Source organism: Cupriavidus sp. GW821-FHT07C08 (assembly GCF_059419025.1).
The window spans coordinates 1-56,124 of sequence record NZ_JBWKQZ010000007.1 but is presented as its reverse complement, the minus strand read 5'-3'; the positions used below and the strand labels follow the sequence as shown (position 1 = coordinate 56,124).

Genomic DNA, 56,124 nt, shown 5'->3' with positions numbered 1-56,124 from the left:
GGCCAGCGCCACCAGCTCGCGCACATTGGCCACGGGCAGCGCGGGATTGGCGGCAATCACCAGCGGAAAGCGCACCAGCTGCGAGATTGGCGAGAAATCGCGGAAGGTGTCGTAGGGCAGCTGCTTGTAGGCGAAAGGGTTGATGGCGTGGGTGTCGAAGGCCATCAACAGAGTGGTGCCGTCCGGCTTCGCGCGCGCCACGGTGCTCGATGCGATCAGGCCGCCGGCACCCGGCTTGTTGTCGACCACCACAGTCTGCCCCAGCGCCGCCTTCAGCCCGGGCTGCAGCTGCCGGGCCACGATGTCGACGCTCCCGCCAGGCGGGAACGGCAGCACCAGCGCGATCGGGCGGTTGCCCGCCGGCGGTTCGGCGCCGGTGGCGGTAGCGGCGTGAAGCATCGGGACGGGCATGGCACCCAGCGGCAGGATCTTGAGCAGCAGGCGGCGGCGCCGCGTGCGTTCGGCAGAGGACATCAGGGTTTTCAGGCTGGATTCCTGGCCGGTTGCGCGGCCAGCCGCGGCCGCAAACCCGTGCCCCGACGGGCATGGCCGGCGGCCGCCGGGACAAAAAGAAAAGGGGCGGCATGACTGCCGCCCCCGTATTTTGCCCGATGACCGGCCACGTTGCAGGCAACGCGGCCGATAACCGCTCAGGCTTCGGCGCGCTGTTCCTCGGGCGCCTCGGGCGGTTCCGGCTCGATCTCGGAGAAATCGAGCTTGATCTGGTCCTGCTCGTCCAGGTCCACCACCACCTTGCCGCCCGAAACCAGCCGGCCGAACAGCAGCTCGTCGGCCAGGGCCTTGCGGATCATGTCCTGGATCAGGCGCTGCATCGGGCGCGCGCCCATCAGCGGATCGAACCCCTTGTGCGCCAGGAACTTGCGCAGCTTCTCGGTAAAGCTGGCCTCCACCTTCTTCTCGTGCAGCTGCTCTTCCAGCTGCATCAGGAATTTGTCGACCACGCGCAGGATGATCTCCTCATCCAGCGACCGGAAGCTGATCATGGCATCCAGGCGGTTACGGAATTCCGGCGTGAACATGCGCTTGATGTCGGCCATCTCGTCGCCCTGCTCGCGCGAGCTGGTGAAGCCGATGGTGGCGCGGTTCATGGTCTCCGCCCCCGCGTTGGTGGTCATGATGATGATCACGTTGCGGAAGTCGGCGCGACGGCCATTGTTGTCGGTCAGCGAACCATGGTCCATCACCTGCAGCAGGATATTGAAGATATCCGGGTGCGCCTTCTCGATTTCGTCCAGCAGCAGCACGCAGTGCGGCTTCTTGGTGACGGCCTCGGTCAGCAGGCCGCCCTGGTCAAAGCCGACGTATCCCGGCGGCGCGCCGATCAGGCGGCTCACCGCGTGGCGTTCCATGTACTCGGACATGTCGAAGCGCAGCAGCTCGATGCCCATGATGAAGGCGAGTTGCTTGGCGACCTCGGTCTTGCCCACGCCCGTGGGGCCGGAGAACAGGAACGAGCCGATCGGCTTGTCGGTCTTGCCCAGGCCGGCGCGCGACATCTTGATCGCCGAGGCCAGTGCCTCGATCGCCGGGTCCTGGCCGAACACCACCGACTTCAGGTCGCGGTCCAGCGTCTGCAGCTTGCTGCGATCGTCCTGGTTCACGCTCTGCGGCGGGATGCGTGCGATGCGAGAGACGATGTCCTCGATCTCGCCCTTGCCGATGGTCTTCTTCTGCTTGGACTTCGGCAGGATGCGCTGCGCCGCGCCGGCTTCGTCGATCACGTCGATCGCCTTGTCGGGCAGGTGGCGGTCGGTAATGAAGCGGGCCGACAGCTCCGCTGCCGCGGTCAGCGCCGAGGCCGCGTACTTGACGCCATGGTGCTCCTCGAAGCGCGACTTCAGGCCGCGCAGGATCTGCACGGTCTGGTCCACCGAGGGTTCGACCACGTCGATCTTCTGGAAGCGCCGCGACAGCGCCGCGTCCTTCTCGAAGATGCCGCGATATTCCGTGAAGGTGGTCGCGCCGATGCACTTGAGCTGGCCCGACGACAGCGCCGGCTTGAGCAGGTTGCTGGCGTCCAGCGTCCCGCCCGAGGCAGCGCCCGCGCCGATCAGCGTGTGGATCTCGTCGATGAACAGGATCGCGTTCGGATTGTCCTTGAGCGACTTCAGCACGCCCTTCAGGCGTTGTTCGAAGTCACCACGGTACTTGGTGCCGGCCAGCAGCGCTCCCATGTCGAGCGAGTAGACGGTGGCCTTTTCCAGGATGTCCGGCACCTCGTTCTTGGTGATGCGCCACGCCAGGCCCTCGGCGATCGCGGTCTTGCCGACGCCGGCCTCGCCGACCAGCAGCGGGTTGTTCTTGCGCCGGCGGCACAGCACCTGGACCACGCGCTCGACTTCGCTCTCGCGGCCGATCAGCGGGTCGATCTTGCCGGCCTTGGCCAGCGTGTTCAGGTTCTGGGTGTATTGCTCGAGCGGGCTTTCCTTGCCGTCGCCGCCCTCGCCTTCGCCGGCGGCATCGCCATGCTTGGCGGGCTCGGACTGGTCCTTGCGGATGCCGTGGCTGATGAAATTGACCACGTCCAGGCGCGTTACGCCCTGCTGCTGCAGGTAATAGACCGCGTGCGAATCCTTCTCGCCGAATATCGCGACCAGCACGTTGGCACCCGTCACTTCCTTCTTGCCGTTGGAAGTGGACTGGACGTGCATGATCGCGCGCTGGATCACGCGCTGGAAACCGAGTGTGGGCTGGGTATCGACCTCGTCGGTACCCGGCACCACCGGCGTGTTATCCGCGATGAAGTTCTTCAGGCTGGTGCGCAGGTCTTCTATATTGGCCGCGCAGGCGCGCAAGACTTCCGCTGCCGTGGGATTGTCTAGCAATGCCAGCAGCAGGTGCTCCACGGTAATGAACTCGTGGCGTGCCTGCCTGGCTTCGACAAACGCCATATGCAGGCTCACTTCCAATTCTTGCGCAATCATGCTTCCTCCATCACGCACTGCAGGGGATGCCCCGCCTGCCGCGCGTGCGTTGACACCAGCTCGACCTTGGTCGCTGCAATATCCCTGGTGTAGATACCGCAGACGCCCTTTCCTTCCCGGTGCACGGTGAGCATGATCTGCGTCGCCGTTTCCCGGTCCCTGCTGAAATACTGCTGCAGGATCATCACTACAAACTCCATCGGAGTGTAGTCGTCATTAAGCAGCACCACCTTGAACATGGCGGGCGGTTTAAGCGCCTGCTCTTTCCGCTCCAGGATGGTGCCCGCTTCGCGTTGTGGAACATTCGCAAGCCGTGTAGCCATGGCTTTATTCTAACCCTTACTCGCAACTCTGCAATTTGGGGAAAAGGCGCCGGATTCAAGAGCCGGGTCACCTGTTTCCGATGGTGGAAGGACGCGGGATTTCACGCGGGAGGCATTGCAAGGCACGTGGCCGGCGCGGCGGGACAGCATCCACGGCAGCCCTGGCGCATGCCGCCAAGGTACCACCAGGTGCCGTCCGATTCCCGCCACACCCTGCTGGCAGTGGGGAATCCGCCAACTTGACAGTATCCGGCTTTGCCAGAAGAATCGTTCGCACACCTGCCGACGGCCAACGAGCCAAAGCAACAGCCGAGGCAGGTGATCCGTGAGCAGGGAGGCCACGGCCGCCGCGGCGGCGAGTCAGCATCGAGACTGTCCGCCACGCGATTGCACCTCGCCGCGCGTCATCGCCTGCCGCACCTCAGGACGCGGCAGGTCATGGCGCCGCAGTCCGTGCCGTCTGGCCGGCAAGGCTTCCCCGCTTTGAAATCTGCTATTTCGTTGGGGGAGTATATGGCAAGCGGTATCGTCAAATGGTTCAATGACGCCAAGGGCTTCGGGTTCATCAAGCCAGACGAGGGCGAAGAAGAACTGTTTGCGCACTTTTCGGCTATCCAGATGTCCGGCTTCAAGACGCTGAAGGAAGGTCAACGCGTCTCGTTCGAGGTGGTCCAGGGCCCCAAGGGCAAGCAAGCCACCAATATCCAGGACGCCAGCTAAAGCGCGCCGCGACCGCATCCCGGCCGCAGAGCCGCGGAGCGGTCAACCAGGGTGTGGGGGGGCTCCCCCGGGACGGGATCGATGCCAGCACCCCGCGTTGCCGCCACGGCGGCGCGGCGGGTGCCGGCTCGGATCAGCTGCACGCACCACATCCGACGGAAAGCCCGGCCTCGAGCCGGGCTTTCTGCTTTTTGGGCCCCCGGGGTCCGGGCCATCAGGCCCAGCCGTCGATCTTCAGCCCGCTGGCCTGCTCGGCCTCTTCCCTGGTGACCTTGCGCACAGTCTGGCCAAAGGTCCAGACATGTCCCTCCGTGTCCCGGGCCGTGTAGGTCCGGTCGCCGTAGAACTCGTCCTGCGGTTCGCGCAGGATCACGGCCCCGGCGGCGCGCGCGTGCTCGCAATGCTGGTCCAGCCCTTCCTGCAGATGCACGTGCAGGGTCTGGGTATTCTTGCCTCCGATCGAGGCCGGGCTGGCGGTAAAGTCCGCCCACTCGCTGCCCACCATCAGGTAGCTGTCGCCGAAGCGCATTTCAGAATGCACCAGCTGGTCCTGCTGGTCGCGGATCACCATGACCCGCTCAAAGCCGAAGGCGCGCTCCAGCCAGTCCAGGGCCGCCAGCGGATCCTTGTAGAAGAGGGCCGCACCGAACGCGGTGCGGCGGAAGGGATCGTCCATGCCTGTCTCCTCGGGCCGCCAGGCCCGTCAGTCCAACCCCTGACGTTCTAGGCAACACTGGCGCCCGGGGCAAGAAAAAACCCCGGCGCCGACCAGGCGGCACCGGGGTTTTCCTTGGCAGGTCGCCCGCCGCAGCGGGAGTTCGTGCTTACATATTGTCGATCATCACCTGGCCAAAGCCCGAGCACGACACCTGCGTCGCGCCTTCCAGCAGGCGGGCGAAGTCGTATGTCACCTTCTTGGACAGGATCGACTTCTCCATCGACGAGATGATCAGGTCCGCGGCTTCGGTCCAGCCCATGTGACGCAGCATCATTTCGGCCGACAGGATTTCAGAGCCCGGGTTGACGTAGTCCTTGCCGGCGTACTTCGGCGCGGTGCCGTGGGTGGCCTCGAACATGGCGACCGAGTCAGACATATTGGCGCCCGGGGCGATGCCGATGCCGCCGACCTGCGCGGCCAGCGCGTCGGAGACATAGTCGCCGTTCAGATTCAGCGTGGCGATCACCGAGTATTCGGCCGGACGCAGCAGGATCTGCTGCAGGAAGGCGTCGGCAATGGCGTCCTTGACCACGATGTCCTTGCCGGTCTTCGGGTTCTTGAACTTGCACCACGGGCCGCCGTCGACCAGCTCGGCGCCGAATTCCTTTTGCGCCAGCTCGTAGCCCCAGTCACGGAAGCCACCTTCGGTGAACTTCATGATGTTGCCCTTGTGCACCAGCGTCACCGACGGCTTGTCGTTGTCGATGGCGTACTGGATCGCCTTGCGCACCAGGCGCTCGGTGCCCTCGCGCGAGACCGGCTTGATGCCGATGCCCGAGGTCGCCGGGAAGCGGATCTTCTTCACGCCCATCTCGTTCTGCAGGAAGGCGATCAGCTTCTTGGCCTGGTCGCTCTCGGCCGCCCATTCGATACCGGCGTAGATATCCTCCGAGTTCTCGCGGAAGATCACCATATCGGTCTTTTCCGGCTCACGCACCGGCGAGGGCACGCCCTTGAAGTAGCGCACCGGGCGCAGGCAGACGTACAGGTCCAGCTGCTGGCGCAGCGCCACGTTCAGCGAGCGGATGCCGCCGCCCACCGGCGTGGTCAGCGGGCCCTTGATCGAGACCACATAGTCCTTGAGCACCTCCAGGGTTTCGTCCGGCAGCCACACGTCCGGGCCGTAGACCTTGGTCGACTTCTCACCGGCGTAGATCTCCATCCAGGCAATCTTGCGCTTGCCGCCATAGGCCTTGGCCACGGCCGCGTCGACCACCTTGATCATCACCGGAGTGATATCGAGGCCCGTACCGTCGCCTTCGATATAAGGAATGATCGGATTGTCCGGGACATTCAGCGAAAAATCCTGGTTGACCGTGATCTTTTCGCCGGCCGGAACCTTGATATGTTGGTACATGACGTCTCCAGTACGGAACGGTTGTGACTGCCGCCGGTTCGTGGCCGGTCGGCGAGATTCGGGGAGAGGGCGCTGAGGCATTGTAGCGGGCCTTACCGCACACCCGTGCTGCATTGCATCACCCTGGCGCCACCCTGGGCTGCCTTCAGTCTTATATAAGACACAAGACTAATTTCGTATTATGCAGCAATTTTTCATCATCCGCCAATCGGGCCGGACCCCAGATCCTCTCCCCCGCCTCTGCGCGCCACTGCGGCATACTTGCGCCCCATGACCCTGATTGCCCTGAACAAGCCGTTTGGCACCATGAGCCAGTTCTCGGAACACCCGACGCGCCCGACGCTGGCCGCGTGCGTGAGCGTGCCCGGCGTCTACCCGGCCGGGCGGCTCGATGCCGACAGCGAGGGCTTGCTGCTGCTGACCGACGACGGCGCGCTGCAGGCCCGCATCGCCGACCCGCGCCACAAGCTGGAGAAGACCTACCTGGCACAGGTCGAAGGCATTCCCGATGCCGCCGCGCTGGCCCGGCTGCGCGCCGGGGTAAACCTGGGCGACTTCGTCACGCAGCCGGCCAGGGTACGCGCGATCGAGGCGCCCGACTGGCTGTGGCCGCGCCAGCCGCCGGTGCGCTTTCGCGCGGCGATCCCGACCGCGTGGCTGGAACTGACGATCCGCGAGGGCAAGAACCGGCAGGTGCGCCGCATGACCGCCGCGGTCGGCTTTCCCACGTTGCGGCTGGTGCGGGTCGGGATCGGCCCGCTTGACCTGCGCGCCCTGGGGCTTGCGCCCGGCGAAAGCTGCGAGGTGTTCGCCGCCCAACTGGGACTGGCGGCCGTTGCTCGGCATGCCCGGCCGGATCCGGCGCGGCGGCCCGATGTATCGAAAGCCAGGACGGATGACCCCAAGCGCCGCTCTCGTTACAAAAAAAAACAAATCGCGGGTCAACCCTGACGGCAACGGCCTCGTTCTTGTCGGGGACACGTCCTATCACGCGTCATCATTTCCGACTTTTCTTATCCTTCGAGGTAATACGCCATGAAAAAACTGATCGCTGCTCTGGTTGTTGGCCTGTTCGCCACCGGCGCCTTCGCCCAGGCTTCGGCACCTGCTGCTGCCGACACTGCAGCGCCCGCGGCCACCAAGGAAGCCCCGAAGGCCGCCAAGAAGAAGACCAGCACCAAGAAGCACAGCAAGAAGAAGGCCGCCGCGTCGGCCCCGGCTGCCCAGTAATTGCTGGCGCCCTACCTGCCCCGTGCGTGCGCGAGGCAGGAAAGAAATGGCAGGCTGCCGCCAGGCGCCTGCCTTTTTTATTGCCGGTATAGGATTGTCGAGGTGCGGCGTACCATCGGCCGCACATCAGCATGCCGCGTGTGCGCTATGCTTGCGGCTGCCGCGGCCCGCGCCATTTCAGACTGAACACCATGTCCTTCCTGTCCAAGACGCTGTTGCCACGATGCTCCTCCCTTGCCGGCCTGCTCGCGCTGAGCGCCGGGATCGCGCACGCGCAGGCCGCGCTGCCGATGGTGCCGCTCACTGCGGGCATGTTTGCGATCAAGGCGGAGGTTGCCGCCACGCCGGCGGCACGCGAGCAGGGACTGATGTACCGCACGACCATGGCCCCCAACGCCGGCATGCTGTTCGTGTTCGAGCAGAAGGCTGGGCACTGCTTCTGGATGCGCAACACCGAGCTGCCGCTGTCGATCGCCTTCCTGGCCGATGACGGCACCATCGTCAATATCGAGGACATGGCGCCGCGCACGGAGAGCAACCATTGCCCGAAGGCGGCGATCCGCTATGCGCTGGAAATGAACAAGGGATGGTTCACGCAGAAAGGCATCAAGGCCGGCGCGAAAATCGGCGGACTGCCGCAGCCTCGCTGAGGGCGGCAGCGCCAGGCGGCGCCGGCAGGAGCGCCGGCGCGGAGGGCAAGGGTCAGTCGCGGAAGTTGTTGAAATCCAGCGGCGCCTCGGACACGTCCTTGCGCAGCATCGCCATCACGCTCTGCAGGTCGTCGCGCTTGGCGCCCGACACGCGCACGGCATCGCCCTGGATGCTGGCCTGCACCTTGATCTTGCTGTCCTTGATGATGCGCACGATCTTCTTGGACAGGTCGCCGGTCACGCCCTTCTTGATCGTGATCACCTGCTTGACCTTGTCGCCGCTGATCTTGTCGATCTTGCCGTAGTCCAGGAAGCGCACGTCCACGTTGCGCTTGGCCATCTTGTTGATCAGCACATCCTTGACCTGGCTCAGCTTGAAATCATCGTCGGCAAAGGCAGTCAGTTCATTTTCCTTCTGCTCGACCCGGGCGTCCGAGCCCTTGAAATCGAAGCGCGTCGAGATTTCCTTGTTGGCCTGTTCGACGGCGTTCTTCACCTCGACCATGTTCGCTTCGCACACTACATCAAACGACGGCATTGCATTCTCCTTGTGATCCGTATGCCCGGAAGCCGCCGCGCACGGCGCCTTCCGTATAATCCAGCCTACCTCGCAGTTCCGGGTCGCTTGCCCACCAGCGGCGGCCGCGTCACCTTTTCCTTGCATGGCAGATTTCCACGAATTCTATCCCCTGCGTCGCCACAATACATTCGGATTCGACGCGCGCGCGCGCTTTGCAGTGCATGTGCGCAGCGAAGCCGACCTGACCGCGGCACTGGCCGACCCGCGTGCCGACGGCCTGCCACTGGTGGTCCTGGGCGGCGGCAGCAATGTGGTGCTGACCGGCGACCTGGACGCGCTGGTGCTGCTGATGGAAATCCCCGCCTACCAGCCGGAAGAGACTGGCGATGCCTGGCTGGTCACCGCCGGCGCCGGCGAGAACTGGAACGCGCTGGTCAACCGCACCATCGCCGACGGCATGCCCGGGCTGGAAAACCTGGCGCTGATCCCCGGCACCGCGGGCGCAGCGCCAATCCAGAACATCGGCGCCTACGGGGTGGAACTGCGCGAGCGCTTCGAAGGCGTGCGCGCCTATGACCGCCACACCGGCGCATTCGTCTGGCTGGACCTGCGGGCGTGCGGCTTCGGCTACCGCGACAGCCTGTTCAAGCGCGCCGGCGCCGGCCGCTACATCATCACGGCGGTGACGCTGAGCCTGCCCAAGGCGTGGCAACCGGTGCTGTCGTACGGGGAACTGGCGCGCGAACTGGATGGCCGGGCTGCGCCCGATGCGGCCACGATTCGCGACGCCGTGGTCGCGATCCGCTCGCGCAAGCTGCCCGACCCGGCGCAAGTCGGCAATGCCGGCAGCTTCTTCAAGAACCCGCTGGTCAGCGCGGCACAGCGCGACGCGCTGTTGCAGGCCAATCCGGACCTGGTCAGCTACGCGCAGCCGGACGGCAGCTACAAGCTGGCCGCCGGCTGGCTGATCGACCGCTGCGGTTTCAAGGGCGTCAGCGACGGCCCGGTGGGCGTCTATGGCAAGCAGGCGCTGGTGCTGGTGCACCACGGCGGCGGCACCGGCGCGATGCTGCTGGCGCTGGCCAACCGCATCGCCGATGCGGTGCAGGCACGCTTTGGCGTGCGCATCGAACCGGAACCGGTGGTGCTGTAAAGCAGGCGGGCCAGGACTGACCCGCCGCGCCTGTCACGCGAAGTGGCAGACGTAGTCCAGCGTTTCCTGCACCTCGATATCGAAGCTGCTGTTGCCCGGCACGCTGAACTGCTGGCCCGCGCCGTAGGTCTGCCAGTCTTCCGAACCGGCCAGGCGCACGCGGCAGGTGCCGGCATTGATTTCCATGATCTCGGGCGCGCCGGTGTTGAAGGTCAGCGCGGCCGGGAAGATCACGCCCAGCGTCTTGCGGGTGCCGTCCGGGAACAGCACGGTGTGGCTGACGCACTTGCCGTCAAAGTACAGGTTGGCTTTCTTGACGACCGACACGTTGTCGAACTGGCTCACTTCCATCTCCTTGGGTTTCTGTCCGAAAGACGTAAAAAGAGGGGCCATCGCGGCCCCTCCCCTGTTCACTCCGCGCCGCGCTGGTTCAGTAGCGGCCGCAGAGCAGGTATTCCATCAGCGCCTTCTGCACGTGCAGGCGGTTCTCGGCCTCTTCCCAGACCACGCTCTTGGGGCCGTCGATCACGGCGGCCTCGACTTCCTCGCCGCGGTGCGCCGGCAGGCAGTGCATGAAGAGCGCGTCGGACTCGGCGCGGTCCATCATCGGGGTGGTGACCATCCAGTCCTTGAAGGCGCGCTTGCGGGCGTCGTTCTCGGCCTCGAAGCCCATGCTGGTCCAGACATCGGTGGTGACCAGGCTGGCGCCCTGGCAGGCCGTGAGCGGATCGTCGAAGACCTTGACCAGGCCCGCGGCAGACGCCGGCACCATGGCCGGATCGAGCTGGTAGCCCGGCGGCGCCGAGAAATGGAAGGAGAAGCCCAGACGCTCGGCTGCCTGGATCCAGGTGTAGGCCATGTTGTTGGCATCGCCGATCCACGCCACGGTCTTGCCGCGGATGCTGCCGCGCTGCTCGATGTAGGTGAAGACGTCGGCCAGCACCTGGCACGGGTGGTATTCGTTGGTCAGGCCGTTGATCACCGGCACGCGCGAATGCGCGGCAAAGCGCTCGATGATGTCCTGGCCGAAGGTGCGGATCATGATGATGTCGACCATGCGCGAGATCACCTGCGCCGCATCCTCGATCGGCTCGCCGCGGCCCAGCTGCGAGTCGCGCGTGTTCAGGAACACCGCGTGGCCGCCCAGCTGGTGGATGCCGGCTTCGAACGACAGGCGCGTACGCGTGGAATTCTTCTCGAAGATCATGGCCAGCGTGCGGTCGTGCAGCGGGTGCCAGGTCTCGTAGTTCTTGAACTTGGCCTTCAGGATCCGCGCGCGATCCAGCAGGTACTCATACTCGTCGGGAGTGAAGTCGCTGAACTGGAGGTAATGCTTGATCGGGGTTGAGCTCATAAAACAAAGAAGGCGGCTCGGTGGGGACGCGCCGTCACGAAGTGTTCATGACTCAAGCGCGCCGCGGAGCCGCCTTTCGCGTCGCATACGCAATTTAACTGCAAGAATCATAAGGGATTATTTCTGCTTTGGCGAGTCCGGGACAACCCGGCACGAACTCGCACCCTGCCCCGGTGCGGTGCCGCTGACAGGCTCCCGACAGGATTTCGCCCTTATGCGCAACTCTTATATAAGATATAATACCCGCTGATTCACGCGGGGCCCGGCACACCCATGCCGCTGCCCGCCGCCGGCATCAAAAGTGCCCCCGCAAGACACCGACGCCCCGCCTTCCGGCTGGAACCAGCGCGAAACAAACGCGCCCCGGCCGCGTCAAACGGGCGCCCGTCCAGCGGGTTTACCGTCGAGTCATCCGCCTCACCCGCAGTGTCCAGCCTCATGAACCCCAACGTTCGCGAATACTTTATCCAAGGCATTACCAAGGAAGGCAAGACCTTCCGCCCGAGCGACTGGGCCGAACGGCTGTGCGGCGTGATGGCGCAGTTCCGCCCCGAGGGCGACAGCGGCGACCCGCGCCTGACCTACTCCCCTTACGTGCGGCCGATCTTCGCCGGCAACGTCAAATGCGTGGTGGTGGACGTGCGGCTGCGCGACATTGAACCCAAGGCGCTGGATTTCGTTCTGAATTTTGCGCGCGACAACAACCTGCAGCTGGTGGAAGCCTGTTCGCTGGAATAAGCCTGCCGGCCTGGTGCCGGAAAGCAAAAAAGCTCGTCGCATGACGAGCTTTTTTGTTGGCGGATGCCTGGGCACCCGCCTCTGCTGGACCGCCGGGGCGGCCCGGGCAGCGATCAGGCAGCCATCGACTTGATGGCAGCCGACAGGCGCGACTTGTGACGTGCAGCCTTGTTCTTGTGCACGATCTTCTTGTCGGCGATGCTGTCGATCACGGCTTGCGAGCTCTTGAAGATCTCGGCGGCAGCGGCCTTGTCGCCAGCGTCGATGGCCTTGCGGACGGCCTTGACGGCGGTGCGCAGACGCGAACGCAGGCTGGAGTTGTGAGCGTTCTGGGCAACGGCCTGGCGGGCGCGCTTGCGAGCTTGTGCGGAATTTGCCATGTAAAAATATCCTGAATTCAGATGCGTGCCGCGGGGGACACAACAATTAAGTCATATCGAGCGACCCGGGATGCACTGACACACGAATCCGGAACGCAACTGTCCTTGTGAATCGGCAATTATACACAGATGCCGGCACACAAAGCAACACGACGGACACTTTGCCAGCTCGGGCCGGGCGGGTGCCGGGCCGATCCGTATAATAAGCGCCACATTGTGCCGGGGCACGTGGCGCGCCGGCAACTTTATCGCCCGGACCGCGTCTCAGAGGCGTCCCCAGCACGCGGTGCGCCCGCACCAATCCACCGTCCCGCACCGACCCGCACCTTGAACCTGCTCAAAGCGCTCGCCACCATCAGCAGCCTGACGATGCTCTCGCGCATCACCGGCCTCGTGCGCGAGATCCTGATCGCCCGCGCCTTTGGCGCGTCGGAGATGACCGACGCGTTCAACGTGGCCTTCCGCATTCCCAACCTGCTGCGCCGCATTTTCGGCGAAGGCGCGTTCTCGCAGGCCTTCGTGCCGATCCTGGGCGAATACCACGCCAAGCGCGGCGACGAGCCGACCAAGGCACTGATCGACGCCGTCGCCACGGTCATGACCTGGGTGCTGATGGGCGTGTCACTGCTTGGCGTGATCGGGGCGCCTCTCGTGATGACCGCGGTCGCCACCGGCTTCCGCGGGCAAAGCGAGACCTATACCGCGGCCGTGTTCATGACGCGGGTGATGTTCCCGTATATCGGCCTGATCTCGCTGGTGGCGCTGGCGTCCGGCATCCTCAATACCTGGCGCAAGTTCGCGGTGCCGGCCTTCACGCCGGTGCTGCTGAACCTGTGCCTGATCATCGCGGCCCTGTTCGTCGGCCCGCACATGGACCAGCCGATCTACGCGCAGGCGTGGGGCGTGCTGGTTGGCGGCGTGCTGCAGCTGGCGATCCAGGTGCCGGCGCTGCGGCGCCTGGGCGTGATGCCGCGGCTGAGCTTCAAGCTGCGCGCGGCGTGGTCTGATCCCGGCGTGCGCCGCATCCTGCGGCAGATGGGGCCGGCGCTGCTGGCCGTGTCGGTGGCGCAGATCAGCCAGATCATCAATACCAATATCGCCTCGCGGCTGGCCGCGGGCAGCGTCTCGTACCTGACCTATGCCGACCGGCTGATGGAGTTCCCGACCGCGCTGCTGGGCGTGGCGTTGGGGACGATCCTGCTGCCGAGCCTGTCCAAGGCCAACGCCTCGGGCGACCATGCCGAGTACTCGAGCCTGCTCGACTGGGGCCTGCGCCTGACCTTCCTGCTTGCGGTGCCCTGCGCGGTTGGGCTGTTCGTGTTCGGCGCGCCGCTGACCGCCGTGCTGTTCAACTACGGCAAGTTCGACGCCCACGCGGTCGAGATGACGCGCCAGGCGCTGGTTTCGTACGGCGTCGGCCTGATGGGGCTGATTTCGATCAAGATCCTGGCGCCTGGCTTCTATGCGCGCCAGGATATCCGCACGCCGGTGAAGATCGCGCTGCTGGTGCTGGTGATCACGCAGGCCTGCAACTATGCGTTCGTGCCGTGGATCGGCCATGCCGGGCTGGCGCTGTCGATCAGTGCCGGCGCCACCATTAACGCGCTGCTGCTGTTCTTCGGCCTGCGCCGGCGCGGCCTGTACCGGCCGGCGCCGGGCTGGTGGCTGTTCCTGGCGCAGCTGGGCGCCTCGGTGCTGCTGCTGTCCGGCATGCTGCTCTGGTTCGCGCGCAACTTCGACTGGATCGGGCTGGGCGCAACGCCGCTTCTGCGCATCGCGCTGCTGGCTTCGTGCCTGGTACTTGCAGCGGTGGTCTACTTCGGTACACTGTGGCTCATGGGACTGCGCTACTCTGCCTTCAGGCGCCGCGCCGGCTGATGGGCCAGCGAATCTGCCAACGCATGGGCCACCTAATGAGCCGGCAATGGTGACCCACGCTGCGCGCGGTGCCGGCGGCTGCACCGGGAAACCGACATGACATCCACCAAAGTCCTGGATTATTTCGCCAGCCTCGTGGCCGACGAAAACGGCATCCCGCTGACCGAAACCGCGCTGTCCATCGCGCAGGACGCCTACCCCGACCTGGACCTGCAGGCCGAGCTTGCGGCGCTGGACGTGCTGGCGCTGCGCCTGAAGCGCCGGATCGCCGAAGGCACCCCCGCGATCCAGCGGCTGCGCCTGCTGAACCATTTCTTCTATCGCGACCTGGGTTTCGGCCCGAACGCGAACGACTACTACGACCCCGACAACTCCTACCTGAACGTGGTGCTGCGCCAGCGCCGCGGCATCCCGATCTCGCTTGCGGTGCTGTTTATGGAGCTGGGCCAGCAGATCGGCCTGCCGCTCAAGGGCGTATCGTTCCCCAACCATTTCCTGCTGCGCATGACGATTCCGGCCGGCGAGGTGATACTGGATCCGCTCACCGGCGAGACCCTGTCGAAGGAACAGCTGCAGGAAATGCTGGATCCGTACCTGGAGCGTGAAGGGATCAGCGATGCCAGCCAGGTGCCGCTGGGCTTGTTCCTGCGCGCGGCCAGCCACCGCGAGATCGTCGCGCGCATGTTGCGCAACCTGAAGGCGATCTACCTGCAGGAGTCGCGCTGGCAGCGGCTGCTGGCGGTGCAGAACCGCCTGGTGATCCTGCTGCCGGGTTCGATCGAGGAAGTGCGCGACCGGGGCCTGGCCTATGCCAACCTGGAGTGCTTCCGCCCCGCGCTGGCCGACCTGGAAGCCTATGTTCTGGCCCGGCCTGATGCGGCCGATATCGGCCAGATCCGCGAGCGCATGCCCGCACTGCGGATGATGAGCCGCAGCCTCAACTGAAGAGGCTGCGTGGCCTCACTGGCTCAGCGCTCCACGCGCGAAGGCCGGCGGCGATTGCCGCGCACCAGCTTCCACAGCCCGCCCAGCACCAGCGGCACCACTGCCGCCCCGATGCCGGCCAGCACGATCAGGTTCAGGTACTGGCGGATAAACGGCAGGTTGCCGAAGAAGTAGCCGGCGAACACCAGGCCCACCACCCAGGCCACGGCGCCGACCACGTTGAACATCTGGAAGCGCGCAAAGGTCATCTGCGACACGCCCGCCACGAACGGCGCAAAGGTGCGCACGATCGGCACGAAGCGCGCCATCACCAGCGTCTTGCCGCCGTGCCGCTCATAGAAGTCATGGGTGCGGCGCAGCGCATCCTGGTCCAGGAAGCGCCACTGGTGGTCGAACACCTTGGGCCCGATCCAGCTGCCCACCAGGTAGTTGACGGTATTGCCGGAGATCGCCGCCACCAGCAGCAGGCCGATCAGCGCCCACTCGTTCATCGCGCCGGTTGCGCAGAAGGCGCCCGCGATAAACAGCAGCGAGTCGCCCGGCAGGAACGGCACGACCACCAGACCGGTTTCGGCAAAGACGATCAGGAACAGGATGGCATAGACCCAGTGGCCGTACTGGTCGATGACCGTGCCGAGGTATTTGTCGACATGCACCAGCATGTCGATGAGCTGCAAAGCGAGATCCAAGTCGTTCCCCGTTGATGGTTTGGTTGACTGCGTTCGGTCCGATGCGGCCCGGGCCGCCCTGGCCTGAATCATACAAGAGCCGCCGCTCCGATCCGCCACCTGCGGCACCTTTGTGCGTCCGACTCCGTGCGAGCGTCCACGTATAATCGCCGGATGCCTGCCTCCGCCTCCAGCACCGCCCTGCGCACCACCCAGCAGCCGCGCCCGATCCGGCCGCTGCCGGACCAGCTCATCAGCCAGATCGCCGCCGGCGAAGTGGTGGAACGACCGGCCTCGGTGGTCAAGGAGTTGCTGGAAAACGCGCTCGACGCCGGCGCCACGCAGCTCGGCATCCGGCTGGAAGAAGGCGGCGTGCGGCGCATCGTCATCACGGACAATGGCTGCGGCATCCCTGCTGCCGAGTTGCCGGTCGCGCTGATGCGCCACGCCACCAGCAAGATTGCTTCGCTCGACGAACTGGAATCGGTGCTGACGCTGGGCTTCCGCGGCGAGGCCCTGGCCTCGATCGCCTCGGTGTCCCAGCTGGCCCTGACCAGCCGCACCGCGGCCGATGCCCATGCCACCCTGGTCAGCGCCGATACCGGCACGGTGCAGCCTGCCTCGGGCGGGGTCGGCACCACCGTCGACGTGCAGCATCTCTACTTCAACACGCCAGCGCGCCGAAAGTTCCTCAAATCGGAGCAAACCGAGCTGGGGCACTGCCTGGAGATGGTGCGGCGCGTGGCGCTGGCGCGGCCCGACGTGACCATCTCGGTCCACCACAACGGCAAGCCGCTGGAGCACTGGAATGCCGGCGACGTCGCCACCCGTACCGCGCAGGTGCTGGGCACTGACTTTGCCCGCGCCCGCCTGCCACTGGACGAAGAGGCCGATACGCTGCACCTGTATGGCTTTGCCGGGCTGCCCACCGCCTCGCGCGGGCGGCCGGACCAGCAGTACTTCTTTGTCAACGGCCGCTTCGTGCGCGACAAGCTGCTCAACCACGCGGTGCGCAGCGCCTACCAGGACGTGCTGCACGGCGACCGTTTCCCGTCCTATGTGCTGTGCCTGGACCTGCCGCCGGAGATGGTCGACGTCAACGTGCACCCGTCGAAGATCGAAGTGCGCTTCCGTGAATCGCGCGCCGTGCACCAGTTCGTCTACCACGCCGTGCAGCGCTGCCTGGCGCGGCAGGCCGGCGGGAACGGCGACAGCCTGCATACCGATGCCGACGGCGAGATCACCCTGCCGCCTGGCGGTGCAATACCGGCGGGCGGCGCAAGGCCGGGCTATGGCGGCGGCAGTGGTGGCGGCGGCGGCCAGTGGATCAACTATTCCGCGGCACGCCAGACCGAACTCGGCATCGCCCAGCCGCGCCAGGCCTACCTGGGCATGGTGCGCGATGCCGCCGCACCGGCAGCGCGGCCCTATGGCACCATGCCCGGCACCCCGGCGCAACCGCCAGCCTGGCTGGCCGACGCCCAGGCGGCACGCGCCGACGACCCGCCCGGCCTGCTGGACCGGCTGCCGCCGGCCGCGCGCGCCGGCTTTGCCGATCCTGCCGATGCCCCCGACGACCACCCGCTCGGCTACGCCATCGCCCAGCTGCATGGCATCTATGTGCTGGCGCAGAACGCGCGCGGGCTGGTGCTGGTGGACATGCATGCCGCGCACGAACGCATCCTGTACGAGCAGATCAAGGCCGGCCTGGACGCGCGCGACCTGGCGGTGCAGCCACTGCTGATCCCGGTCACGCTGCCCGGCAGCCCGGTCGAGATCGGCGTGGCCGAAGAACACCAGGAGACACTGACGCTGCTGGGCTTCGATATCGCCCCGGTGTCGCCCACCACGCTGGCGGTGCGAGCGGTGCCGGCGCTGCTGCAGCAGGCCGATGCCGAAGCGCTGGCGCGCGACGTGCTGCGCGACCTGCATGCCTATGGCGGCTCGCGCGTGCTGGCCGAACGCCGCAATGAACTGCTGGCCACCCTCGCCTGCCACAGCGCGGTGCGCGCCAACCGAAAGCTCACGCTCGAGGAAATGAACGCGCTCTTGCGCCAGATGGAGCTGACCGAGCGCGCCGACCAGTGCAACCACGGCCGCCCCACCTGGGTGCAACTGACCGTGACCGAGCTGGACCGGCTGTTCCTGCGCGGGCAGTAAGAGACGCCCGCCCCGAACTGTTAGCCCAGATTTTCCATGTCCGCCGTACCCCACGATTCCGCCACGCATCCGCCCGTGGTCTGCCTGCTCGGCCCCACCGCCTCGGGCAAGACCGCCGCCGCGCTGGCACTGGCGGCCGACGCGCCGGTGGAGATCATCAGCCTGGATTCGGCGCTGGTGTACCGCGAGATGGATATCGGCACCGCCAAGCCCACGCGTGAAGAACTTGCAGCCGCGCCGCACCACCTGATCGACATCATCGACCCGGCCGACAGCTACTCCGCGGCGCAGTTCGTCACCGATGCCGAACGGCTGATCGCACAGATCCGCGCACGCGGCCATGTGCCGCTGATCGTCGGAGGCACCATGCTGTACTACAAGGCGCTGACGCAGGGGCTCAATGACCTGCCGCAGGCCGATGCCGCGCTGCGCGCGGAGCTGGACCAGCTTGCCGCCGAGCGCGGGTGGCCGGCGCTGCATGCGATGCTGGCCGAGGTCGACCCGGTCACCGCGGCGCGGCTCGCGCCCAATGACGCGCAGCGCATCCAGCGCGCGCTGGAAATCCATCGCCTGTCCGGCCAGCCGATGTCGGCGCTGCTGGCACGCCAGGCCGAAGGGCGCACCTTTGCCGGCGCGGCGGACCAGCGCTTCCGCGTGATTGCGCTGGAGCCATCGGACCGCCTGGCGCTGCACACGCGCATCGCGCAGCGTTATGACGCGATGCTGGCCAACGGCTTTATCGAGGAAGTCGAGCGGCTGCGCAGGCGCGGCGACCTGCATCCGGGCTTGCCGTCGATCCGCTGCGTCGGCTACCGGCAGGTATGGGAGTACCTGGACGGCGACGCCGACTTTGCCACCATGCGCGAGCGCGGCATCGCCGCCACGCGCCAGCTGTGCAAGCGCCAGCTGACCTGGCTGCGCAGTACGCCGGAGCGGCTGGTGGTGGATTGCCTGGCGCCCGGGTATGTCGACCAGGTGCGCAAGCTGGCGGACTTCGGGCACTGACCCGACTGCATGCAAACTGGCGCGGCAAGTGACGCACAGGCGATAATTCCGAATCCCTGTTTTTCCGGAAAGCCGACCCAGCATGTCCAAGCCCGCCTTCACGCTCCGCCCTGCCACCGCCGCCGACAGCGAGACGCTGTTCAACCTGATCCTGGCGCTGGCCGAATACGAAAAGCTGACGCATATCGTCGAAGCCACGCCGCAGAAGATCCGGGATGCACTGTTCGGCGCCACGCCGCATGCCGAAGCGGTGCTGGTCGAAGCCGACACCGATGGCGGCCGGCAAGCCGTCGGCTTTGCCCTCTTCTTCCACAATTTCTCGACCTTCCTGGCCAGGCCCGGCCTGTACCTGGAAGACCTGTATGTTGATCCGGCCTGGCGCGGCCACGGCCTGGGCAAGGCGCTGCTCAAGCACCTCGCGGCGCTGGCGGTCGAGCGCGGCTGTGGCCGCTTCGAATGGTCGGTACTGGACTGGAACCAGCCGTCAATCGACTTTTATCAGGCCATGGGCGCCGACGTGCTGCCCGACTGGCGCATCTGTCGCGTGACCGGCGAGGCGCTGGACAAGCTCGGCGCGCAGTAAGACGGCAACCGGTCCGAGCCGGTGTTATACACTTGGTGGCGAACCGCCATACAATAACGACACCGACTGTCTTTTTTCCGGGCCGCCAACGCCAACCGCCATGCCACGAACCAAAGCCGACCTGCCCGCTACCGACGGTATCAATGAGACCGACGCGGACAGCGCGCGCGGCGCGTCGGTCGATGCCATCGCCGACCGCATCCTGACCGCGATCTGGGAGCACCGGCTGCCGCCGGGTACCAAGCTGGTCGAGGAAAAGCTGGGCGGCGTGTTCGGCGTGAGCCGCACCAAGGTGCGGCTGGCCTTTGCCAAGCTGGCGCATGAAGGCGTGCTGACGGTGCATCCCAACCGCGGCACCTTCGTCTCCAGCCCGAGCGTGGCCGAAGCGCGCCAGGTGCTGCATTCACGCCACCTGCTGGAACCCGCGCTGGTGCGCGACCTGGCCGGCGCCATCGGCGCGCCGGGCGTGCGCGCGCTGCGCGAGACCACGCGCCAGGAAGCACAGGCGCGCGACAGCAACGACCGCCGCGCCATCATCCGGCTGTCGGGCGAGTTCCACTGCAAGCTGGCGGAAATGACCGGCAACCAGTACCTGGGCAAGTACATGCGCGAGCTGTGCTCGCTGACCTGCCTGATCATCGCGCTCTATGACGCGCCGGGCGTGCCGTCCTGCCCGCACCATGAACACGACGACATCGTCGATGCACTGGAAGCCGGCGACGGCGAGCGTGCCGCGCGGCTGATGACCGAGCACCTCGGCCATGTCGAAAGCACGCTGCGGCTGGAGCTGCCGGCCGAGGAAAAGGTCGATCTGGAAGCGGTATTCGCCGCGGTCTGAGCCGCGGCGTCATCGGAAGGAAGCGGCTTAGCGGTGCTCGATGCGCGCCGCCAGCGCCGCGGGCAAACCCAGCGTGGGCTTGGCATCCGGGCGGCGGAACGTGCCCGCGGTGGCCTTGCGCGGCTGCAGCGCGACCAGCGCCTCGGCCTGCTTGATGGCGGCGGCCATCTGGTCGACCACCGGCACCGGAATGCGGTCGCGCACGCGCGCGGCCAGGCCGGCCAGCGGCGCGCCGGCCAGGATCACCACATCGGCTTCATCCTCCGCGACGGCGCGGTTGGCCAGTTCCACCAGCACGGCTTCCTTCTCTTCCTGCACATCCGACACCGAGGCAAAGCTGCCGTCCAGCATGCGGATACCGGCCAGCCGGCCGCGCAGGCCATGCATGTCCACGCACTCCTCATACCAGGGCCCCAGCGCCCGCGCAAAAGTCACGATGGCAAAGCGCCGGCCCAGCATGCAGGCCGACAGCATCGCCGCCTCGGCCATGCCCACCACCGGCAGGTCGAACAGTTCGCGCGCGCCCATCAGGCCGGGGTCGCCAAAGGCCGCGATGATGGCCGCGTCGAACTGGCCATGGTGCTCGGCCAGCATCTCCAGCGCGATGGCGCCGCCGATCTGCGCCTCGGCGCGCGTGGCGATATAGGGCACGCCGCGGCTGGCGGTCAGCGGCACCAGCTCGGTGCCGGGGGCCGCGGCCTCGGTGGCCGCCGCCATCAGCCGCGCGGTGATGCCTTCGCTGGTATTCGGATTCAGGACAAGGATTCGCATGACGGTTATCCGGCAGGGTTGAGCAGCGGCGCCAGCACGCTCTCGGCCAGCCTGGCCGCGGCCAGCACGCTGCGGTCGGCACCGCGCGGGCCGGCGATCTGCAGGCCGGCCGGCAGCCCGTCGCGGCCGTGGCCGCAGGGCACCGAGATTGCCGGCGCCAGCGCATGGTTGAAGAAGGGCGTGAACACCGCATGGGCGCGCGGCTCCACCGCCACGCCGCCGATCCGCTCCGGCCCGAGCCGGTCGTTGCGCCACGCCACGCACGGGGTGGTCGGGCACAGCAGCAGGTCATAGCGGGTAAAGAACCCGGCCACGGCCAGCGCGATCTGGTGGCTGGCTTCGCGCGCGCGCGCCACATCGGCGCCGCTCCAGGCAAGACCGCGCTCGATCTGGCGCGCCACGTCGGGATCGAACACCTCCGGGTCGCGGCGCCAGGCCTCGCCGTAGAGATTGGCCAGGCCGACATGCTGCAGCGGCATCAGCGCGGCCTCGTCGGCGCCCTTCGGCCAGGCCGGGTCGGCACGCTCGATGGTCAGGCCCGCGGCCTGCAGCCGGGCCACGGCCAACTCGAAGGCCTGCGCGACATCGTCGTCGACCGGCGTGTCCAGGCCCAGGCGCGGGCTGACCGCGATCTTCAGCGTATGCAGCGGGCGCGCGGCGCCAAGTGAGAAGCCCAGCGTATCGGGATCGCGCGGATCGGCACCGGCCAGCGCCTCGAACATCAGCTCGGCATCGGCCACCGTGCGCGTGATCGGCGCAATCACCTGGATGCCGTTGAAGGCATGGGGAAAGCCGACCGAATCGGGAATCGCGCCGTAGGAAGGCTTGAAACCGACCACGCCGGCATGCGCGGGCGGGCGCCGGCTGGAACCGCCGCCGTCGGTGCCCAGTGCCAGCGGCGCCATGCCGGCCGCCACCGCCACCGCGCACCCGCCAGACGAGCCGCCCGCGGTCAGCGTGGCATCGAGCGGATGGCGCGTCAGCCCGTAGACCTTGTTGGTGGTCAGGCCCTTGCAGGCGAACTCCGAGGTATTGCCCATGCCGAGCACGATCGCGCCGGCCTGGCGCAGGCGCTCGACCGCAATCGCGTCGGCGGGCGCAATGAAGTCGCGGTACAGCTGCGAACCCTGCGTGACGCGGCGGCCCTGGCTCCAGATCACGTCCTTGACGATCACCGGCACGCCCGCCAGCAGCGGGCGCTCGCCCTGCGCCAGGCGCGCGCGCAGCTGCGCCAGGTCGGCATCGACCAGCTCCTGGCGCTGCTCGAACACGGCGTTGAGCTGGTCATTGCGCGCAGCGATGCGGGCCTGGAAGGCGGCGACCACCTCGGCGGGATCGAGGCGGCCGGCGGCGACGCGGGCCGCGATAGTGGTGGCGTCCAGGCGGTTGGTCAGTTCCATGTCAGTCGTTTCAGTCAAAGCATCGGCAAGGCTGCCTTCACAGGCTGCCGCCCGAGGTGCGATAGCGCGGCCTGGCCATCTCCGGCAGGCCGCACGGCAGGAACTGGCCGTGGCCGGCCTCGGCCAGCACCTCGCCCTCATGCGCCACCACCTTGCCGCGCACCAGCGTGGTCACTGGCCAGCCGGTCACGCGCACGCCTTCGTACGGGGTGTAGTCGACCGCATGATGCAGGTCGGCGTTGCGGATCGTCACTTCACGCTGCGGATCCCAGATCGCCAGGTCGGCATCGGCGCCGATGGCGATGGTGCCCTTGCGCGGATGCAGGCCGTAGAGCTTGGCGGGGTTGGTCGAGGTCAGCGCGACGAACTGGTTGACCGAGATGCGGCCGCCCACCACGCCAGCCGAGAACAGCAGCGGCAGCCGCGTTTCCAGGCCGGGGATGCCGTTGGGGATGTACTGGAACGGGACCTCCTTGCCGCCAGGCTTCTTGCCCTGCGCGTCTTCGTAGCGGAACGGTGCATGGTCGGACGAGAAGATGGTGAAGAGGCCGTCGGCCAGGCCGTCCCAGATCACTTCCTGGTTGCCGCGGTCGCGCGGCGGCGGGCTGCACACGCACTTGGCGCCGTGGTAGCCGGGCTGGTCGAGGTCTTCCGCAGTCAGGAACAGGTACTGCGGGCAGGTCTCGGCAAAGATCTTCATGCCGCGGTTGCGCGCCCAGCGGATCTGCTCCACCGCTTCCTTGCCCGATACATGGACGATCAGGATCGGCACGTCGACCAGCTCGGAGAACGTGATGGCGCGGTGCGTGGCCTCGCGCTCGATCGCCATCGGGCGCGCCAGCGCGTGGAACTTCGGCGCGGTGTTGCCCGCCGCTCCCAGCTTCTCGGTCAGCCAGGCGATGCAGTCCGAGTTCTCGGCGTGCACCATCACCAGCCCGCCCTCCTGGCGCGCCACCGACAGCACCTCAAGGATCTCGCGGTCGTTCAGCTTGAGGTCGTCGTAGGTCATGTAGATCTTGAACGACGAATAGCCCTCACGGATCAGGCCAGGCAGCTCGTCGTTCAGCACCGCCTCGGTCGGATCGGACACGATCAGGTGGAAGGCGTAGTCGACCACGGCCTGGCCGCCGGCGCGCTGATGGTAGTCGGTGACCGCCGCGCGCAGCGAATGGCCCTTCTCCTGCGCGGCAAACGGAATCACCGTGGTGGTGCCGCCGCACGCCGCCGAGACCGAGCCGGTGCGGAATCCATCGGCCATCTTCAGGCCATCCGGCATGGGCTGGTCCAGGTGGCAGTGCGCATCGACGCCGCCCGGCAGCACCAGCTTGCCGCTGGCGTCGATGGTCTGCGCCGCCTCGCCCAGGTCAAGGCCAAGCTGCACGATGCGGCCGCCGGCGATGCCGATATCGCACTGCATGGTGTCGCTGGCGGTCACCACGGTGCCGTTGCGGATGATCAGGTCAAACTGTTTCACGATACTGCTCACGAAAAGGTTGAGACGGCGGCGCTCAGTGGTCCGCGTCGGACAGGTGCATGTGTGCGGTTTCGCGCGCGGCGGCAGCGGCCACTGCGATCAGCGCGCACACCGCCGCCAGGTAGAGGGCCACCGGCGTGGTGCTGCCGAAGCGGTCGAGCAGGCCCACCGCGATCAGCGGGGCCAGCGCGCCGCCGAACACGCCGGCAAACTGGAAGCCGAGCGAGGCACCGGTCACGCGCACCCGGGTGGCGAACAGCTCGGGCAGGAACGAGGCCAGCGGCGAGAACATGAACGACACCAGCACCATGCCGACGAACGAGCCCAGCATGATCAGCGCCGGGCTGCCGGTCTTGATCATCGCGAAGAAGACAAAGGCCCACACCGCGCCGCCGACGCCGCCGATCATCAGCACCGGGCGGCGCCCGATGCGGTCCGCCAGCAGGCCGGCGATCGGGATGAACAGGATCTGCGCCAGCGCGCCCAGCAGCACGGCATTGAGCGCGATGCTCTTGGGCAGGCCCAGCTTGGTCGGCACGAAGTACAGCAGGAACAGGGTAAACACATAGAAGGCGATGTCGCCGCCCAGCCGCGCGCCAAAGGCGATCAGCAGCTGCTTCTTGTAGTTGCGCAGCACTTCCATGATCGGCGCGCGCGCTTCCGCATGCGATTCCTCGAGCTTCTCGAACATGCCGGATTCACGCACGTTGGCGCGGATGTAGAGGCCGACGCCGACCAGCAGCGCCGACAGCAGGAACGGCACGCGCCAGCCCCAGCTGAGGAAGGCTTCTTCCGAAACCTGCCAGGTCACCAGCGCGAATACGCCATTGGCCAGCAGCAGGCCGATCGGCGCCGCCAGCTGCACCAGGCTGCCGAGGATGCCGCGCCGCTTTCCTTCAGGGTCCAGCTCATTGACCATGATCGCCGCCCCGCCCCACTCGCCGCCCAGGGCCAGGCCCTGCACCACGCGCAGCAGCACCAGCAGCGCCGGCGCCAGCGCGCCCGCGGCGGCATAGGTCGGCAGCAGGCCGATGCCGAAGGTCGCCAGGCCCATAATCAGCAGCGTGATGATCAGGATCGACTTGCGGCCCATCTTGTCGCCGAAGTGGCCAAAGATCGCCGCCCCCAGCGGCCGCGCCACGAAGGCCACGCCGTAGCTGGCAAAGGACAGCAGCGTCGCGGTCAGCGGATCGCTCTGCGGGAAGAACAGCTTGGGGAAGACCAGCGCGGCGGCCGATCCGTAGATGAAGTGGTCGTAGAACTCGAGCGTGGTGCCGGCCAGGCTGGCCCCGGCGACACGCGCGACGGATTGCTTCTGGGGCGACGCGCCGTTCTTGGCAGGTGCGTCGATGCTGACTGCTTGCATGGTGGATCCTCCGATGGTCCCTGGCCTGCCCTGGCGCGCGGTGATGGTCCCCGGCGTCGCATTCGGGCGTTGTCTCCGACGCGGCATGCGTGTGCGGCGTCTTTGCTCAGTACATTAGGATATAAACCGCCATACAATCAAGTTGAATTTTGTTTGTCAGATTTGGTGCGGATGCATGGTGGATTTTGGTGCGGTGCACCAGAATGGGATTGGCAGGTGTTGTTTGGGGTGGGCACCAATGCGATTGTGGCTCTTGGCGGGCGTGGGCTGTTTCGCCGGCGTAGCCGGCGAGTCACTTTTTGTCCGAGCGACAAAAAGTAACCATAAAGCGCGTCGTCTATGCGGCTGGCAATCAATTCCACGGCGTTGGTGGTTCGCACGGTGGTGCTTGCCGTTTGGGCGTGGGTGCCCGTGCGACCCTGCTACGCCATGTGAGTCAGGGACAGTGCCTCCGATAACCCACTATTGAACGATCCCCATGCAGGGTGTAGGCCACCTGCTGCCAGCCGCATCGCGGGGACGCCTACGGATGCTGCGCAGGCCAAAATGCGCTGACGGTCACTGGGCGCTTGCGCGAAGCGCAGCCGAAGGTGGCGCCAGGCCACAAACAAAAACGGCGCACACCCAAAGGTATGCGCCGTTCTCATAGCTAAACCACAGAAACAGATCAGACCACGATCGTCTGCGCCTCGCCTTCCGCACGTGCGCGGATCTCACCAATCTCCCACACCGCCTCACCAGCCGCCTGCAGGTGACGAATAGCGCGCTCAGCATCTTCCCTGGCCACAATCACCACCATGCCGATGCCGCAGTTGAACACGCGGTGCATTTCGTCGTCGGCCACGCGGCCCTGTGCCTGCAGCCACTGGAACAGCGGCGGCAGCGTCCAGGCATCGCGCTTGAGCACCGCGGTGACATCCTGCGCCAGCACGCGCGGCACATTCTCGGTCAGACCGCCGCCGGTGATATGGGCCATGCCCTTGACCGGCAGGGTTTCGATCAGCGACAGCAGCGGCTTCACGTAGATGCGCGTCGGCGCCATGATCGCGTCCTGCAGGCGCTGGCCGTGGAAGTCGGCATTCAGGTCCGGCTTGGCCACTTCGATGATCTTGCGCACCAGCGAGTAGCCGTTGGAGTGCGCACCCGACGAAGCCAGGCCCAGCACCACGTCGCCCGGGGTGATGGTGCTGCCGTCGATGATCTTCTTCTTTTCGACCGCGCCGACGGCAAAGCCGGCCAGGTCGTATTCGCCGTCCGGGTACATGCTCGGCATTTCGGCGGTTTCGCCGCCGATCAGGGCGCAGCCGGCCAGTTCGCAACCGCGGGCGATGCCCTGGATCACGGTGGCGGCGGTGTCCACGTCCAGCTTGCCGCAGGCGAAGTAGTCGAGGAAGAACAGCGGCTCGGCACCCTGCACCAGGATGTCGTTGACGCTCATGGCGACCAGGTCCTGGCCGACGGTGTCATGGCGGTTGAGCTGGAAGGCGAGCTTGAGCTTGGTGCCCACGCCGTCGGTGCCCGATACCAGCACCGGCTCCTGGAACTTCTTCGACAGTTCGAACAGCGCACCGAACCCGCCGATGCCCGCCATCACGCCCTCGCGCATGGTGCGCTTGGCAAACGGCTTGATGCGGTCGACCAGTGCGTCGCCGGCATCGATATCAACACCGGCGTCGCGGTAGGAAAGGCCTGCCTGGCCGGCGGTCGGGGATGCGCTCATGGGAACCTGCTTGTCCTGGAGGAAATAAAGTGAGGAATTCGGCGCTCGGGTCAACGCGGCTTCCGTTGCTTGGCATCGGAAGGCGGACGCGAGTCCAGTAGAATTGCAATTTTAACGGATAGAGGCCCCCCGCTTCCAGTTTCCGGCGAGATTCCGCCGCAAACGGCGCTGTCGCCCTTTCCCCCCAACTATTTGATGAATGCCCCGCTGTTGAACCAAGAGGCCAAGCGCATCCTGCTCTGGATCGTCGTGGCCGTCGCGCTGTTCGCCGCCATCATCGCGCTGGCGCCGGTGCTGACGCCGTTCCTGTTCGCGTTCATCTTCGCCTATATCCTGAACCCGGGCGTGGACTGGCTGCAGCGCCGCCGCGTGCCACGCGCGGTGGGCGTAACGCTGATGATCCTGCTGCTGACGGTGATCTGCGTGATGCTGGTGCTGCTGGCGATCGCGGTGCTGCAACGCGAGATCCCGCAGGTGCGCGAGCAATTGCCGATCCTGCTGAAGAAGCTCAATTCAGTGGTTTCGCCCCGGCTGGCCGAGTTCGGCGTACGCGTGCGCTTTGACTTCCCCGGCCTGCGCAACATGCTGTCGGACCGCTTTTCGGCCAGCCCGGAAGACCTGCTGGCGGTGTTGCTGAACTACGTCAAGATGTCGGGCTCGGCGCTGATCACGGTGGCCGGCATCGTCTTTATCGTGCCCATCGTCATGTTCTACCTGATGATGGACTGGCACATGGTGATGCGCCGCATCGAGGGCGTGGTGCCGCGCCGCTGGGTGCCCAAGGTGCGCGAACTGACCAACGAGACCGACGCGCTGCTGTCGCAATACCTGCGCGGCCAGATCCTGGTGATGGTGATCCTGGCGGCGATCTACTCGATCGGCCTGACCATCGCCGGCTTCGATATCGGCGTGCCGGTCGGGGTCTTCACGGGGCTGGCGGTGTTTATCCCGTATATTGGCTTTGGTGTCGGGCTGGTCATGGCGGTCCTGGCCGCGCTGCTGCAGTTCGGCAACTGGTACGGGCTGGCCGCGGTGGCGGTGGTCTACGGCTTCGGCCAGTTTATCGAGAGCTTTTACCTGACCCCGCGCCTGGTGGGCGAACGCATCGGCCTGCACCCGCTGGTGGTGATCTTCGCGCTGCTCGCCTTCGGTCAGCTGTTCGGCTTCTTCGGCGTGCTGCTGGCGCTGCCGACCTGTGCCGTGCTGCTGGTCGGTGCGCGGCAGCTGCGGCGGGTTTACCTGGCCAGCGACCTGTACCGAAAATAACGGCTGCCCCACTGCTGCCCACACCTGCAAGTTAGCCATACGTCATGTCCCCGCGTCCCAAGCAACTGTCGCTCGAGCTGGGCAGCCCGCCGCCTTCGACCTTCGAGAATTTCGTGGTGGCATCCAACCGCGAGGCGGTGCAGCGCCTGCGCGAACTGCCCGCCGCGCTCGCCCAGGAGCACGCCAGCGACCGGCTGGTCTACCTGTGGGGCGAGGTCGGCTGCGGCCGTACCCACCTGCTGCACGCGGTATGCGAGGCCGGGCCGCAGCACGGCATCCGCAGCCGCTACCTGAGCCCGCATCACCCGCTGTCGGACTTCCTGTTCGATCCCTGGTGCCAGCTCTACACCGTCGATGACGTCGAGTTGCTGGATGAAGCGCGCCAGATCGCGGTGTTCTCGCTCTACAACGAGGTGCGTGCCCACGTGCGCACCGCGCTGGTGGTGGCCGGCGGCCTGGCCCCGCGCGCGATGCCGGTGCGCGAAGACCTGCGCACGCGCCTGGGCTGGGGCCTGGTGTACCAGGTCGCGCCGCTGTCGGACGACGACAAGAAAGCCGTTGTGCTGCATGCAGCACGCGAGCGCGGCCTGCAGCTGTCGCCGGAGATCACGCACTGGCTGGTGACGCGGCATTACCGCGACATGCCAAGCCTGATGGCGCTGCTCGACGCGCTCGACACCTACTCGCTGGAACGCAAGCGGCCAGTGACACTGCCGCTGCTGCGTGAAATGTTTGCTGAATTCCGGGATTAGCGCCGGCATCGGCGCCCAAACCGCACCCAACGCGGCCACGGCGCCTGCCTGCCTGCCCGCCCGACCTCTCGCCTTAAGGTAAAATCGCCGCCCATGAATCTGGCACTCTTTGATCTCGACCACACCCTGATCCCGACCGACAGCGACCATGAATGGGGCCGCTTCCTGGTCCGCCTGGGCGTCGTCGACGAGGAAACCTACCGGCAGAAGAACGACGAGTTCTACGGCCACTACAAGGCCGGCACCCTCGATATCCAGGCCTTCCTGCGCTTTGCGCTGGCGCCGCTGGCGGCCAACCCGCGCGACCGGCTCGATGCCATGCGGGGGCGCTTCATGCACGAGGTGATCGACCCCGTGATCACGCCGCAGGCGCGCGCGCTGGTCTACAAGCACCTGGAAGCCGGCGACCTGTGCGCCGTGGTGACCGCCACCAACAGCTTCGTCACCGCGCCGATCGCCGCGGCCTTCGGCATCAAGCACCTGATCGCGACCGAGCCGGCCACCGTCGACGGCAAGCCCGAGAGCCAGTACACCGGCGAAGTCGAGGGCGTGCCCAGCTTCCGTGAAGGCAAGATCACCCGCGTCGAGGCCTGGCTAAAGAGCCAGGGCGCACAGTGGGACCATTTCGAGAAAACCACCTTCTACAGCGACTCGGCCAACGACCTGCCCTTGCTGGAAAAAGTCTCCGAGCCGATCGCCACCAACCCGGACGATCGCCTGCGCCACCACGCCGCCGCGGCAGGCTGGCGCATCATGGATCTGTTCTGACGTGATCAAGAAGCTAATTACCCGGCTGCTGGGCAAACCCGGCCCCAAGCTGCGCCGCACCGGCCATGCCCATACGCCGCGCATTGTCGGCGCCGACGAACACCAGATCGACCCCGCGCTGCTGTCGCGCAATGCCGTCAAGGTCACCTCCACGCTGCAGCAGGCCGGCTACCAGGCCTACATCGTGGGCGGCGCGGTGCGCGACCTGCTGCTCGGCATCAAGCCCAAGGATTTCGACGTCGCGACCAACGCCACGCCCGACCAGGTGCAGGCGCTGTTCCGGCGCTCGCGCATCATTGGGCGGCGCTTCCAGATCGTGCACGTGACCTTCTACGGCGGGCGCGAGCAGGAAATCATCGAGGTCTCGACCTTCCGCGCGCTGGTCGACGCCATCGCCAGCGAGACCCTGCCCGAAGGCCGCCGCCTGAAGCGCGCCGAGCTCGACAGCAAGACCCATGCGATCGATGCCTCGGGCCGGGTGCTGCGCGACAACGTGTGGGGCTCGCAGGCCGAAGACGCGGAACGCCGCGACTTCACCATCAACGCGATGTACTACGACCCGGCCGCGCAGACCGTGCATGACTACCATCACGGCATGGAAGACATCCGCGCGCGCGCGCTGCGCATGATCGGCGACCCGGTCACGCGCTACCGCGAAGACCCGATCCGGATGCTGCGCGTGGTGCGCTTCGCCGCCAAGACCGGCTTCGACATCGACGAGGCCACGCGCCACCCGATCGCCGGCCTGGCCTCGCTGATCCACAACGTGCCTAGCGCGCGCCTGTTCGACGAGATGCTCAAGCTGCTGATGTCCGGCCACGCCTGGGCCTCGCTGCAGGAGCTGCGCAAGGCCGGGCTGCACCAGGGCCTGCTGCCGCTGCTGGACGTGGCACTGGAGCAGCCCATGGGCCAGCGCTTCGTGCAGCTGGCGCTGGACAACACCGACCGCCGCGTGCAGGCCGGCAAGCCGGTCTCGCCGGGCTTCCTGTTCGCCGCGTTGCTGTGGCACCACGTGCTGCAGCGCTGGACCAGGCTGCGCGAGGAAGGCGAGCACGCCATCGCCGCGCTGAACACCGCCATGGACATGGTGCTGGAAAAGCAGACCGGCCAGCTGGCGATCCAGCGCCGCTTTGTCACCGACATGCGCGATATCTGGGGCATGCAGCCGCGCTTTGAAAAGCGCGTGGGCCGCATGCCGTTCCGGCTACTGGAGTCGCCGCGCTTCCGTGCCGGCTTCGACTTCCTGCACCTGCGCTGCCAGTCGGGCGAGCTGCCCGAGGAACTGGCCACCTGGTGGCAGGACTTCCAGGACGCCGACCCGGGCGAGCGCGAGGACCTGATCGACGCGGTACGCGGCGCGCGCGGCCCGGGTGGTCAAGGCGGTCAAGGCGGCCAGGGCAGTCAAGGTGGCCAGGGCGCCGAGGGCGAAGGCCCGGCACGCAAGAAGCGCCGCCGGCGCGGTCCGCGGAAATCGGATAAAGTGTCTTCCCGGAGCGACACGGACGCGGGCGAGGCAGCACATGCCGGCCCCGGCCAGCCGGAGGAAACCTAAATGACGCTTGCCTTCATCGGCATCGGGGCCAATCTTGGCGATGCCCGCCAGGCCATCAAGGACGCCATCGTGTGTCTGGCCCAGCAGGTCGGCATCACGGTGCTGGCGCGCTCATCGCTCTACCGCACCGCCCCGGTCGATGCTGGCGGCGACGACTACTACAACGCGGTGGTCAAGGTGCAGACCTCGTTCACCGCGGCGCAGCTCTTGCGCATCTGCCACCACATCGAGGACCAGTTCGGCCGCGAGCGGCCGTTCCGCAACGCGCCGCGCACGCTGGACCTGGACCTGCTGCTGTTCGGCGACGAGCAGCACGACCACGAGCACCTGACGGTGCCGCACCCGCGCCTGACCGAGCGCGCCTTCACGCTGGTGCCGCTGCTGGAGCTGGATGCCGCGCTGGCCATCCCCGGGCGCGGACGCGCCGCCGACTACCTGGCCGGCGTGGGCGCGCAGCGCATCGAGAAGGTGTCCACCTGCAAGTGCCTGCGCATGCAGGCCGCCGCTGGCGGGACCGGCGATGGCGGCACCCCTGGCTGACCCCGCCCGGCAGCGCCCGCGGCGCTGCCATCCACCCCACTGAAGCCCGGAGCGCCATGCTCGATCACCTGCGCCGCATCGTCGTCGAAGGCCCCGTCGGATCCGGCAAGACCTCTCTGGCCCAACGCCTGGCGCGCACGCTGCAGGCCCAGGAACTGCCCGACAGCGCGCGCCGCAGCCCCTTCCTCGAACCCTTCTACCGCGATCCCGCGCGCCATGCGCTGGCGCTGCAGCTGTGGTGCCTGACCCAGCGCGCGGTGCAGCTGCAGCAATGGCAGGCGGGGGTGCTGGCCGGCCAGCGCATGGTCACCAATTTCCTGATGGCCAAGGACCGGCTGCACGCGGCGCTGACGCTGTCCGACGACGAACTGGCGCTCTACGACGCCATCGCCGCACGCCTTGACCTGCCGCCGCAGCGCGCCGACCTGGTGATCGTGCTGCAGGCCGCCCCGTCGCTCTTGCGCGAGCGCATCGTGCGCCGCGGCGAGCCTGGCGAGGCCGGCATCGACGAACACTATCTGCAGCGCCTGGCCGGCGCCTACGGCGAATTGTTCCACCGGTACGACGACGCCCCGGTGCTGGTCGTCGACACCGCCCACTTCAATCCGGTGGACATTGATGACGATTTCCGTACACTACTGTCGCGCATCGAAAACATGCGCGGCCGCAAGGCCTTTCTCAATCTCGCTGCGCCCTGACAGGCTCCGCCTGCCAGACCCAACACAATAACGACGGCTGTCGTTGCCGTGCGGGCGGCCCTCCCGGCACCGGCAAAGCCGTCCTATATGGGCACTGCCATGAGCTACCTCCTCGATCCCTCCCGCAAGACCATCACGATTCCCAAACTGCAGGCGATGCGTGACGCCGGCGAGAAAATCGCCATGCTGACTGCGTACGACTCCAGCTTCGCCGCGCTGCTCGACTACTGCGGCGTGGAAATGATCCTGGTCGGCGATTCGCTGGGCAATGTGATGCAGGGCCAGCAGACCACGCTGCCGGTCACGCTGGAACAGATGGCCTACCACACCGAATGCACGGCGCGCGGCAACCAGACCGCGCTGCTGCTGACGGACCTGCCGTTCGGCACCTATCCCACGCCTGAGGCCGCGTTTGCCAGCGCGGTCACGCTGATGAAGGCCGGCGCGCAGATGGTCAAGCTCGAAGGCGGCGACTGGCTGGCGCCGATCGTCAAGTTCCTGGTCGAGCGCAGCATCCCGGTCTGCGCGCATATCGGCCTGACGCCGCAGTCGGTGCACGCGCTGGGCGGCTTCAAGGTGCAGGGCAAGACCAACGCCGGCGCGGCCCAGCTCAAGCGCGACGCGCTGGCGCTGCAGGCCGCAGGCGCGCAGGTGGTGCTGATGGAGGCGGTGCCCGCGGCGCTGGCCGGCGAGATCACGCAATCGCTGACGGTGCCCACCATCGGCATCGGCGCGGGCGCGGACTGCACCGGCCAGGTGCTGGTGCTGCAGGACATGCTCAATATCTACCCGGGCCGCAAGGCCAAGTTCGTGCGCAACTTCATGGACGGCCAGACCTCGATCGAGGCAGCCGTGCGCGCCTACGTGGCCGCCGTCAAGGACGGCAGCTTCCCCGCCGCCGAGCACACCTTCTCCGCCTGACCCGGTGGAGATCGGCACCGCCACCGCCGACGCCTTCCGCCTGCTGGCCAGCGGCGACGCCGGCCTGTGGTTCATCGTCTGGACCTCGCTGATGGTGGCGGTGCTGGGGCTGGCGCTGGCCACGGTGCCGGCGATCGCCGCCGCCTGGCTGATTGCCACGCGGCAGTTCCCGGGCCGGCGCGCGGTGGTGGTGGTGGCGCAGGCCTTCCTGTCGTTTCCGACCGTGCTGGTCGGGCTGATCCTCTACCTGCTGCTGACGCGCCAGGGCCCGCTGGGCAGCCTGCACCTGCTGTTCACGCCGGCGGGCATGGTGCTGGGGCAGGCGGTGATCGGCTTCCCGGTGGTGCTGGCGTTTGCGCTGTCGACCCTGCAGGGCGCCGACGTGCGCCTGCGCGAGACCGCCTGGGTGCTGGGCGCCGGCCGCTGGCGCACCTTCCTGACCGTGATCCGCGAGCTGCGCTTCGGGCTGATGGCGGCGGTGGTCGCCGGCTTCGGGCGCGTGATTGCCGAGGTCGGCTCGGCGCTGATGATCGGCGGCAATATCGAAGGCTCCACCCGCACCATCACCACGGCCATTGCGCTGGAAACCAGCAAGGGCGAGTTCGCGCAGGGCATTGCGCTGGGCATCGTGCTGGTGGCGCTGGCGCTGCTGGTCAATATCGGCATGGCCTGGCTGCAGGGTGCCGGAGGCTTCCGCCGATGACCCCCGCCGCTGCCCATGACCACAGCCCGCTGCTGACCGTGCGCGGGCTGGCGCGCACCATCGGCCTGCGCAAGCTCTTTGCCATCGACAGGCTGGTGATCCCGCGCGCCACGGCGATCGTGCTGACCGGCATGAACGGCGCCGGCAAGACCACGCTGCTGCGCATGCTGGCCGGGCTGGAGCCGGCACCCGGCGCCAGCGCGCAGTGGACCGACTCGCAGGGCCAGGCGCACGACGCCCCCCTCACTCCGCTGCCGCCGGCGCTGCGCCAGCGCATCGCCTACCTGCACCAGCACCCTTACCTGTTCCGCACCTCGGTGCGCGAAAACATTGCCTACGGCCTGCACGCACGCGGGATGCCGCGCGACGAGATCGCCCGCCGCGTGGGTGAGGCGCTGGGCTGGGCCGGCGTGTCGCACCTGCAGGACACCGCGCCGGAATACCTGTCCGGCGGAGAGATCCAGCGCGTGGCGCTGGCGCGCGCCAAGGTGCTGGAGCCGGAGCTGCTACTGCTGGATGAGCCCACCTCGAGCCTGGACGGCCATGCGCGCGAGCAGGTGATTGGGCTGGTCGGCGACCTGGCCGCCGAAGGCCGCACCGTGGTGATGATCTGCCACGACCGCGAGCTGATCAACCTGCCGGGCGTGGTGCGCTGGAAGCTGGGCGACGGCGTGCTGGACACGCACCACCCTTAGTCTTCAGGCTTTCTGACTCAGCGTCGCCGGCATCGCGCCGCGCAAGGCGTTGACCAGGACGATGGCCTCGGCGCGCGCGAGCATCGCGCGCGTGATCACCGCTTCCGTCACCGCTTCGCCGGGGGCGCCCAGGGCCGCCTCACCCTCGTCCAGCACCACCGCGCGCATCACGCCGGGCAGGATGTCGGCCGACAGCGGCGGCGTCAGCCAGCGGCCATCGATGCGGACGAAGACCGAACTGCGCCCGCCTTCCAGCAGTTCACCGCGCGTGTTGAAGAACAGCCGGTCAAAGCTGCCGGCACGCTCGGCGGCCTGCCAGCCCGCATCGAACACTGCGCGCGCGCTGGTCTTGTGGCGGCGCAGCGGGTCGGCGGCGGGCAACGGATCGGCGGCAATGTCGATTCCGACCGGCCCCGGCGGCAAGGGCGCCAGCGCGCCGCTGGCAAACGCGAGCGTGCCGGCCTTGTCCACGCTCAGGCGCAGGCGCCACGTGCCTGCGCCCAGTTGCGCCACCTGTGCGGCCACGGCCGCGCGCGCCGCGTCGGCATCGAAGGCAAAACCAAATGCCAGCGCCGAGGCCCCGATCCGCGCCAGGTGCCGCGCCAGGTAGCGGCATTCGCCGTCCTGCACGCGCATGGTCTCGAACAGCGTGAAGCCGGGGTCGTGCCGGGTCAGGAAGCGCGCCTTCCAGCCGCATTCGGCAAACTCCTCCGCCGCGACGCTGTCATGGACGATGCCACCGCCCACGCCCATTTCGCCGGCGCGCAGGCCGTTTGCCGCGGCGGGTGCCAGCACCAGCGTGCGGATCGCCACCGACAGCGCGAACCGGCCGGCCGCGGCATCACCGGCCGGCGCATCGATCCAGCCGATCGCCCCGGTGTACAGTCCGCGCGGCGTGCCTTCCAGTTCGGCAATGATCTGCATGGTACGTCGCTTGGGCGCGCCGGTGATTGAGCCGCACGGGAACAGCGCCGCCATCAGCGCGCCAAAGCGCGTGCCGGACCGCGCCGTCGCGGTGACGGTAGAGGTCATCTGCAGCACCGCGCCAAACGGCTGCACCGCAAAGCGCTCCGGCACCGCCACGCTGCCCGGCTGCGCGATGCGCCCCAGGTCGTTGCGCAGCAGGTCGACGATCATCACGTTCTCGGCGCGGTTCTTGGCATCGGCGGCCAGCGCGGCGGCGGCCTGCGCATCGCGCACGGCATCGCCCGAGCGCGGCGCGGTGCCCTTCATCGGCCGGGTCAGCAGGTGGTCCTGGCCGTCGTGGCGCACGAACAGCTCGGGCGACAGCGACAGCACCGTAGCGCCATCCGGCAGGGTGGCCAGCACGCCATACGGCACCGGCTGCGCGGCGCGCAGCGCGGCGTACAGCGCCACCGGGTCGCCAAAGGCATCGAAGTGCAGGCGCTGGGTGTAGTTGACCTGGTAGGTGTCGCCGGCTTCGATCCACTGGTGGATGCGGGCGATGGCGTCGTCGAAGGCCTCGCGGGAGGTATCGGAGGCCACGTCCATCAGGCCCGCTGGCTTCGGGTCGGCTTTCGACTGCAACCACGCCGTGACCGCCGCGGCATCGAGCCGGCGCAGGTTGCGGAACCACAGCAGGCGCAGCGCGCCGTCGTGGAACGGCATCTCGTTACCGGTATGCACCGGGGCATCGACCAGTGCGCCGCCGAATTCGTAGGGGGCAAACAGGGTGGCATGCCAGCCCTGGCGCCAGCCGTCGGCAAGCATGGTGTCGAGCCGCGTGATGTCGCTACCGGCGGGCAGCACGTCTTCGCGGATGAGGCCGGTGTAGAGGCGTGATGCGGCTTGCGCCGCCGGGGCCGTGGCGTCGTCGAGAAGGACGAAGGCCTCTCCGCTTGCTGGCGGTGTGCTCCCCTCGCCCGCTTGCGGGAGAGGGGCCGGGGGAGAGGGCGGGGGCTGGATGCTTGCTACCACGGGGAAATCGTCTGAAAAGAAGCGGCGGGGACAACCCTGGCATTATCGCGCGCCAAAAACAAAACCGGCCACGCTCGCACGTGGCCGGTCCGATACTGCAAACCCGGTCAGCTGAAGAAGCTCTTCACCTTGTCCAGCCAGGATTGCTCCTGCGGGCTGTGGCGCGAGCCGCCCTCATGCACCGAGCGGTCGAACTGGCGCAGCATGTCCTTCTGCGTCTCGGTCAGCTTGACCGGCGTCTCCACGTTCACATGCACATAGAGGTCGCCCGGATAGCCGGAGCGCACGCCCTTGATGCCCTTGCCGCGCAGGCGGAAGGTCTTGCCGGACTGGGTGGCTTCAGGCACCGGGAAGGTGGCCTTGCCGCTCAGCGTCGGCACTTCCAGGTCGCCGCCCAGCGCCGCGGTGGCGAAGGAGATCGGCATCTGGCAGTGCAGGTCGTCGCCGTCGCGCTCGAACATCGGGTGCTGCTTGATGTGGACTTCCACATACAGGTCGCCCGGGGGGCCGCCGTTGATGCCCGGCTCGCCGTTGCCCGATGAGCGGATGCGCATGCCTTCGTCGATGCCGGCCGGGATCTTCACTTCCAGCGTCTTCTGCGACTTAAGCTTGCCCTGGCCGTGGCACTTGGTGCAGGGCTTGGGGATGAACTTGCCGCTGCCGTGGCACTTCGGGCAGGTCTGCTGCATGGTGAAGAAACCCTGCGACACGCGCACCTGGCCGGCGCCGTGGCAGGTCGGGCAGGTTTCCACGCTCGAGCCCGGCTCCGCGCCATTGCCGTGGCAGTGGTCGCAGTCGTCCCAGTGCGGCACGCGGATCTGCGCCTCGTGGCCGTGCGCGGCCTGCTCCAGCGAGATCTCCATGCTGTAGCGCAGGTCGGCGCCGCGATAGGCCTGCGGGCCGCCGCCACCGCGGCGGCCACCGGCCTGCTGGCCGAAGATGTCGCCGAAGATATCGCCAAAGGCCTCGGCGAAACCGCCGTAGCCCTGCGCGCCGCCAAAGCCGCCCGCCATGTTCGGATCCACGCCGGCATGGCCGTACTGGTCGTAGGCTGCCTTCTTCTCCGGGTCGGAAAGCATCTCGTAGGCCTCTTTGACCTCCTTGAATTTTTCCTCGGCGATCTTGCCGTCCTTGCCCTCCGGATTGCGGTCCGGGTGGTACTTCATCGCGAGCTTGCGATAAGCCTTCTTGATCTCGTCGTCGCTCGCGTTCTTGCCTACCCCGAGCACTTCGTAATAGTCACGTTTTGCCATGGTGGCTCAAACCCTTTTGGCCGGCACGCGCATGCGGCGCGATACCGGCGAATAGCAAAAAAGCCGAGCGAGGCATCCGACGGCGGTTTCCCGCTGGGTCCGATGGCCGCGCCCGGCGTCGGGGCGGGAGCGGTGCCGGCCAGTGCCTGCACCGCCGCCCGCGTGTCCCGATTACTTCTTGTCGTTGACTTCCTTGAATTCGGCGTCCACAACGTTGTCGTCCTGCGGCTGCGCCTGCTGGCCACCGGCCGCGCCGGCACCGGCAGCACCGGACGCGGCACCTTCGCCGGCCTTGGCCTGCATGTCGGCGTAGACCTTCTCGCCCAGCTTCTGGCTGACTTCGGACAGCGCGTTGACCTTGGCGTCGATCTCGGCCTTGTCGCCGCCGCGAGCGGCGTCTTCCAGTTCCTTGATCGCGGCTTCGATCTTTTCCTTCTCGCCGCCTTCCAGCTTGTCACCGTATTCGGTGAGCGCCTTCTTGGTCGAGTGGATCAGCGCGTCGGCCTGGTTGCGGGCGTCAGCCAGCTCGCGGGCCTTCTTGTCTTCCTCGGCGTTGGCCTCGGCGTCCTTGACCATGCGCTGGATCTCGTCTTCCGACAGGCCCGAGTTCGCCTTGATGGTGATCCGGTTTTCCTTGCCGGTTGCCTTGTCCTTGGCGCCCACGTGCAGGATGCCGTTGGCGTCGATGTCGAACGACACTTCGATCTGCGGCGTGCCACGCGCTGCGGGCGGAATGCCTTCCAGGTTGAACTCGCCCAGCAGCTTGTTGCCGGAGGCCATTTCACGCTCGCCCTGGAACACCTTGATGGTCACCGCCGGCTGATTGTCGTCAGCGGTCGAGAACACCTGCGCATGCTTGGTCGGGATGGTGGTGTTCTTGGTGATCATCTTGGTCATCACGCCGCCCAGGGTTTCAATACCCAGCGACAGCGGCGTCACGTCCAGCAGCAGCACGTCGGTACGGTCGCCCGACAGCACCGAGCCCTGGATCGCGGCACCGACGGCCACGGCTTCATCCGGGTTCACGTCCTTGCGCGCTTCCTTGCCGAAGAACTCCTTGACCTGTTCCTGCACCTTGGGCATGCGGGTCATGCCGCCGACCAGGATCACGTCGTCGATGTCGCTGACCTTGACGCCCGCGTCCTTGATGGCGATGCGGCACGGCTCGATGGTGCGCGTGATCAGCTCTTCCACCAGGGATTCGAGCTTGGCGCGGGTCATCTTCAGGTTCAGGTGCTTCGGACCCGAGGCATCGGCCGTGATGTACGGCAGGTTGATCTCGGTCTGCTGCGAGCTCGACAGTTCGATCTTGGCCTTTTCAGCGGCTTCCTTCAGGCGCTGCAGCGCGAGCACGTCCTTGGACAGGTCCACGCCCTGGTCCTTCTTGAACTCGCTGATGATGTAGTCGATGATGCGCTGGTCGAAGTCTTCGCCGCCCAGGAAGGTGTCGCCGTTGGTCGACAGCACTTCGAACTGCTTCTCGCCGTCCACGTCCGCGATCTCGATGATCGAGATGTCGAAGGTGCCGCCGCCGAGGTCATACACGGCAATCTTGCGGTCGCCCTTCTCGTTCTTGTCCATGCCGAACGCCAGCGCAGCCGCGGTCGGCTCGTTGATGATGCGCTTGACGTCCAGGCCGGCGATGCGGCCGGCGTCCTTGGTGGCCTGGCGCTGCGAGTCGTTGAAGTAGGCCGGCACGGTGATCACGGCTTCGGTCACCGGCTCGCCGAGGTAGTCCTCGGCCGTCTTCTTCATCTTGCGCAGCACTTCGGCGGAAACCTGCGGCGGGGCCAGCTTCTGGTCGCGCACCGACACCCATGCGTCGCCGTTGTCGGCCTTGACGATGGAGTACGGCATCAGGCCGATGTCCTTCTGGACTTCCTTCTCTTCAAACTTGCGGCCGATCAGGCGCTTGACCGCGTACAGCGTGTTACGCGGGTTGGTGACGGCCTGGCGCTTGGCCGGCGCGCCGACCAGAATCTCGCCGTCTTCCATGTAGGCGATGATCGACGGGGTGGTGCGGGCACCCTCCGAGTTTTCAATGACCTTGGGGGTGTTGCCTTCCAGGATCGCGACGCAGCTATTGGTGGTACCGAGGTCGATACCGATGATCTTACCCATTATTCTCTCCTCTTGAGCCGGCGCTATCCGCGCGGCTGCAATTCAACCTGAGGCCGAAATGTGGCCGTCCGGGGGCTTTTCAAGGGCAGAACCGGCAAATCCGAGTAATTTTCTCGGTTTCTGCACGCTTTCAACGGCATCCGCCGCCGCAGGTTAAGCCGACGGCGCGACACGGTCGCCGAAAGTGGCTTATTCCATACCTCCTGGCGCATCGCGATCGCGCTGCCACAACACGTCCGAACCGCCCCCGGCCCGGTTCAACACCCGCGCCAGCACGAACATCAGGTCCGACAGCCGGTTCAGGTACTGGCGCGGGGCCTCGTTCAGCGGCTCGGCCGTGCCCAGCGCCACCAGCGCGCGTTCGGCACGGCGACACACGGTGCGGCAGACATGGGCCTGCGCCGCGGCGCGGCTGCCGCCCGGCAGGATGAATTCGGCCAGCCGCGGCAGGTTGGCGTTGTAGTCGGCCAGCCAGGTGTCGAGCTGCGCCACCTGCTCAGGCTTGAGCAAGGTGTAGCCCGGGATGGACAGCTCGCCACCCAGGTCGAACAGGTCGTGCTGGATATGCAGCAGCGCGGCGCGCACGTCGTCCGGCAGGGCCTCGGTCAGCAGCACGCCGACGTGGCAATTCAGCTCATCGACGTCGCCGATGGCGCCGATGCGCAGGCTGTGCTTGCCGGTACGGCTGCCATCGCCCAGGCCGGTGGTGCCGGCGTCGCCGGTGCGGGTGGCAATCTTGGACAGGCGGTGGCCCATGCCGGTCTCCTCGTATGCGTGTGGTAGTTGTGGTCCGCCCTGCAACGCGGGGCGCCAAGGGGAAAGACGCATTATCGCGCCGGACCGCCTTGGCGGGCCAAGCGCTTGTGTCCCGGCGCTGGCTGTGCGGCTATCGGCCAGTACCTGCCGGCCGCCGGCCGCCGGGGTGCCCCGCCAGGGTGCATGAGCCGCCGCGCGGCGTAGAATGCTGGTAGCCCCCATTCATCGTCCATTCGATCACCGGGTCGCGCCCCTGCCGGCCAGACCGGAGCTTGCTCCGGAACTCCGCCGCCGGCACCAACGTTGCGCCGACCCGCCGGAGACCCGCATGAACCACCCCACGCCGCCCGCCACCCTCGCCCGCCGTCCGCTGCCGCCCGCCTGCAGCGACGCCCTGGCGGCTCGCTTTGGCGACCGCTTCACCACCTCCGCCGGCGTGTGCGAACACCATGGCCGCGACGAATCCCCGTTCCCGCCGGCCCTGCCCGACGCCGTGGTCTTCGCCCACAGCACCGAGGAAGTGGCCGAGGTGGCGCGCCTGTGCAACCAGCATGGCGTGCCGCTGATCCCGTACGGCGCCGGCTCGTCGCTGGAAGGCCATCTGCTGGCCGTGGCAGGCGGCATCAGCCTGGACCTGTCGCAGATGAACCGCGTGCTGGCAGTGCAGCCCGAGGACCTGACCGTGACCGTGCAGCCCGGCGTCACGCGCAAGCAGCTGAACCAGGAAATCAAGGACACCGGCCTGTTCTTCCCGATCGACCCGGGCGCCGATGCCTCGCTGGGCGGCATGTGCGCCACGCGCGCCTCCGGGACCAACGCGGTGCGCTACGGCACCATGCGCGAGAACGTGCTGGCGCTGACGGTGGTGACCGCCGACGGCCGCGTGATCCGCACCGGCACGCAGGCGCGCAAGTCGGCGGCGGGCTACGACCTGACCCGGCTCTTTATCGGCAGCGAAGGCACGCTCGGCATCATCACCGAGGTGACGGTGCGGCTCTACCCGCAGCCCGAAGCGATCTCCGCCGCGGTGTGCGCCTTCCCCAGCATGGGCAGCGCGGTGCAGGCGGTGATCCAGACGATCCAGCTGGGCGTACCGGTGGCGCGCGTGGAGTTTGTCGATGCGCTGGCGATCCGCGCCATCAACCGCCACGACAACCTGACCCTGCCGGAAACGCCGCATCTGTTCTTCGAATTCCACGGCACCGAGGCCGGCGTGCGCGAGCAGGCCGAGACCGTGCAGCAGATCACCGCCGAGCATGGCGGCCAGGGCTTCGAATGGGCCACGCGCCCGGAGGACCGCAGCCGGCTGTGGAACGCGCGCCATACCGCCTACTTCGCCATGCTGCAGCTCAAGCCGGGCTGCAAGTCGGTGACCACCGACGTGTGCGTTCCGATCTCGCGCCTGGCCGACTGCGTCACCGAGACCGAGAAGGACCTGAACGCCTCGGCGCTGCCCTGCCCCATCGTCGGCCACGTCGGCGACGGCAACTTCCACGTGGCGATCCTGGTCGACCCCGGCAAGCCCGAAGAGATGGCCGAGGCCGAGGCCATCAACCAGCGCATCGTCGAGCGCGCGCTGGCGATGGGCGGCACCTGCACCGGCGAGCACGGCGTGGGCCTGCACAAGCAGCGCTTCCTGGTGGAAGAACACGGCGAGGACGCGCTCGACCTGATGCGCGCGATCAAGGACGCGCTGGACCCCAACCACATCCTGAACCCGGGCAAGATCTTCAGCGCCACGCGCGCGGGCACGCAGTAAGGCGTACCGGGCAGATGGCCTCCATGTTCAACCGCGTTCCGCCGCTGCACCTGCTGATCGCCTTCGAGGCCGCGGCGCGCCTGGGCAGCTTCGCGCGCGCGGCCGAAGAGCTGTCGGTCACGCCCAGCGCGGTCTCGCACCGCATCAAGAATCTTGAGGAGCTGTGGGGCGAAGACCTGTTCGTGCGCGCCAACGCGGCGCTGCGGCTGACCGCCGCCGGCACGCGCTACCTGCGCAATGTGCAGGACGCGCTCAAGTCGCTCAACGAGCTGGCGCGGCCCGAGTACAACAAGCTGCGCACCCGGCTGCGGGTGGCGATCCCGCCCACCTTCGGACGCCAGCACCTGGTGCCGCGCCTGCCTGAGTTCGGCGCGCTGTATCCGCATATCGACCTCGAGCTGCACCTGGCGATCCCGTTCCTGGACGTCAAGGCCGAGGACACCGATGTCGAGATCCGCTACGGCACCGGCCGCTACCCCGACCTGAAGACCACCCGGCTGCTGGTCGAGCCGGTGTTCCCGGCCTGCGGGCGTGAGTACTACGAGCGCGTCAACGGCCGCGCCATCACCAAGCCCGAGCACCTGCACGGCCTGGTGCTGCTGCGCAGCCCGCTGGAGCCGTGGAAGCCGTGGTTCGAGACTGCCGGGCTGGACTGGGCCGAGCCGCAGACCGGGCCGCAGTTCAATGACATCGGCCTGATGCTGGAGGCGATCGCGTCCAACCAGGGCGTGGCGCTGGTGCGCCAGCGCATGGCGCGGCACTGGCTGTCACTGGGGCAGATGGTGCGGCTGCTGGATGTGGAATCGGTCTCGCCGCACGGCTACTACATCGTCGAGCGCGAACAGGCTCCGCTCAAGCCCGAGGCGCGCTATTTCGTCGACTGGCTACTGAGCCTGGACTGGTAGGAGACCGACCCCATGGAAATCCGCTTGCTGACCCCCGCCGATGCCGCCGCCTTCCAGGCGCTGCGGCTGCAAGGCCTGGCCGAAGCGCCGGAGGCCTTCGCTTCCAGCCTGGAGGAGGAACAGGACCGGCCGCTGGAAGTCGTCGCCGCGCGCCTGGCCGCGACCGAGGGCAAGGCCGTATTCGGCGCCTTTGTTGTCGGCACCGATGGCACCGCGCTGGCGGGCGTGGTCGGGGTGATGCGCGAGGAAAACGCCAAGCACCGGCACAAGGCCTTTATCTGGGGCATGTACGTGGCCCCGGGCTGGCGCGACCGCAAGCTCGGCCGCGCGCTGATGGAGCGGGCCATGGAACAGGCCGCCGCCATGCCGGGCGTGCGCCAGGTAACGCTGTGCGTCAATGCCGGCAGCGCGGGCGCGGTGCGGCTGTATGAGTCGCTCGGCTTCGTGCGCACGGGGCTGGAGCCGGATGCGCTGTACGTCGCGCCGCACTTCCACGACAAGCTCGACATGGTCTGCTTCCTGCCGCAGCCGCCGGCACGCTGAGCCCGGACGGGCCGCCTTCCCTGCACCCGCGCCGCGGTGTACGCTGGACTTGCGTCCCATGCCAGGCGTGATTTCCCGCGCAGCCATGATGAGCATTTTTGATCGGCCTGCCATGCGGAATTCACGTCTCCTATGGTGCCCGCGCCAGGTGCCCTGCGCTATAGTCACCCGTCCCCCGCGGCAGGCCCTGTATTGCCGCGACCGGCAGGCCGCGCACCGACCGCCATCCAGGAGGCCCCACAGGAGTCGTTCATGAATGCCCCGCACGAAGCCCAAACCATCGCCCCCGACGGCGCCCATGCCACGGCCGAAGGCCGCCGCAGCGCGCTGCTGGCCGGCCTGGCGCAGATCCTGCCGGATGCCGCGCTGCTGTGGAAGCCGGAAGACACCGTCCCCTATGAATGCGACGGCCTGGCCGCGTACCGCCAGGTGCCGATGGCCGTGGCCCTGCCCGACACCGAGGAACAGGTCTGCGCGATCCTGCGCCTGTGCCACAAGCTGGGCGTGCCGGTGGTGCCGCGCGGCGCCGGCACCAGCCTGTCGGGCGGCGCCATGCCGATCGCCGAGGGCCTGGTGCTGTCGCTGGCCAAGTTCAAGCGCATCCTGTCGGTCGATCCGTACTCGCGCACCGCGGTGGTCCAGCCGGGCGTGCGCAACCTGGCGATCTCCGACGCCGCCGCGCCCCACAACCTGTACTACGCGCCGGACCCGTCCTCGCAGATCGCCTGCACCATCGGCGGCAACGTCAGCGAGAACTCCGGCGGCGTGCACTGCCTGAAGTACGGCCTGACCGTGCACAACGTGCTGCGCGTGCGCGCGGTGACGATGGAGGGCGAGGTGGTGGTGTTCGGCTCCGAGGCGCCCGACGCGCCCGGCCTGGACCTGCTGGCCGTCATGATTGGCTCCGAAGGCATGCTGGGCGTGGTCACCGAGGTCACCGTGCGCCTGATCCCCAAGCCGCAGCTGGCGCAGGTGATCATGGCCTGCTTCGACGATGTCGAGAAAGGCGGCAACGCCGTGGCCGACGTGATCGCCGCGGGCATCATCCCGGCGGGACTGGAGATGATGGACAAGCCCGCCACAGCGGCAGTGGAGGAATTCGTGCATGCGGGCTATGACCTCGATGCCGCCGCCATCCTGCTGTGCGAGTCCGACGGCACCCCGGAAGAAGTGGCCGAGGAAATCGAGCGCATGAGCGAAGTGCTGAAGGCTTCGGGCTGCACCCGCATCGTGGTCTCGCAGAACGAGGCCGAGCGGCTGCGCTTCTGGAGCGGGCGCAAGAACGCCTTCCCCGCCGCGGGCCGGATTTCGCCCGACTACTACTGCATGGACGGCACCATCCCGCGCAAGCACATCGGTACGCTGCTCAAGCGCATCGAGGAGATGGAGCGCAAGTACGGCCTGCGCTGCATCAACGTGTTCCATGCTGGCGACGGCAATATGCACCCGCTGATCCTGTTCGATGGCTCGGACCAGGACGAATGGCACCGCGCCGAGCTGTTCGGCGCCGACATCCTGGAAACCTGCGTCGAGCTGGGCGGCACCGTCACCGGCGAGCACGGCGTGGGCGTGGAGAAGCTCAACTCGATGTGCGTGCAGTTCTCGCCCGCCGAGCGCGACGCCTTCTTCGGCGTCAAGGCCGCCTTCGACCCGGCGCGGCTGCTCAACCCGGACAAGGCCATCCCCACGCTGGCGCGCTGCGCGGAGTACGGCAAGATGCATGTGAAGCGGGGCCTGCTGCCGCACCCGGAACTGCCACGCTTCTGAGCCACGCCATGTCCAGCCCACGCCGACGCCAGCAGCAGGAAGCGTTCATCCGCCAGCGCCTGGGCCAGCCCGAGACCGGCTGGCGCCAGCGCTGGTACACCATCATCTTCGAGGCCGATACCCGCGAGGGCCGGCTCTTCGATGTCGCGCTGCTGCTGGCCATTGTCGCCAGCGTGATGGTGGTGATGCTCGACAGCCTGCCCGCGGTGAACAACCGCCTCGGGCGGCTGTTCACCGTGCTGGAATGGATGTTCACGCTGTTCTTCACGGCCGAGTACGTGATGCGCATCCTGGTGGTGCGCCGGCCGTGGCGCTATGTGTTCAGCTTCTACGGCATCATCGACTTCGTCTCGATCATGCCGACCTGGCTGGCGTTCTTCCTGCCCGAGCTGCATTTCCTGATCGACGTGCGCCTGCTGCGGCTGCTGCGCGTGTTCCGGATCCTGAAGCTGACCGTGTACTTCGAGGAGGCCGAGATCCTGTACCGCGCGCTGGTCAACAGCCGGCGCAAGATCTTCGTGTTCCTGGGCACGGTGTTCATCATCACGGTGATCCTGGGCACGGTGATGTACGTGGTGGAAGGTCCGCAGCACGGCTTCACCAGCATCCCGGTCAGCATGTACTGGGCGGTGGTGACGCTGACCACCACGGGCTTCGGCGACATGGTGCCCAAGACCCCGCTGGGGCAGTTCATCACCTCGCTGACCATCCTGCTGGGCTACGGCATCATCGCCTTCCCCACCGGCATCGTCGGCGCCGAGCTGGCCGCCAGCATCCTGAAGCGGCCGCTCACCACGCGCACCTGCACCCATTGCCTGACCGAGGGCCACGAACCCGACGCCGGCTACTGCAAGCATTGCGGCAGCCAGCTGCCCGAATACCAGAACGACCGGCCGGAAGTGCCCGGCGGACCTGCCGGCTCCTGAGCCGGCCTTCCCTACCCCACGACGCATATGCAAGCCACCCTCGACGCCATCCGCGACGCCGTCAGGCAAGCCACCGAGACCCGCACCGCGCTGCGGCTGCGCGGCGGCGGCAGCAAGGACTTCTACGGCCAGCCCGCCGCGGGCCAGCTGCTGGACACGCGCGCCTATGCCGGCATCGTCGAATACGACCCGGCCGAGCTGGTGATCACCGCGCGCTGCGGCACGCCGCTGGCCGAGATCGAGGCGGCGCTGGCCGAAAAGCGCCAGATGCTGGCCTTCGAGCCGCCCCATTTCGCACTGCCGGGCCAGCCCAGCAGTGCGACGCTGGGCGGCGCCGTGGCCGCGGGATTGTCGGGCCCGCGCCGGCAGTCGGCGGGCGCGCTGCGCGACTTCATGCTGGGCGCGCAGCTGATGGACGGCCGCGGCGAGGTAATGGACTTCGGCGGCCAGGTGATGAAGAACGTGGCGGGCTATGACGTGTCGCGGCTGCTGGCGGGCTCGCTCGGCACGCTCGGGCTGATCCTGCAGGTATCGGTCAAGGTGCTGCCGGCACCGTTCGACGAGGCCACGCTGCGCTTCGAGCTGGCGCAGGCCGAGGCCATCCGGCAACTGAACCAGTGGGGCGGCCAGCCGCTGCCGCTGGCGTCTTCGGCCTGGCACGCGGGCGTGCTGCATGTGCGCCTGGCCGGCGCCACCGCCGCGGTGCGTGCCGCGTGCGCCAGGCTGGGCGGCGAGCGCGTGGACGCTGCAGAAGCCGCGGCGCTGTGGCAATCGCTGCGCGAGCAGACCCACCCGTTCTTCGCCCCCGCCCAGGCGGGCCGCGCGCTGTGGCGCCTGGCGGTGCCCACCATCGCCGCACCGCTGGAGCTGCCCGGTTCACAACTGATCGAATGGGGCGGCGGCCAGCGCTGGTGGCTGCCCGAGGACGGCACTGACAAGACCGATGCCGAAAGCGTGCGCGCCGTGGCGCAAGCCGCCGGCGGCCATGCCACGCTGTTCCGCAACGGAGACAAGTCAGTGGGCGTGTTCACGCCGCTGGCCTCGCCGCTGGCCGCGATCCACCGCCGCCTGAAAGAGACCTTCGACCCGGCCGGCATCTTCAACCCGCAGCGCATGTACCCCGGGCTCTGATCCGGCAGGCCCAGACAACCCCAGGCACAACCTCCCCACACCATGCAAACGAACCTGGCCGATTTTCTTCGTAACACCCCCGAAGGCGAGGAAGCCAAATCCATCGTCGGCAATTGCGTGCATTGCGGCTTCTGCACCGCCACCTGCCCCACCTACCAGTTGCTCGGCGATGAGCTGGACGGCCCGCGCGGGCGCATCTACCTCATGAAGCAGGTACTGGAAGGCCATGCCATCACCGAAAGCACGCGCCTGCACCTGGACCGCTGCCTGACCTGCCGCAACTGCGAATCGACCTGCCCGTCGGGCGTGCGCTACGGCCGCCTGGTCGATATCGGCCGCAAGCTGGTCGACGACAAGCTCGAGGCCGAAGGCGTGCAGCGCCCCGCCCGCGAGCGCATCGCGCGCTGGGTGCTGCGCGAGGGGCTGACGCGCCCGGCGCTGTTCGGCACGGCGCTGCGCCTGGGCCAGATGGTGCGGCCGCTGCTGCCGGGCACGCTGCGCAACAAGGTGCCGGCGCAGTCCAGCACCGCCGCGCCCGGCACCTGGCCGCGCAATGTGCATGCACGCAAGATGTTGTTGCTCGACGGCTGCGTGCAGCCGGCAATGTCGCCCAACATCAATGCCGCCACCGCGCGCGTGTTCGACCGTGTCGGCGTACAACTGCTGGTGGCGCGCGAAGCCGGCTGCTGCGGCGCGATCCGCTTCCACACCGGCGACCACGACGGCGGCCTCGACAATATGCGCCGCAATATCGACGCCTGGTGGCCGCATATCGAGGACGGCGCCGAAGCCATCGTGATGACCGCCTCGGGCTGCGGCGCGATGGTCAAGGACTACGGCCACCTGCTGCGCAACGATCCGAAGTACGCCGAGCGCGCCCGCCGCGTATCGGCGCTGACGCGCGACCTGTCCGAAGTCTTGCCGGACTTTGCCGACGAGCTGCACACCCTGGCCGGCGCGGTCCCGCGCGACAACCGGCGCGTGGCTTACCACCCGCCCTGCACGCTGCAGCACGGCCAGCAGATCCGCGGCAAAGTCGAAGCGCTCTTGACCGGCCTCGGCGTCGAAGTCAAACTCTGCGCTGACAGCCACCTGTGCTGCGGCTCGGCAGGCACTTATTCGGTGTTGCAGCCGGAACTGGCCTACCGCCTGCGCGACGACAAGCTCGCCAAACTGCAGGCCACGCAGCCCGAAGCCATCGTCTCGGCCAATATCGGCTGCATCTCGCACCTGCAGAGCGGCACCGGCACCCCGGTGATGCACTGGATCGAACTGGTCGACAAGATGCTCGGCTAGCGCGGGCGGGCAGCATGGGCGGCAGCGCGCATCCTTCCGGACGCGCGCCGCGCACCTGCGACCAAACGCCACGCCCCATGCTCCAGACCTTTGCAATCCTGTTGGTTTTCCAGTCCGTCGGTGAGGTGATCAGCTACGCGCTGACCCTGCCGGTGCCCGGCCCCGTGCTGGGCATGATCCTGCTGTTCGGCTGGCTCATCTTCGACGACCGCCTGCTGCCCATCATCCAGGGCACCACATCTGAACTGCTCAAGCACCTGTCGCTGCTGTTCGTGCCGGCCGGTGTCGGCATCATGGTCCATGCCAACCGCATCGAGGGCGAATGGATGCCGATCCTGGTGGCGCTGGTGGTGTCCACCTGGCTGGCCATCGCCACCACCGCCGTGGTCACGCGCATGCTGATGCGCAAGCGCGCCGATGTCCCGCCCGCCGATGCGAAAGGAGAGCAGGCATGATGACGCCCCGCCTCAACGAGATCTGGGTCTACCTGGCCGCAAGCCCGCTGGTCGGGCTGACCGCTACGCTGCTGGCCTACGTCTTTGCCTTCCGCATCTATGAGCGTTCGCGCTTCTCGCCGCTGGCCAACCCGGTGATGATCGCGGTGGCGCTGCTGGTCACGGTGCTGACCGTCACCGGCACGCCCTACAAGACCTACTTCGACGGCGCGCAGTTCGTGCACTTCCTGCTGGGGCCGGCCACGGTGGCGCTGGCGGTGCCGCTGTACCTGCAGCTGCCCAAGCTGCGCACCCATGTGTTCCCGCTGCTGGCGGGGCTGGTGGCGGGCTCGGTGGTGGCGGTGGTGTCGGCGGTGGGCATTGCCTGGCTGCTGGGCGCATCGCCCGAGACCGTGCGCTCGCTCGCGCCCAAGTCGGTGACGATCCCGATCGCCATGGGCGTGGCCGAGAAGATCGGCGGGCTGCCGTCGCTGACGGCGGTGCTGGTGATGGCCACCGGCATCATCGGCGCGGTCAGCGCCACCAGCGTGCTGAACCTGCTGCGCATCCGCGACTACAGCGTGCGCGGCTTCGCCACCGGCGTGGCGGCGCACGGCATCGGCACCGCGCGGGCCTTCCAGGTCAACCAGGAAGCCGGCGCCTTTGCCGCGCTGGGCATGGGCCTGAACGGCGTGCTGACGGCGATCATGGTGCCGGTGATGGCGGCGTGGATGCCACACTGACACGCTCCTGACAGGACGCTGTCAGCAGCCCCCGCGCATGATGCGAACTCCTCACTCCCTTTCACTTGGAACCAAGGAGTCTGTCATGAGCAACCGTCTGATCAACTGGCTGGAAATCCCCGTCGTCGACATGAACCGCGCGGTCGGCTTCTACGAGCAGGTGTTCGACATCCAGCTGCGCCGCGAGACCATGAGCCAGGTAGACATGGCCGTGTTCCCCCACCCCGACCCGGGCGGCGCACTGGTGGCCGGCGAGGGCTACCGCCCCAGCAACTACTACGGCGCGGTGCCATACCTGCATGCGCCGGAACTGGATGTGCTGCTGGAGCGCGCCGCGCGCGCCGGCGGCAAGACCGTGTTCGGGCCGCTGCGCCTGCCGGGCGAGATCGGCCGCATCGCCCATATCACCGACAGCGAAGGCAACCGCATCGGTCTGCACGAGCCCGTGGCCGGTTGACCGATGGCTAGCCACCTCCGATGAGCCGCCGCGCCGACCGCCTGTTCCAGATCGTGCAGGTGCTGCGCGGCCGCCGCCTGACCACGGCGGCACTGCTGGCGCAGCGGCTCGGGGTGTCGGAACGCACCGTCTACCGTGATATCCAGGCGCTGTCGCTGTCAGGCGTGCCGGTCGAGGGCGAGGCCGGCATCGGCTACCGGCTGCGTGCTGACTTCGATGTCCCGCCGCTGATGTTCACCGCCATGGAAGTGGAAGCGCTGGTCGCCGGCCTGCGCCTCCTGAAAGCCTGGGGCGGCGGCGCGCTGGCCGCCGCGGCCGAGCCCGCGCTGGAAAAACTGATGGCCGCGCTGCCGCCGCCGCGCCGGCTGGCGGCGCAGCAAAGCCGCGTGTTCGCGCCGGAATACGTCAACCAGGCGCACGTGCGCGAGGCCTTCGACGTGGTGCACGGCGCGCTGGGCGAGCAGAAATTGCTGCTGCTCGACTACTGCGACGTGCAGCAGCGCATCACCGAACGCGTGGTGATGCCGCTCGGCCTGTTCTTCTGGGGCAATGCCTGGTTGCTGGCGGCGTGGTGCACCACGCGCTCGGACTACCGCAGCTTCCGGCTGGACCGATGCCGCGCCATCCGCATGCTGGACGACCATTTCCACGAAACGCCCGACCGCTCGCTCAATGGTTTCCTGCGTGCGGTGCGCGCCAGCGGCGCCTAGTCCCGCTCAGGCAGCCGGGTCGGACAGCAGCTTCTCGATATCGGCGCGCAGCTCGTCGGGCTTGGTGGTCGGCGCATAGCGCTTGAACACCGTGCCGTCGCGGCGCAGCAGGAACTTGGTGAAGTTCCATTTGATGCCCTGGGTACCGAGCACGCCACGCTTTTCCGTGGTCAGCCACTGGTACAGCGGATGGGCGTCGGCACCGTTCACGTCGATCTTGGCGAACATCGGGAAGCGCACCGCAAAGCGCGTTTCGCAGAACTGGCCGATCTGCTGCGCATCGCCCGGCTCCTGCTTGCCGAACTGGTTGCACGGGAAGCCCAGCACCTCCAGGCCGCGCCCGTGGTATTCGTCATAGAGCTTCTGCAGGCCCTCGTACTGCGGCGTGAACCCGCATTCGCTGGCGGTGTTGACGACCAGCATCACCTTGCCCTGGAACTGCGACAGCGGTACCGGCTGGCCGGCCAGCGAGTTGGCTTCGAACTGGTAGACATTGCTCATGGCAGACTCCTGGGGCCGGAACTGGCCCTTGCGTGGCCCAAGCATAACGCCATGCGCATCGCCGTGCACGAATCAGATGACATTGAGATGCTCGGTGCCGGCACCCAGGTCGGTATCCTTGGCGCTCGCGCTGTGCAGCTTGATCATCAGGCGCAGGTCGTTGAGCGAGTCGGCGTTGCGCAGCGCGTCCTCGTAGGTGATCTTGCCTTCCTCGTACAGGTCGAACAGCGCCTGGTCGAACGAGACCATGCCCTGCTCACGCGACTTCTTGATGACTTCCTTGAGCTCGTGGATCTCGCCCTTGAAGATCAGGTCGGCCACCAGCGGCGTGCCGATCATGATCTCCACCGCCGGCACCCGCCCCTTGCGGCCCGCGCGCGGCAGCAGGCGCTGCGAGATCATCGCCTTCAGGTTCAGCGACAGGTCGATCAGCAGCTGCTGGCGCTTTTCCTCGGGGAAGAAGTTGACCACGCGGTCGATCGCCTGGTTGGCGTTGTTGGCGTGCAGCGTGGCCAGGCACAGGTGGCCGGTCTCGGCGTACTGCATCGCGTACTCCATGGTCTCGCGATCGCGGATTTCGCCGATCAGGATCACGTCGGGCGCCTGGCGCAACGTGTTCTTCAGCGCCACGTGCCAGGACTCGGTATCGATGCCGACCTCACGCTGCGTGACGATGCAGTTCTGGTGCGCATGCACGTACTCGATCGGATCCTCGATGGTGATGATATGGCCGTACGAATGCGCGTTGCGGTGATCCAGCATTGCCGCCAGCGTGGTCGACTTGCCCGAGCCGGTGGCACCGGTCACGATCACCAGCCCGCGCTTGGCCATCACCACCTCATGCAGCGTCGCCGGCAGGTCCAGGTCGGCCACCGAGGGGATGCGCGTATTGATGGTGCGCACCACCATGCCGGCCTTGCCCTGCTGGATAAAGGCCGACACGCGGAAGCGCCCGGCCTTGGGCGCGGTGATCGCGAAATTGCATTCGCGGCTGGTGTCGAAATCCTGCACCTGGCGCTCGTTCATCACCGAGCGCACCAGGCCCAGCGCCTGGGTCGGGTTCAGCGGCTGCTGCGACACCGGCTTGATCTTGCCGTCGACCTTGATCGCCGGCGGGAAGTCAGAAGTGATGAACAGGTCAGAGCCGCGGTTGCTGACCATCAGCTCCAGCAGGTCATTGATGTACTTGGCGGCGGATTCGCGATCGAGCATGGCGGTGTCCTGCTAGGGAGCGGGCCTCAGCCCATGAACGCGTCGGGGTTCTTGGCGATGGCGCGCGCGTCGTTGTAGCTGATGACGCTGCGCTTGATCAGGTCAGACAGGCACTGGTCCAGCGTCTGCATGCCCAGCCCGCTGCTGGTCTGCATCATCGAGTACATCTGCGCGATCTTGTTCTCGCGGATCAGGTGGCGGATCGCGGGCGTGGCGATCATGATCTCGTGCGCGGCGGTGCGGCCATTGCCGTCGCGCGTCTTCAGCAGCGTCTGCGAGATCACCGCCTCCAGCGATTCCGACAGCATGGTGCGCACCATGTCCTTCTCTTCGGGCGGGAACACATCGACCACCCGGTCGATGGTCTTGGCCGCGGAGCTGGTGTGCAGCGTGCCGAAGACCAGGTGGCCGGTCTCGGCCGCGGTCAGCGCCAGGCGGATGGTTTCCAAGTCGCGCAACTCACCCACCAGGATCACGTCCGGGTCTTCACGCAGTGCCGAGCGCAGCGCGTTGGCAAACGAATGCGTATGCGGCCCCAGCTCGCGCTGGTTGATCAGGCTCTTCTTGGAGCTGTGCACGAATTCGATCGGGTCCTCCACCGTGAGGATGTGGCCCATGTCGCTTTCGTTGCGATGGTCGACCATCGCCGCCAGCGTGGTGGACTTGCCCGAGCCGGTCGGGCCCGTTACCAGCACCAGCCCGCGCGGCTTCATGCACAGGTCGGCAAACACCGCGGGCGCGCGCAGCTCTTCGAGCGTGAGCACCTTGGAGGGAATGGTACGGAACACCGCGGCGGCGCCGCGCTGGGTGTTATAGGCATTGACCCGGAAGCGGGACAGGCCGGCGATCTCGAACGAGAAATCGATTTCGAGGCGTTCTTCGTAGGCCTTGCGCTGGGTGTCGCTCATGATGTCGTACACCATGGCGTGGACATCCTTGTGCGTCATCGAGGCGACGTTGATCCGGCGCATGTCGCCGTGGATCCGCACCATCGGCGGCATGTCCGCGGAGAGATGAAGATCAGACGCCTTGTTCTTGACAGCGAAAGCCAATAGCTGCGCGATGTCCATCTATAATGACCCCACCCTGAGTTATCAGTACTTCAGAACCACGGGTTCTAGGTACTTTCTTTTGTATGTTCGCCGGATTATGTCTGTAATTGCCGCCAACTTGCAAGCCGTTCACCAGCGCATCGCGGCGGCCGCACAACAAGCCGGCAGACAGCCCGCGGACATCGCCCTGCTGGCCGTTTCCAAGACCGTTCCCCCCGACCGCATAAGGGCCGCATACGCCGCCGGACAGCTTGCCTTCGGCGAAAACTACGTCCAGGAAGGCGTCGACAAGATCGCCGCGCTGGCCGAGCTGCGCCACCGCCTGCAATGGCATTTCATCGGCCCGCTGCAAAGCAACAAGAGCCGGCTGGTGGCGGAGCATTTCGACTGGGTGCACGCCGTCGACCGGCTCAGGATCGCCGAGCGGCTGTCGGCCCAGCGCCCGGCCGGCATGGCGGCGCTGCAGGTCTGCATCCAGGTCAATATCAGCGGCGAAGCCAGCAAGAGCGGCGTCGCCCCGGCAGAGGTACCCGCCCTGGCAAATGCCGTCGCCGCGCTGCCCGGCCTGCGCCTGCGCGGGCTGATGGCCATCCCCGAGCCTGAGGACGACCCCGCCGCGCAGCGCCGCCCGTTCGCGGCCATGCGCGCCATGCTGCAGGCGCTGCGCGCCGACGGCCTGGACGTCGACACGCTGTCGATGGGCATGTCGGGCGACATGGAAGCCGCCATCGCCGAGGGCGCCAACCTGGTGCGGATCGGCACCGCCATCTTCGGAGCGCGCCAGTACCCGTAGTTCCGTCATTTCCCTGCAAGCCCAGTCCATTCCCTTCAAGCCCCCCAACGGATCCCCATGCTCGATACCCTTACCTTTGGCTTTCTCGGCGGCGGCAACATGGCCACCGCACTGATCGGCGGGCTGATCGCCCGCGGCGTGCCGGCCGGCTCGATCCGCGTGGTCGACCCCTTCCCCGAGGCCCAGCAACGCCTGGCGCGCGACCTCGGCGTGCATGCCGCCGGGGCGCCGGATGCCGCCTTCGGCGCCAGCGACGTGCTGGTGCTGGCGGTCAAGCCGCAGCAGTTCCGCGACGCCGCGGCGCAACTGGTGCCGGTCCTGCCGGCCAGCGGCAAGGGCAACCTGGTGATCAGCGTGGCCGCCGGCATCCGGCTGCAGGACATGCAGCGCTGGCTGGACGGGCGCACCCGGCTGGTGCGGGCGATGCCGAATACGCCGGCGCTGGCTGGCATGGGCATGACGGGGCTGGCCGCGCCGGCCGGCCTGTCGGCCGAAGACCGCGCGATTGCCAGCGCCGTGGCCGAAGCCGTCGGCAAGTGCGTGTGGGTGGATGGGGATGACCAGATCGATGCGGTCACCGCCATTTCCGGCAGTGGGCCGGCCTATGTCTTCTACTTTATCGAGGCGATGGAACGCGCTGCCATGGAGCTGGGCCTGACGGCGGAGCAAGGCCGCGAGCTGGCGGTGGAGACCTTCCGTGGCGCTGCTACCCTGGCCGGGCAGTCTTCCGAGCCGGTGTCGACCCTGCGTGAGCGCGTGACGTCCAAGGGCGGCACCACCTACGCGGCGCTGACGGCGATGGAGGCTTCGGGCATTGGTGACGCGTTCGTGCGCGCGATGCATGCCGCCGCGGCACGGGGCAAGGAGATGGGGGCGGAGTTCGGGAAGGATTGAGCGCTATCTTGCCCGACTGTTTGCTCCCCTCTCCCGCAAGCGGGAGGGGAGCAAACCGGCAGGATTTACTCAGCAGTCCCAAATATATGCGACAGATGGGACATCGAAGAATGATCGAACCAGGCTCCGCTTTCTCTGCAGC

The 56,124-nt window shown here is 67.3% G+C and carries 56 protein-coding genes (1 of these 56 only partly in view); 34 read left to right on the top strand and 22 right to left on the bottom strand.

The features are described 5' to 3' along the window. From AC07UK_RS11325 to clpS, 3 genes are all read right to left on the bottom strand, one after another. A protein-coding gene (locus AC07UK_RS11325) for a tripartite tricarboxylate transporter substrate binding protein (protein WP_436222569.1) crosses the window boundary here: on the bottom strand, positions 1-474 show its start. Its footprint begins 534 nt before the window's first position; the window shows 474 of its 1,008 coding nt (coding positions 1-474); its start codon is at positions 472-474; the stop codon falls past the left edge of the window. Between the two features lie 176 nt (positions 475-650). Next, a complete protein-coding gene (gene clpA / locus AC07UK_RS11320; RefSeq protein ID WP_010814997.1) occupies positions 651-2,945 on the bottom strand; it encodes an ATP-dependent Clp protease ATP-binding subunit ClpA in 2,295 nt (764 codons plus the stop codon). Continuing rightward, positions 2,942-3,268 carry an ATP-dependent Clp protease adapter ClpS gene (gene clpS / locus AC07UK_RS11315; RefSeq protein ID WP_010814998.1) on the bottom strand — a complete coding sequence of 109 codons (327 nt, stop codon included), beginning with the start codon at positions 3,266-3,268 and terminating at the stop codon, positions 2,942-2,944. The genes clpA and clpS overlap by 4 nt, the downstream gene beginning before the upstream one ends. Before the next feature lie 513 nt (positions 3,269-3,781). Here clpS and AC07UK_RS11310 point away from each other — a divergent pair. After that, entirely contained in the window at positions 3,782-3,988 is a 207-nt protein-coding gene (locus tag AC07UK_RS11310; protein WP_010814999.1) for a cold-shock protein, read from the top strand. Positions 3,989-4,202: 214 nt separating this feature from the next. Here the strand turns inward: AC07UK_RS11310 and AC07UK_RS11305 are convergent, their stop codons facing one another. Continuing rightward, positions 4,203-4,664, bottom strand: a complete 462-nt coding sequence (locus AC07UK_RS11305) for a VOC family protein (protein WP_013957885.1) — start codon at positions 4,662-4,664, stop codon at positions 4,203-4,205. A gap of 148 nt (positions 4,665-4,812) precedes the next feature. Further along, a complete protein-coding gene (icd, locus tag AC07UK_RS11300; protein ID WP_013957886.1) occupies positions 4,813-6,063 on the bottom strand; it encodes an NADP-dependent isocitrate dehydrogenase in 1,251 nt (416 codons plus the stop codon). 270 nt (positions 6,064-6,333) lie between these two features. On the opposite strand from icd, the gene AC07UK_RS11295 reads away from it, so the two are divergent. The 3 genes from AC07UK_RS11295 (at position 6,334) to AC07UK_RS11285 (ending at position 7,943) form a co-directional block, all read left to right on the top strand. After that, positions 6,334-7,014, top strand: a complete 681-nt coding sequence (locus AC07UK_RS11295; protein ID WP_494686484.1) for a pseudouridine synthase — start codon at positions 6,334-6,336, stop codon at positions 7,012-7,014. Between the two features lie 84 nt (positions 7,015-7,098). Next, positions 7,099-7,293 (top strand): hypothetical protein, encoded by a 195-nt coding sequence (locus tag AC07UK_RS11290; protein ID WP_436222571.1) that lies wholly within the window; start codon positions 7,099-7,101, stop codon positions 7,291-7,293. 191 nt (positions 7,294-7,484) lie between these two features. After that, positions 7,485-7,943: a DUF192 domain-containing protein gene (locus AC07UK_RS11285; RefSeq protein WP_494686483.1), complete on the top strand. Its 459-nt coding sequence runs from the start codon at positions 7,485-7,487 to the stop codon at positions 7,941-7,943. 52 nt (positions 7,944-7,995) lie between these two features. Here the strand turns inward: AC07UK_RS11285 and AC07UK_RS11280 are convergent, their stop codons facing one another. Further along, entirely contained in the window at positions 7,996-8,481 is a 486-nt protein-coding gene (locus tag AC07UK_RS11280) for a YajQ family cyclic di-GMP-binding protein (protein WP_013957890.1), read from the bottom strand. A gap of 124 nt (positions 8,482-8,605) precedes the next feature. Here AC07UK_RS11280 and murB point away from each other — a divergent pair, with 124 nt between their 5' ends. After that, the gene (murB, locus tag AC07UK_RS11275) at positions 8,606-9,616 is read left to right on the top strand and encodes a UDP-N-acetylmuramate dehydrogenase (RefSeq protein WP_494686482.1); all 1,011 of its coding nucleotides are present in this window, start codon (positions 8,606-8,608) and stop codon (positions 9,614-9,616) included. Positions 9,617-9,649: 33 nt separating this feature from the next. On the opposite strand, the gene ppnP is transcribed toward murB, so the two are convergent. Together ppnP and argF are read right to left on the bottom strand one after the other, a co-directional pair. Continuing rightward, positions 9,650-9,961, bottom strand: coding sequence for a pyrimidine/purine nucleoside phosphorylase (gene ppnP, locus AC07UK_RS11270; RefSeq protein WP_010815007.1), 312 nt, complete (start codon positions 9,959-9,961; stop codon positions 9,650-9,652). 85 nt (positions 9,962-10,046) lie between these two features. Further along, entirely contained in the window at positions 10,047-10,970 is a 924-nt protein-coding gene (argF, locus tag AC07UK_RS11265; RefSeq protein ID WP_013957893.1) for an ornithine carbamoyltransferase, read from the bottom strand. A 438-nt stretch (positions 10,971-11,408) separates the two neighbouring features. On the opposite strand from argF, the gene AC07UK_RS11260 reads away from it, so the two are divergent. Beyond that, entirely contained in the window at positions 11,409-11,708 is a 300-nt protein-coding gene (locus AC07UK_RS11260) for a DUF3579 domain-containing protein (protein ID WP_012353767.1), read from the top strand. Positions 11,709-11,821: 113 nt separating this feature from the next. Here the strand turns inward: AC07UK_RS11260 and rpsT are convergent, their stop codons facing one another. Further along, entirely contained in the window at positions 11,822-12,088 is a 267-nt protein-coding gene (gene rpsT / locus AC07UK_RS11255) for a 30S ribosomal protein S20 (RefSeq protein ID WP_494686481.1), read from the bottom strand. 327 nt (positions 12,089-12,415) lie between these two features. Between rpsT and murJ the strand changes: the two genes are divergently transcribed. Then, complete coding sequence (gene murJ, locus AC07UK_RS11250; RefSeq protein WP_436222574.1) at positions 12,416-13,966, top strand: murein biosynthesis integral membrane protein MurJ; 1,551 nt, start codon at positions 12,416-12,418, stop codon at positions 13,964-13,966. 96 nt (positions 13,967-14,062) lie between these two features. Beyond that, positions 14,063-14,911 carry a SirB1 family protein gene (locus AC07UK_RS11245; protein ID WP_013957897.1) on the top strand — a complete coding sequence of 283 codons (849 nt, stop codon included), beginning with the start codon at positions 14,063-14,065 and terminating at the stop codon, positions 14,909-14,911. A 23-nt stretch (positions 14,912-14,934) separates the two neighbouring features. Here AC07UK_RS11245 and AC07UK_RS11240 read toward each other — a convergent pair whose 3' ends face one another. After that, positions 14,935-15,588 carry a VTT domain-containing protein gene (locus AC07UK_RS11240; RefSeq protein WP_013957898.1) on the bottom strand — a complete coding sequence of 218 codons (654 nt, stop codon included), beginning with the start codon at positions 15,586-15,588 and terminating at the stop codon, positions 14,935-14,937. A gap of 165 nt (positions 15,589-15,753) precedes the next feature. Between AC07UK_RS11240 and mutL the strand changes: the two genes are divergently transcribed. The 4 genes from mutL to AC07UK_RS11220 all read left to right on the top strand — a co-directional run bounded on the left by mutL (position 15,754) and on the right by AC07UK_RS11220 (position 20,165). After that, positions 15,754-17,739 (top strand): DNA mismatch repair endonuclease MutL, encoded by a 1,986-nt coding sequence (gene mutL / locus AC07UK_RS11235; RefSeq protein ID WP_494686480.1) that lies wholly within the window; start codon positions 15,754-15,756, stop codon positions 17,737-17,739. Between the two features lie 36 nt (positions 17,740-17,775). After that, on the top strand, positions 17,776-18,744 hold the full coding sequence (miaA, locus tag AC07UK_RS11230; RefSeq protein ID WP_436222576.1) for a tRNA (adenosine(37)-N6)-dimethylallyltransferase MiaA: 969 nt from the start codon (positions 17,776-17,778) through the stop codon (positions 18,742-18,744). A gap of 82 nt (positions 18,745-18,826) precedes the next feature. Continuing rightward, a complete protein-coding gene (locus tag AC07UK_RS11225) occupies positions 18,827-19,327 on the top strand; it encodes a GNAT family N-acetyltransferase (protein WP_494686479.1) in 501 nt (166 codons plus the stop codon). A 100-nt stretch (positions 19,328-19,427) separates the two neighbouring features. Continuing rightward, positions 19,428-20,165: a GntR family transcriptional regulator gene (locus tag AC07UK_RS11220; protein WP_494686478.1), complete on the top strand. Its 738-nt coding sequence runs from the start codon at positions 19,428-19,430 to the stop codon at positions 20,163-20,165. A gap of 27 nt (positions 20,166-20,192) precedes the next feature. On the opposite strand, the gene AC07UK_RS11215 is transcribed toward AC07UK_RS11220, so the two are convergent. The 5 genes from AC07UK_RS11215 to purM form a co-directional block, all read right to left on the bottom strand. Next, on the bottom strand, positions 20,193-20,936 hold the full coding sequence (locus AC07UK_RS11215) for an aspartate/glutamate racemase family protein (RefSeq protein WP_494686477.1): 744 nt from the start codon (positions 20,934-20,936) through the stop codon (positions 20,193-20,195). Between the two features lie 5 nt (positions 20,937-20,941). Further along, positions 20,942-22,336 (bottom strand): amidase, encoded by a 1,395-nt coding sequence (locus tag AC07UK_RS11210; protein WP_494686476.1) that lies wholly within the window; start codon positions 22,334-22,336, stop codon positions 20,942-20,944. A 37-nt stretch (positions 22,337-22,373) separates the two neighbouring features. After that, a complete protein-coding gene (gene hydA / locus AC07UK_RS11205) occupies positions 22,374-23,810 on the bottom strand; it encodes a dihydropyrimidinase (protein WP_013957904.1) in 1,437 nt (478 codons plus the stop codon). Positions 23,811-23,844: 34 nt separating this feature from the next. After that, positions 23,845-25,176 (bottom strand): MFS transporter, encoded by a 1,332-nt coding sequence (locus AC07UK_RS11200; protein ID WP_494686475.1) that lies wholly within the window; start codon positions 25,174-25,176, stop codon positions 23,845-23,847. Positions 25,177-25,843: 667 nt separating this feature from the next. After that, complete coding sequence (gene purM / locus AC07UK_RS11195; RefSeq protein ID WP_494686474.1) at positions 25,844-26,896, bottom strand: phosphoribosylformylglycinamidine cyclo-ligase; 1,053 nt, start codon at positions 26,894-26,896, stop codon at positions 25,844-25,846. Positions 26,897-27,091: 195 nt separating this feature from the next. On the opposite strand from purM, the gene AC07UK_RS11190 reads away from it, so the two are divergent. From AC07UK_RS11190 to AC07UK_RS11150, 9 genes are all read left to right on the top strand, one after another. Continuing rightward, entirely contained in the window at positions 27,092-28,162 is a 1,071-nt protein-coding gene (locus tag AC07UK_RS11190) for an AI-2E family transporter (protein ID WP_494686473.1), read from the top strand. A gap of 44 nt (positions 28,163-28,206) precedes the next feature. After that, positions 28,207-28,914 carry a DnaA regulatory inactivator Hda gene (hda, locus tag AC07UK_RS11185; protein WP_018311538.1) on the top strand — a complete coding sequence of 236 codons (708 nt, stop codon included), beginning with the start codon at positions 28,207-28,209 and terminating at the stop codon, positions 28,912-28,914. Between the two features lie 93 nt (positions 28,915-29,007). Further along, entirely contained in the window at positions 29,008-29,682 is a 675-nt protein-coding gene (locus AC07UK_RS11180) for a histidinol-phosphatase (protein ID WP_494686472.1), read from the top strand. Position 29,683: 1 nt separating this feature from the next. Next, on the top strand, positions 29,684-31,234 hold the full coding sequence (gene pcnB / locus AC07UK_RS11175) for a polynucleotide adenylyltransferase PcnB (RefSeq protein WP_494686471.1): 1,551 nt from the start codon (positions 29,684-29,686) through the stop codon (positions 31,232-31,234). After that, positions 31,235-31,774 (top strand): 2-amino-4-hydroxy-6-hydroxymethyldihydropteridine diphosphokinase, encoded by a 540-nt coding sequence (gene folK / locus AC07UK_RS11170; RefSeq protein WP_013957911.1) that lies wholly within the window; start codon positions 31,235-31,237, stop codon positions 31,772-31,774. 56 nt (positions 31,775-31,830) lie between these two features. Next, the gene (locus AC07UK_RS11165; protein ID WP_494686470.1) at positions 31,831-32,472 is read left to right on the top strand and encodes a deoxynucleoside kinase; all 642 of its coding nucleotides are present in this window, start codon (positions 31,831-31,833) and stop codon (positions 32,470-32,472) included. 99 nt (positions 32,473-32,571) lie between these two features. Beyond that, positions 32,572-33,393, top strand: coding sequence for a 3-methyl-2-oxobutanoate hydroxymethyltransferase (panB, locus tag AC07UK_RS11160; protein WP_494686469.1), 822 nt, complete (start codon positions 32,572-32,574; stop codon positions 33,391-33,393). A gap of 4 nt (positions 33,394-33,397) precedes the next feature. Then, entirely contained in the window at positions 33,398-34,096 is a 699-nt protein-coding gene (locus AC07UK_RS11155) for an ABC transporter permease (protein WP_436222586.1), read from the top strand. Next, entirely contained in the window at positions 34,093-34,791 is a 699-nt protein-coding gene (locus AC07UK_RS11150; protein ID WP_436222587.1) for an ATP-binding cassette domain-containing protein, read from the top strand. Before AC07UK_RS11155 ends, AC07UK_RS11150 begins: the two co-directional genes overlap by 4 nt. A gap of 3 nt (positions 34,792-34,794) precedes the next feature. On the opposite strand, the gene pabB is transcribed toward AC07UK_RS11150, so the two are convergent. From pabB to AC07UK_RS11130, 4 genes are all read right to left on the bottom strand, one after another. Beyond that, a complete protein-coding gene (pabB, locus tag AC07UK_RS11145; RefSeq protein WP_494686468.1) occupies positions 34,795-36,729 on the bottom strand; it encodes an aminodeoxychorismate synthase component I in 1,935 nt (644 codons plus the stop codon). A 107-nt stretch (positions 36,730-36,836) separates the two neighbouring features. Beyond that, positions 36,837-37,982 carry a molecular chaperone DnaJ gene (gene dnaJ / locus AC07UK_RS11140; protein WP_494686467.1) on the bottom strand — a complete coding sequence of 382 codons (1,146 nt, stop codon included), beginning with the start codon at positions 37,980-37,982 and terminating at the stop codon, positions 36,837-36,839. Between the two features lie 171 nt (positions 37,983-38,153). Beyond that, a complete protein-coding gene (dnaK, locus tag AC07UK_RS11135) occupies positions 38,154-40,103 on the bottom strand; it encodes a molecular chaperone DnaK (RefSeq protein WP_436222590.1) in 1,950 nt (649 codons plus the stop codon). Between the two features lie 189 nt (positions 40,104-40,292). After that, positions 40,293-40,859, bottom strand: coding sequence for a cob(I)yrinic acid a,c-diamide adenosyltransferase (locus AC07UK_RS11130; protein WP_436222591.1), 567 nt, complete (start codon positions 40,857-40,859; stop codon positions 40,293-40,295). A 328-nt stretch (positions 40,860-41,187) separates the two neighbouring features. On the opposite strand from AC07UK_RS11130, the gene AC07UK_RS11125 reads away from it, so the two are divergent. The 11 genes from AC07UK_RS11125 (at position 41,188) to AC07UK_RS11075 (ending at position 51,530) form a co-directional block, all read left to right on the top strand. Then, positions 41,188-42,618: an FAD-binding oxidoreductase gene (locus AC07UK_RS11125; RefSeq protein ID WP_436222592.1), complete on the top strand. Its 1,431-nt coding sequence runs from the start codon at positions 41,188-41,190 to the stop codon at positions 42,616-42,618. Between the two features lie 14 nt (positions 42,619-42,632). Then, on the top strand, positions 42,633-43,523 hold the full coding sequence (locus AC07UK_RS11120; RefSeq protein ID WP_114133744.1) for a LysR substrate-binding domain-containing protein: 891 nt from the start codon (positions 42,633-42,635) through the stop codon (positions 43,521-43,523). A 12-nt stretch (positions 43,524-43,535) separates the two neighbouring features. After that, positions 43,536-44,066: a GNAT family N-acetyltransferase gene (locus AC07UK_RS11115; RefSeq protein ID WP_494686466.1), complete on the top strand. Its 531-nt coding sequence runs from the start codon at positions 43,536-43,538 to the stop codon at positions 44,064-44,066. Positions 44,067-44,318: 252 nt separating this feature from the next. After that, positions 44,319-45,833 carry an FAD-linked oxidase C-terminal domain-containing protein gene (locus AC07UK_RS11110; RefSeq protein WP_436222594.1) on the top strand — a complete coding sequence of 505 codons (1,515 nt, stop codon included), beginning with the start codon at positions 44,319-44,321 and terminating at the stop codon, positions 45,831-45,833. 8 nt (positions 45,834-45,841) lie between these two features. Then, positions 45,842-46,759: an ion transporter gene (locus tag AC07UK_RS11105; protein ID WP_494686465.1), complete on the top strand. Its 918-nt coding sequence runs from the start codon at positions 45,842-45,844 to the stop codon at positions 46,757-46,759. Between the two features lie 27 nt (positions 46,760-46,786). Then, on the top strand, positions 46,787-47,890 hold the full coding sequence (glcE, locus tag AC07UK_RS11100) for a glycolate oxidase subunit GlcE (RefSeq protein ID WP_494686464.1): 1,104 nt from the start codon (positions 46,787-46,789) through the stop codon (positions 47,888-47,890). A gap of 42 nt (positions 47,891-47,932) precedes the next feature. Continuing rightward, the gene (gene glcF / locus AC07UK_RS11095) at positions 47,933-49,186 is read left to right on the top strand and encodes a glycolate oxidase subunit GlcF (RefSeq protein ID WP_494686463.1); all 1,254 of its coding nucleotides are present in this window, start codon (positions 47,933-47,935) and stop codon (positions 49,184-49,186) included. Positions 49,187-49,263: 77 nt separating this feature from the next. Continuing rightward, positions 49,264-49,641, top strand: a complete 378-nt coding sequence (locus AC07UK_RS11090; RefSeq protein WP_436222598.1) for a CidA/LrgA family protein — start codon at positions 49,264-49,266, stop codon at positions 49,639-49,641. Beyond that, positions 49,638-50,363: an LrgB family protein gene (locus AC07UK_RS11085; protein WP_010815045.1), complete on the top strand. Its 726-nt coding sequence runs from the start codon at positions 49,638-49,640 to the stop codon at positions 50,361-50,363. Before AC07UK_RS11090 ends, AC07UK_RS11085 begins: the two co-directional genes overlap by 4 nt. Positions 50,364-50,448: 85 nt before the next feature. Further along, entirely contained in the window at positions 50,449-50,820 is a 372-nt protein-coding gene (locus AC07UK_RS11080) for a VOC family protein (RefSeq protein WP_018311518.1), read from the top strand. Between the two features lie 20 nt (positions 50,821-50,840). Further along, positions 50,841-51,530, top strand: coding sequence for a helix-turn-helix transcriptional regulator (locus AC07UK_RS11075; protein WP_494686462.1), 690 nt, complete (start codon positions 50,841-50,843; stop codon positions 51,528-51,530). Between the two features lie 6 nt (positions 51,531-51,536). On the opposite strand, the gene AC07UK_RS11070 is transcribed toward AC07UK_RS11075, so the two are convergent. The 3 genes from AC07UK_RS11070 to AC07UK_RS11060 form a co-directional block, all read right to left on the bottom strand. After that, complete coding sequence (locus AC07UK_RS11070) at positions 51,537-52,031, bottom strand: glutathione peroxidase (RefSeq protein WP_018311516.1); 495 nt, start codon at positions 52,029-52,031, stop codon at positions 51,537-51,539. Between the two features lie 72 nt (positions 52,032-52,103). Continuing rightward, entirely contained in the window at positions 52,104-53,243 is a 1,140-nt protein-coding gene (locus AC07UK_RS11065; RefSeq protein WP_013957931.1) for a PilT/PilU family type 4a pilus ATPase, read from the bottom strand. Between the two features lie 26 nt (positions 53,244-53,269). Continuing rightward, a complete protein-coding gene (locus AC07UK_RS11060) occupies positions 53,270-54,313 on the bottom strand; it encodes a type IV pilus twitching motility protein PilT (RefSeq protein WP_013957933.1) in 1,044 nt (347 codons plus the stop codon). A 79-nt stretch (positions 54,314-54,392) separates the two neighbouring features. Between AC07UK_RS11060 and AC07UK_RS11055 the strand changes: the two genes are divergently transcribed. Beyond that, positions 54,393-55,088 carry a YggS family pyridoxal phosphate-dependent enzyme gene (locus tag AC07UK_RS11055; protein ID WP_494686461.1) on the top strand — a complete coding sequence of 232 codons (696 nt, stop codon included), beginning with the start codon at positions 54,393-54,395 and terminating at the stop codon, positions 55,086-55,088. 57 nt (positions 55,089-55,145) lie between these two features. After that, positions 55,146-55,982, top strand: coding sequence for a pyrroline-5-carboxylate reductase (gene proC / locus AC07UK_RS11050; protein ID WP_494686460.1), 837 nt, complete (start codon positions 55,146-55,148; stop codon positions 55,980-55,982). Positions 55,983-56,124 lie beyond the last annotated feature (142 nt).

Coding starts and splice junctions, on each gene's coding strand:
- clpA (WP_010814997.1), bottom strand. CDS start 2,945: ATGATTGCGCAAGAATTGGAAGTGAGCCTGCATATGGCGTTTGTCGAA.
- clpS (WP_010814998.1), bottom strand. CDS start 3,268: ATGGCTACACGGCTTGCGAATGTTCCACAACGCGAAGCGGGCACCATC.
- AC07UK_RS11310 (WP_010814999.1), top strand. CDS start 3,782: ATGGCAAGCGGTATCGTCAAATGGTTCAATGACGCCAAGGGCTTCGGG.
- AC07UK_RS11305 (WP_013957885.1), bottom strand. CDS start 4,664: ATGGACGATCCCTTCCGCCGCACCGCGTTCGGTGCGGCCCTCTTCTAC.
- icd (WP_013957886.1), bottom strand. CDS start 6,063: ATGTACCAACATATCAAGGTTCCGGCCGGCGAAAAGATCACGGTCAAC.
- AC07UK_RS11295 (WP_494686484.1), top strand. CDS start 6,334: ATGACCCTGATTGCCCTGAACAAGCCGTTTGGCACCATGAGCCAGTTC.
- AC07UK_RS11290 (WP_436222571.1), top strand. CDS start 7,099: ATGAAAAAACTGATCGCTGCTCTGGTTGTTGGCCTGTTCGCCACCGGC.
- AC07UK_RS11285 (WP_494686483.1), top strand. CDS start 7,485: ATGTCCTTCCTGTCCAAGACGCTGTTGCCACGATGCTCCTCCCTTGCC.
- AC07UK_RS11280 (WP_013957890.1), bottom strand. CDS start 8,481: ATGCCGTCGTTTGATGTAGTGTGCGAAGCGAACATGGTCGAGGTGAAG.
- murB (WP_494686482.1), top strand. CDS start 8,606: ATGGCAGATTTCCACGAATTCTATCCCCTGCGTCGCCACAATACATTC.
- argF (WP_013957893.1), bottom strand. CDS start 10,970: ATGAGCTCAACCCCGATCAAGCATTACCTCCAGTTCAGCGACTTCACT.
- AC07UK_RS11260 (WP_012353767.1), top strand. CDS start 11,409: ATGAACCCCAACGTTCGCGAATACTTTATCCAAGGCATTACCAAGGAA.
- rpsT (WP_494686481.1), bottom strand. CDS start 12,088: ATGGCAAATTCCGCACAAGCTCGCAAGCGCGCCCGCCAGGCCGTTGCC.
- AC07UK_RS11245 (WP_013957897.1), top strand. CDS start 14,063: ATGACATCCACCAAAGTCCTGGATTATTTCGCCAGCCTCGTGGCCGAC.
- mutL (WP_494686480.1), top strand. CDS start 15,754: ATGCCTGCCTCCGCCTCCAGCACCGCCCTGCGCACCACCCAGCAGCCG.
- miaA (WP_436222576.1), top strand. CDS start 17,776: ATGTCCGCCGTACCCCACGATTCCGCCACGCATCCGCCCGTGGTCTGC.
- AC07UK_RS11225 (WP_494686479.1), top strand. CDS start 18,827: ATGTCCAAGCCCGCCTTCACGCTCCGCCCTGCCACCGCCGCCGACAGC.
- AC07UK_RS11220 (WP_494686478.1), top strand. CDS start 19,428: ATGCCACGAACCAAAGCCGACCTGCCCGCTACCGACGGTATCAATGAG.
- AC07UK_RS11215 (WP_494686477.1), bottom strand. CDS start 20,936: ATGCGAATCCTTGTCCTGAATCCGAATACCAGCGAAGGCATCACCGCG.
- AC07UK_RS11210 (WP_494686476.1), bottom strand. CDS start 22,336: ATGGAACTGACCAACCGCCTGGACGCCACCACTATCGCGGCCCGCGTC.
- AC07UK_RS11200 (WP_494686475.1), bottom strand. CDS start 25,176: ATGCAAGCAGTCAGCATCGACGCACCTGCCAAGAACGGCGCGTCGCCC.
- purM (WP_494686474.1), bottom strand. CDS start 26,896: ATGAGCGCATCCCCGACCGCCGGCCAGGCAGGCCTTTCCTACCGCGAC.
- AC07UK_RS11190 (WP_494686473.1), top strand. CDS start 27,092: ATGAATGCCCCGCTGTTGAACCAAGAGGCCAAGCGCATCCTGCTCTGG.
- hda (WP_018311538.1), top strand. CDS start 28,207: ATGTCCCCGCGTCCCAAGCAACTGTCGCTCGAGCTGGGCAGCCCGCCG.
- AC07UK_RS11180 (WP_494686472.1), top strand. CDS start 29,008: ATGAATCTGGCACTCTTTGATCTCGACCACACCCTGATCCCGACCGAC.
- folK (WP_013957911.1), top strand. CDS start 31,235: ATGACGCTTGCCTTCATCGGCATCGGGGCCAATCTTGGCGATGCCCGC.
- AC07UK_RS11165 (WP_494686470.1), top strand. CDS start 31,831: ATGCTCGATCACCTGCGCCGCATCGTCGTCGAAGGCCCCGTCGGATCC.
- panB (WP_494686469.1), top strand. CDS start 32,572: ATGAGCTACCTCCTCGATCCCTCCCGCAAGACCATCACGATTCCCAAA.
- AC07UK_RS11150 (WP_436222587.1), top strand. CDS start 34,093: ATGACCCCCGCCGCTGCCCATGACCACAGCCCGCTGCTGACCGTGCGC.
- dnaJ (WP_494686467.1), bottom strand. CDS start 37,982: ATGGCAAAACGTGACTATTACGAAGTGCTCGGGGTAGGCAAGAACGCG.
- dnaK (WP_436222590.1), bottom strand. CDS start 40,103: ATGGGTAAGATCATCGGTATCGACCTCGGTACCACCAATAGCTGCGTC.
- AC07UK_RS11130 (WP_436222591.1), bottom strand. CDS start 40,859: ATGGGCCACCGCCTGTCCAAGATTGCCACCCGCACCGGCGACGCCGGC.
- AC07UK_RS11125 (WP_436222592.1), top strand. CDS start 41,188: ATGAACCACCCCACGCCGCCCGCCACCCTCGCCCGCCGTCCGCTGCCG.
- AC07UK_RS11120 (WP_114133744.1), top strand. CDS start 42,633: ATGGCCTCCATGTTCAACCGCGTTCCGCCGCTGCACCTGCTGATCGCC.
- AC07UK_RS11115 (WP_494686466.1), top strand. CDS start 43,536: ATGGAAATCCGCTTGCTGACCCCCGCCGATGCCGCCGCCTTCCAGGCG.
- AC07UK_RS11110 (WP_436222594.1), top strand. CDS start 44,319: ATGAATGCCCCGCACGAAGCCCAAACCATCGCCCCCGACGGCGCCCAT.
- AC07UK_RS11105 (WP_494686465.1), top strand. CDS start 45,842: ATGTCCAGCCCACGCCGACGCCAGCAGCAGGAAGCGTTCATCCGCCAG.
- glcE (WP_494686464.1), top strand. CDS start 46,787: ATGCAAGCCACCCTCGACGCCATCCGCGACGCCGTCAGGCAAGCCACC.
- glcF (WP_494686463.1), top strand. CDS start 47,933: ATGCAAACGAACCTGGCCGATTTTCTTCGTAACACCCCCGAAGGCGAG.
- AC07UK_RS11090 (WP_436222598.1), top strand. CDS start 49,264: ATGCTCCAGACCTTTGCAATCCTGTTGGTTTTCCAGTCCGTCGGTGAG.
- AC07UK_RS11085 (WP_010815045.1), top strand. CDS start 49,638: ATGATGACGCCCCGCCTCAACGAGATCTGGGTCTACCTGGCCGCAAGC.
- AC07UK_RS11080 (WP_018311518.1), top strand. CDS start 50,449: ATGAGCAACCGTCTGATCAACTGGCTGGAAATCCCCGTCGTCGACATG.
- AC07UK_RS11075 (WP_494686462.1), top strand. CDS start 50,841: ATGAGCCGCCGCGCCGACCGCCTGTTCCAGATCGTGCAGGTGCTGCGC.
- AC07UK_RS11070 (WP_018311516.1), bottom strand. CDS start 52,031: ATGAGCAATGTCTACCAGTTCGAAGCCAACTCGCTGGCCGGCCAGCCG.
- AC07UK_RS11065 (WP_013957931.1), bottom strand. CDS start 53,243: ATGCTCGATCGCGAATCCGCCGCCAAGTACATCAATGACCTGCTGGAG.
- AC07UK_RS11060 (WP_013957933.1), bottom strand. CDS start 54,313: ATGGACATCGCGCAGCTATTGGCTTTCGCTGTCAAGAACAAGGCGTCT.
- AC07UK_RS11055 (WP_494686461.1), top strand. CDS start 54,393: ATGTCTGTAATTGCCGCCAACTTGCAAGCCGTTCACCAGCGCATCGCG.
- proC (WP_494686460.1), top strand. CDS start 55,146: ATGCTCGATACCCTTACCTTTGGCTTTCTCGGCGGCGGCAACATGGCC.